Origin of the sequence: Streptomyces sp. NBC_00876, from assembly GCF_045207435.1 — a bacterium.
Lineage (GTDB): Bacteria > Actinomycetota > Actinomycetes > Streptomycetales > Streptomycetaceae > Streptomyces.
This window is the reverse complement of sequence record NZ_CP108801.1, coordinates 57508-113532: the sequence shown is the minus strand read 5'-3', so window position 1 is coordinate 113532 and position 56025 is coordinate 57508. Positions and strand designations below refer to the sequence as shown.

The window sequence follows — 56025 nt, the reverse complement described above, 5'->3', positions numbered from 1 at the left end:
TACCCGCACTCGCTCCTCTGGCACCGGGACAACCCCCACCCGGCACTGGCCACCCTCCGCGCCCACCTCGCCGCCACAGCGGCCGGCCGCGACGCCGCCGGGACCTGGGTACCGGGCTGGGTGATTCCGCGCTGAACGGCCTGGCCGCGCGGCCGTGGTGAGATCTTCAAACGGCAGGCTGGTCCTGTTCGGCAGTGGCGCGGTGGTGTTCCTCGCGGTGGGCGAGTACTTCGGTCATGTGTGTTTCGGCCCAGTCCTTGAGGCCGGCCATGACGCGGTTCAGGGACAGGCCGAGGTCGGTGATCTCGTACGTGACGGTGACGGGCACGGTGGGCGTGACGGCCCGGGTGACCAGGCCGTCGGCTTCCAGGGAGCGCAGGGTCTGGGTGAGCATCTTCTGACTGGCGCCCGCGAGCCGGCGGGACAGTTCGGAATAGCGCATCGGCCGGGGTCCGTCCCCGTGGTCGACCCCGGGACGATGCGGGCCGTCGCTGCCGAGCGCCGCGAGGATCAACGCGACCCACTTGTCGGAGATCCGGTCGAGCAGCCGGCGGCTGGGGCAGCCCGCCATGAACGCGTTGTAGCTCGTCTTCTCCTCGGCCCGCTGCTGAGCCGCCGTACGTGTCGACATTGATCGCAAGTGGATGGGAAGGGGGCTGGTGCGGTGCGCGATGGGATGCGTAGCGTTCACCTTCACTTCATTGCAATGAACGGGTGACTGTTGTTGCGTTAGATTCAGAGCCGTTGCAACGATTCTCAAGCCATGACCTGCGGTGATCTAATTTCATCGCAACGAATGCGTTGTCGAATCTATGAATGCAACGTAGCTTTTCCTTCATCGGAAACAGCGGGCCGACGGAGCGCACGCTGCCGAAGAAGGAGAACATCATGCAGAAGTTCGACACCCCGGCCCCCGTCTCTGCCGTCCTCGACATTCCTGCGGGACACATCCGGTTCATCGCCGCCGACCGGGCCGACACCACGGTCGAGGTCCTGCCCGCGGACGCCTCGAAGGGGCGCGACGTGAAGGCGGCGGAGCAGATCACGGTCGCGTACGGCGACGGCGTCCTGCGGATCGAGGCCTCACCGGCGAAGAACCGGATCCTCGGCAGCTCCGGATCCGTCGAGGTGACCGTCCAACTGCCCGTCGGCTCCCGCGTCGAGGCGAAGGCGGCCGCCGGCGAGTTCCGGGGCGTCGGACGGCTCGGCGACGTCGCCTACGAGGGCGCACAGGGCTCGGTCAAGCTCGACGAGTCCGCGAGCGCCCGTCTCACCCTCCTCGCCGGCGACGTCTCGGTCGGCCGCCTGGGCGGCCCCGCCGAGATCAGCACCCAGAAGGGCGACATCCGGATCGTCGAGGCCGTGCGCGGCACGGTCGTGCTGCGCACCGAGTCCGGCGAGGTGTCGGTCGGCGCGGCCCGCGGGGTCTCCGCTTCCCTGGACGCCGGCACCGCGTACGGCCGGATCCACAACGCGCTCAAGAACACCGACGGCGCCGCCGACCTGAACATCCGCGCGACCACCGCCCACGGCGACATCACCGCCCGCAGCCTCTGAAGGAGAACCCCTCATGACCAACCTGGCCATCTCGGCGAACGGTCTGCGCAAGTCGTACGGTGACAAGCTCGTGCTCGACGGGATCGATCTGCGTGTCCCGGCGGGCAGTGTCTTCGCGTTGCTCGGTCCGAACGGTGCCGGCAAGACGACGGCGGTGAAGATTCTCTCCACGCTCATCTCCGCCGGTTCCGGTTCGGGTGAGATCCGTGTCGGTGGTCATGACCTGGCCACCGATCCGCAGGCGGTGCGTGCGGCGATCGGTGTCACCGGGCAGTTCTCCGCCGTGGACGGCCTGATCACGGGCGAGGAGAACATGCTCCTGATGGCGGACCTGCACCACCTCTCCAGGAGCGAGGGGCGGCGGGTCGCCGCCGAACTGCTGGAACGCTTCGACCTGGTGGAGGCCGCGAAGAAGCCCGCCTCCACCTACTCCGGCGGCATGAAGCGCCGCCTGGACATCGCGATGACCCTGGTCGGGAACCCGCGGATCATCTTCCTCGACGAACCCACCACCGGCCTCGACCCGCGCTCCCGCCACAACATGTGGGGCATCATCCGCGACCTGGTCGCCGACGGAGTCACCGTCCTGCTCACCACCCAGTACCTGGACGAGGCCGACGAACTCGCCGACCGCATCGCCGTACTGAGCGACGGAAAGATCGCCGCGGAAGGCACCGCCGACGAACTCAAGCGCCTCGTCCCCGGCGGACACGTACGACTCCGCTTCTCCGACCCGGACACGTACCGGCGCGCCGCCACCACCCTCCAAGACGTCTCCCGGGACGACGAAGCACTGTCACTTCAGATCCCCAGCGACGGCAGCCAGCGCGACCTGCGCACCATTCTCGACCGGCTGGACTCCGCCGGCATCGAAGCCGACGAACTCACCGTCCACACCCCCGACCTCGACGACGTCTTCTTCGCCCTGACCGGCCCCACCGTGCCGAGTCAGCCGAACCAGGCCAGTCAGTCCAGCCAGCCCAACCCGCCCAGCCAGTCCAGCCAGTCCAGCCAGTCCAAGGAGACAGCCCGATGAGCGCCCTCTCACTCGCCGTCCGCGACTCGTCAACCATGCTGCGCCGCAACCTCCTGCACGCACGGCGCTACCCCTCCCTCACCCTGAACCTGCTCCTCACCCCGATCATGCTGCTCCTGCTCTTCGTCTACATCTTCGGAGACACGATGGGTGCTGGCATCGACGGCGGCACGGGCCGCTCCGCGTACATCGCCTATATCGTCCCCGGCATCCTGCTGATGACCATCGGCAGCACCGTCGTCGGCACCGCGGTGTCCGTCTCGGGCGACATGAACGAGGGCATCATCGCCCGCTTCCGCACCATGGCCATCTACCGGGGGTCCGTGCTCTTCGGGCACGTCGTCGGCAGCGTGCTGCAGTCGATCATCAGCGTCGTCCTCGTCGGTGCCGTCGGCGTCGCCATGGGCTTCCGCTCCACGGATGCCACCGTCCTGGAGTGGCTGGCGGCATTCGGGCTGCTCGTGCTCTTCGCCATGGCGCTCACCTGGATCGCGGTCGGCATGGGCATGGGCAGTCCCAACGCCGAGGCCGCCAGCAACAACGCCATGCCGCTGATCCTCCTGCCCCTCATCTCCAGCGCCTTCACCCCGGTCGGCTCCATGCCGGGCTGGTTCCGGCCGATCGCCGAGTACCAGCCCTTCACCCCGGCCATCGAGACCCTGCGCGGCCTGCTGCTCGGCACCGAGATCGGCAACAACGGATGGCTCGCCATCGCCTGGTGCGTCGGCCTCGCGGTGCTCGGCTACTTCTGGTCGACCTCACAGTTCAACCGCGACCCGAAGTGACCACGTGACCGCGCAGGCCACCGCCTCCCGCAACTCGCCCCGCCCCAGGGCGGCGTACACTGACACGGCGTCGGAGTACGCCGCCCCGTCGGCTTTCCCGGCCGGCCGCCCTGTCGGGGCCCACAGCGTGCGGGATGGGCCCCGAATGAGCTGAAACAGGAAGCTCGGCAGTTGCTCTTGGCCGTCACGGGTGGCGAGCCTGCCGACCTGGGCCGGGCACCGCGTCGCGTGTGGGCGGGCCGTGGCACCGCGGGCCGGAAAAGGCAGTGGAGTGGCTGGTCGCCGTGGGTGGCTCGGGTGGCCACTGCGACCGCAGAACACGTGAACCCTTCGTCGGGGCGCGCTTTCGTCGGCTGAGGTTCCGTACGGGCGAGTAGATGGCTCAGCGGGTGAGATCCGTGCAGAAACGGCGGCTGCCTGGGGCCATGACGCTCGGTCAGGACAGGCGCGGGTGCCAGCCCTGAGGGGCATCGCGTCGCTGCCTGGTGCGGCTCTTCTTTTATAAGAGGCGCCGAGCAAAGCGCCTCTCTGACCTGCACCTTTAGAAAATGATCATGCTCTGGCCGACACATTTTGCGATCGAAATGTTAACCTGGCCAGCACATTTTGCCTCAAAAGTTAGGCTCAGCCTAACTTTCAAAAATGGTCTCGGGGCCCGCAAAGTCGCAGGTCAGGGGTGCTTGGCCGGTCGGTGAATCCGTCGATTTCGCGAAAATGGGCCGGAACGGGCCGTCCGAAATGCACTGAAATGTCGACGCGAAAATTAGGCTCAGGCTAACTTTCGGTCCTCCTGGGCGAAAAAACTTCGGCTCAGCCTAACTTTTTTCGCCAAGCCCGACCTCGCCGTGACCCGGGACGTGTCCAGCCGTTAAAAGTTAGGCTCAGCCGAACTTTTGGACGCTCAAAAGTAAGGCTCAGCCTAACTTTTGGGGCAGCCTCGGACCGCCTGAGCATCAAGGAGGGGCAGTGGCACATGAAATGCCGTCGCGCCCACAGCGTCGGCCCCAAGCGATTCCGCCCGCTGCCTCCTCGCAGGAGAGGGACGCCGCGTACGACGACATCCTCAGTCTGCTGGGGGAGCAACTGGGCTCGACCGTCCAGACGGGAGCTGTGCCACAAGCTGGGAAAGGCAAGCTCAAGGGCGTCACCTTCGAGTACGAGACCGACCCGCGCTCCGTTCACAACTTTGCCGGAGGCGCCGGATACAGCCTCGCCAGCAACTGGTTCACGCAGTTACTCCCTCAGCTCTTCGTCGCCAACGGAATCACCAAGAGCCAACTGTGCGTGTTCCTGTATGTAGCGGGTGGGCAGAGGCCTGGCACCGGGACCGCGGAGTGCACCCAACAGGAGATCACCGACGGCCTGAACGCGCTTGCGGTCAAGAATCCCGGCGCCAAGATGATCACCAGACCCACCGTCAACCGTGCTGTCCGAGCGCTCTGTGAGTACAAGTGGCTCGAGTCCGCTGGAAACGGGCGCATCCGCCTCAACGTGACGCTTTGGTTCCAGGGCAACAGCGCAGCCCAACTTGAGGTGCTGGCCAGGATCGCCGCGGATCACGATGACGATCCAACGGCATTTCCGCACAGCATCGGCCCTGTGATGGTCCACCATCAGGAAGAGCTGGACCTTAACCTGAACGGGGAAGTGCCCGAGAGCGCCTGAAGGAAGCGCGCAGGGCGATGTCCGTCAGCAGAACAAGCACATTCGATACGGAGGATGGCACTCATGGCCGTTGCCGTCATGTCGCCGCTCGTTGCTGAGCGCATCTGGGCGCTGCCGATCGGGGCGGCTCCGGTGAAGTTCCTCCAGTACCTGATCTTCCGGAGCGAGAACGGCGGGGCGCTGCCCAGTCAGCGCGAGATGGCGGTGGAATACAAGGTGAAGCCGCCCACCGTCAGCGCGCTGATGGAGCCGCTCTTCGAGCTGAACCTCGTGCTGCGCTCCGGTGGCGAGGGTCGAGGGGGCAACCGCTACCGGCTCCATCCTCTCGTCGCCAAGTACGGGAGCACGACGGACATGGAAGCCGCCTTCGCGTACGCCCTCGAGGAGATGAAGAGCGGCAAGCTGCCGGCCATCCGCCTTCCGGAGTACCGGGCCGCGCCGCCGGCCGAGGGGCGCCCCGACCTTCGTATCGCCTGATCCGTCTGCGTGCAGGAAGTCCCGCCACCGGTGGCGGGACTTCCTGAGTTCGGGGCCCGAGCGCGACCTTCAGTCGCTTCAGTCGCTGTTGAGGGGCGTGCGGCAGCTCTGACCTGCGTCTTGGTGCGCCACTCGGTCAGCTACTCAAAACGCGTCGCCGTCGGCGCAGTCGTACCCGCAACCTGATTACGATTCAAAAACAGGGCAACCGGTTTGTTTTGTGGCGAGTGAAGACGCTGCTCATGCAATACGAGGTGGGGGAGCGGATCACTCTTCGAACTGCCGGCCCTTACGGGCGCACGTACGGGTGACGACGTCAGGCGACGGGACCGGTGAGCACCGAGACGAAGACGGTCTGCTCATCCTGGTGACCGGTGACCTCGAGCGTCACCGTGTTGCCTGCCTCGGGCGTTACGCGGGTGACCTCCACCCAGCAGGGGCGGTCGAGTTCGGCGTACCGGTGGAAGTCGTTGGAGGCGCTGGCGGGGGTGAACGATTTGGGCGCCATCAGAGCGCAGGCCGCCTGCCGGGCTCCTTCGAGCAGGACCATGCCGGGCACGTGGTCGCCCTTGTGGTCGAAGAGGATCGGGTGGTTGAGATCCGGCGTGAGCAGCCATCGCGAGGGTGCGTCGGTGGGGGAGAGCACCACGTCCGTGGTGAACGTCCGGCCTACCGTGGCCGGGGGCAAGGGCGCGCGTACCGGGTGCGGCTTCGTGGCGGCGACGGGCGGGTGGTCGGCGCGGTGGGCGCGCAGGCGGTTGTAGACCGCCGGCGGGATGACGGAGAACTGCCCTCCGCCGGTGGCCAGCAGCTGTCCGTTCCTGCGGATGGCGAATTCGAGCTGCAGACGGCTGGCCACGCCCCTGCGCCGGACGATGTCCGTGCACCGTGCTTCGAGGTCGAAGTCGGTCGGACCCGACTCGATGCGCAGATTCGACATGTCGGTGGTGTACGTGATGTTCGACATCACGAAGTTGTGCCCGAGCGGCACACCGAACTCCACGTGGGCGAGGTAGATCCCGGCCTGGCGGAACGTCTCCGCAGCCTGCAGCGGGTCATGGCTCGCCCCGTCGAGGCTCCGGAACAGCGTGTGGGCTCGGGGCCATTGGCCGGTGAGCGAGAAGCGCAGACCGTCGCGGGTGTCGCAGCCGGTGAGGAACACCTCGGCCAGGGAGTCGCGGTGTACGTACTCCTTCGCGACCGTGGTGGTCAGCCGAGGTGCGGCCGACAGCGCAGATCTGGCTTCAGCAGTGGTCAGACTCATGGGGGCCCCCGTCTTGAAACCTGTGTTCGGCGACGCCATATAAGATACGGACCTACCGGTTTTCTTCAATCGGCTCAAAAGTAAAGGGTTGGGCAAGTCCCGTCTGTTTACTTGAACCTTTCATTCCGTTTCTTCACTTCTCCCGCGCAATCGGCGACTTAAATAAAGGGATGAATCCAGACATAAAGTGCACGAGATCAACTTGCTGTCGCGCACGGCTGTCTTCGCTTGAGCGAAAAAAACCTGTCGCCTGGTTTTCTTTGGTCACTACAGGGTGAACGTGTCTCAGTGGTGCGTATGGAAACCAACTGTTCCCGTCGCCGACCCTCGCGAGCTGGCCCGTCGTCGTGGCGGGGGAGTCGAGGGCGGGCAGCTCCAGCGCTTCACAGGGAAAGATGATCAGCTGGACGAGACTGAATCGCGCGTCGCACTACTAAACCAACCAGCCGTGCGGTTTGCTAAGGTGTGCACGAGTCAAGCCGGAGATCCTCGGGTAAATCGGGCAGCCGAATCTCGGCGCCTTCCCCAGGTCAGAGGAGGACATGATGGTCAAGCAGGCGCGAGCGGCTGTGACACGTCAAGCCCTCATCTCGGCGGCGGCGGAGGTGTTCGGTGCCGATGGGTACGCGATGGCAACGCTCCCGGCAATCAGCGGCCGCGCCGGCGTGAGCTCGGGGGCCCTGCACTTCCACTTCCCCAACAAGGACGCTCTGGCCGTCGCGGTGGAGAGCGCCGCCGCCGAGTCGGTCCGCGTGCTGACCGAGGAGTGCACGTCGGCCGTGGGGGGCCGGTTGCAGTCACTCGTCGACGCCGTGTGCCGGCTGATGGTCGCCGTCACTTCCGACCCTGTGGTGAGGGCGGGTTTCCGGCTGGGCGGCGATCCCTCCCGCAAGAGCGAGGCGAAGCTGTACGACTGGTGGCACGGATGGGTGCAGGAAGCCATCGCCCAGGCGTACGACGAGGGGGAGTTGGCCGACGGTGTCTCGGCCGACGACGCGGCGGTCGTCATCGTCGCGGCGACGGTCGGGCTGGAGACGCTCGGTGCGGTGGATCCGTACTGGCTGTCGGCCGAGCGGGTGTCTCAGCTGTGGTCGTTCGCGCTGCCGAGGCTCGGCGCCGCCGAGCGGTGACCCTCGACAGCGCCGGGCGGTGAGGGTGTGCGGCGCGGGTAGTGGTGAGGGTGTGCGGTGCTGAGCGGTGAGGCGTGCGGCACGTGTAGCGGGAGCGGGAGCGGGAGCGGTAGCGCCTGTGCTTGCACCTCTGGCCCTGTCTGTGCCTGCGCCTGTGTCTCGTGTCTGTCTGTGCGTGCACCTCTGATCATGCCTGTGCGTGTATCTCTGGCCTTGGTTGTGGGTGCGTCGCGGGCCGGGGAAGTGTCTCCAGGGGTGAGTCGAACAGGTAAAACAGTCCGCTCAGTTTGGTAATCACGACGCAACGAAACGGCTTTCGGTGACGTTCTTCCGCTCCAGTTGGGCTTGTTGGGTGCTTTAGGGTTGATTTGCGAGTCCTGCTCGAGGATCACTGGTGCGGCGGACGAGAGGAAACAGGCGGGTCGGTTTGGTATTGACATACCGCTCGTGCTGTTTTTAAATCAGGGAAGTCAGCAACAGTTCCGGATGGCCCGAGGCCACCCGGAGATGACGGGGAGACGGTGTGGACATCGACGTACTCGGCACGCTTGTCGTGCGGGAAAAGGGCACTTCGATCACACCGACCGCGCCCAAGCCCCGGCAGGTACTCGCCCTGCTGGCTCTGCACGCCGACGAAGTGGTGCCCGTGGGGACGCTGACCGAGGAGCTGTGGGGAGCCGAACCTCCGCGCAGCGCACGCCCCACCCTGCAGACCTACATCCTGCAGCTGCGCGAACTGATCACCGTCGCCCTCGAGCGCGACGGCGACGAGCGCCGCACGGCCAAGGACGTCCTGCTCACCGTCCCGGGCGGCTATCTGCTCAAGGGCGGCGAAGGCACCCATGACGTCCAGGAGTTCGAGCGCCTGGCCGGTATGGGGTACCGGTCCATGGACGCCGAGGACTTCCCCGAGGGTGCCCGGCTGCTGCGCGAGGCGCTCGCGCTGTGGACCGGCCCGGCCCTGGCCGACGTACACACCGGCCCTCATCTGGACACCCAGATCAAGCGGCTGGAGGAGAGCCGGCTGTGTGCGCTGGACCAGCGCATCGAAGCCGACCTCAAGCTCGGCCGGCACCGGGAACTGCTCTCCGAACTGACCGTGCTGCTGAGCAGGTACTCCACCCACGAGAGCCTGTGCGGCCAGTACATGCTGGCTCTGTACCGCTCCGGACGGCGCGGCGAGGCCCTGGACGCCTACCAGCGGCTGCGCTCCACCCTGGTGCGCACCCTGGGGCTCGAACCCTCGCCCGCGCTGGCCAAACTGCAGCGCTCCATCCTCATGGCCCGGCCCGAGGGCGTCACGGGGACGGGCGGCATACGGCTCGCCGAGATCGGCTGACCAGCCGGAACGCTCCGTCGGCACCCCATGGCCCGGGAGTGCCCCTCTCCGACGGCGTTCAAGGGCTTCTCGAGGTGTGCCACCCAGCCTGGGGTGCATCAGGAGGAGGGCAGCCATGTCGGCTGAGCGAGGGCACTCGACCCAGCGCACCATGTCCGTGGCCGCCCCGGCAGGAGTCGTCTACGGGATGCTCGCCGACGCCGTGCGCTGGCCGGTCTTCCTCCCCTCCCACCTCCACGTCGAGCGCATGGACTTCGACGGCGTGGACGAGCAGCTGCGCGTATGGGATCTGACGGACGGAAACGTCCGCTCCTCGCACACCCGGCGCACCCTCGACCCGCAGGCCAGGTCCATCGAGTTCGAGCAGCGGACCGGGGACCGGGCGGACGCGCCCACCACCGGCCGCTGGAGCGTCGAAGCCGACGGTGACGAGCGCTCCACACTCACGCTCCGCCAGGACGGCGCCGCCGCCGAGCAGGACGTACCCGCCCAGTTGCTCCAGGTCCGCGAGATGGCCGAGCGCTGGGAGAGGCTGGACGAGCTGCTCGTCGCCTTCGAGGACAGCGTGCACGTCGAGGGCCCCAGCGAGCTCGTCTACGACTTCCTCTACCGCATGGAGGACTGGGTCGAGCTCATTCCGCACGTCGAGTGGACTCTCGTACGGGAGGACCAGCCCGGCGTCCAGCTGGCGGCCATGGACACCTGTGCCGAGGACAGCGGCGAGACCGTCACCGTGGAGAGCGTACGGCTGTGCTTTCCGCACGCCGGACGGATTGTCTACAAGGAGACACTGACACCGGAGCCGATCGCCTCGCACAGCGGGGAGTGGTCGCTGCTGCCGGACGAGTCGGGCGTGAGGGTCGTCTCCACCCATCAAGTGATGCTCAGGGAAGAGGCCATCGGGCGGTCCCTGGGCGAGCACGCCACCCCGGCGGACGCCCGGCACCACGTGCGTACGTGGCTGGGGCGGGCGAGCACCGAGGCGCTGGGACTGGCCAAGTGGCATGCGGAGAGCGCCGTCCGCCGCCTGCGATGAAGACGATCAGGAGGCTCCGATGACCCTCACCCGGCCGGCTCCGGTCACGGCGCCGAGCACCCCGCCCGCGTCACGGAAGGAGCCTTTGCAGGCCGCCGCCCGTACGTACGCCGAGCTGCCGCCCCCGGTCGACGCGGCGTTGCGGGCCATGCGGCTCGACGCGCTGCTCGGGGACCCCGCAGACGCCGCCAATCCGTACGGCCGTGCCGCGCTGGCCGACCGTGTCCGGGCCGGCCGGCTGCCCGTACCCGGCGCTCTGCACGACGAGTTCGTGCCCCGGACGGACGGCGGGCACTTCACCACCGCCGAGCAGCTGGCCCGCGCACTGCGTCCGCTCTTCCGCCGGGATCTGGCGCTGAGCCAGGCATGGGGTGTGCGCCCGCTGCTCGTCGCCGACGACGGCACCGGCTGCGCGCCCGCCCGTGCCGGGGAGCTGGCCGCACTGCTCGGGCCGGCCGCGCTGATCGCGGTGACGGGCACCGTGCTGCGCGACGCCGTGCGCGTCGTCGACGCCCGGGGCCGCCACGAGCCGGCCGTACGCCAGTGGCACGGCACGCTCGCCGAGGCCTTCGCCGACCTGCTGGCCTGCGAGAGCCTGGTGGCCGTGGCCCTGCGCTCCCTCGAACTGCCCGACGCCGAGGCGGCCCCCGCGCTGATCGCCGCGGTCGGCTACGTCGTGCCGCTGGTGGCCGCTGATGTCCGCAACGCGCTGGACCTCGTGCTGCACGAGACCGGGTCCGGGCCCGGCAGCCCTCGCGCCCGCGCGCTCGACAAGATCACCGAGGACCTCGCGCTCGCCGCGGTCGACTGGGTCGCCTCGACGGTCAGCCAGGTGAAGCTGGTGCGCGAACTGACCGAACTGACCGATGCCGTACCGGACGGGAGGAGCCCGGACCCCGAAGGCGCCGGGGCCCGCACCCTGTTCCGGCTCGGTGAGCCGGTCGCCCCCGGCATTCCGGCCGCCGAGTGCCACCGGGCGCTGGCCGCCGCCCTGCCCGCCGCGGCCGCGCGGCTCGCCGACGCCGGAGATCCGGCCCATGTCGCGCTCGCCCGCGCCGCCCGGCGGCTGACGACCGAACAGCGCACCCTGCGGCAGCCGTTGCGCCGGGCAGCCCACGCCGACCCCGCCGATCCGTCGGTACGGGCCCTGGCCGACCGGCAGGCCCTGCTCCTGCTGGCCGCCGCCGTGCTCGGCGTCCGCGAGGCCGCCGCCGACGCGCCCGGCACCTGCATCGGCACGCCCGACTGGGCCCTGCTCGCCCTCGTCCGGGTCACCGAACGGCTCGATGTGCCGCTGCCCACCGGCCTGGCCGATCCGCGCGACAACGTCTGGGCCGTGCTGGCACACCGGGTCCGCCACCACGTCGACGTCGACGTGTACGCCACGAGACTTCTGTGGTGAGCGGGCCGTGGAACCCGTGCGCGAGGAGCAGGCCGTGAACGCCGCACCGGACCCCGCGGCGCCGCTGCACGTGGCGGGCCCCGACGGTCCCTGGGAACCGGTCCGCGACGTACTCGAGTCCTCGCGTCCCGCCATCGTGCACACCACCTGGGGCGAGTGGCTGACCGCGGCGCTGCTCGATCCGGAGCTGCGCGTCACCCTGGGCCGCGACTGGCAGCGCTACCGGCACACCCCCAGTGCGGCCGGCCGGTTCCGCTTCGCCGTGTCCCGCGTCGTCATGCGGCACACGGCGGCGGCGGTGCTCCAGGTGCCCCCGAGCTCGCTCGACCTCACCTACCGGCCCGGCGGGCGCCCTCAGCTGCGCGGTCTCGGCGAGGAGCTCGAGGTGAGCCTCGCCCACACCGAGGACCTCATCGTCGTCGGCGTGAGCGCCACGGGGCCCGTCGGCGTGGACGTCGAACCCCTCGGCCGTTCCGTTTCCTTCGAGCTGCTGCGCGAGCACGTGTGCACACCCGAGGAGGCGGCGGCGCTCGCCGCCGCGCCCGAGTCCGAACGTTCGCTGCGGCTGCTCAATCTGTGGACGCTGAAGGAGGCGTACACCAAGGCGCTCGGGCAGGGGCTGCGGCGCAGCTTCGGCGCGATCGCCTTCGGCCGGGACTCCGAAGGACGTACGGTCCTCGCCGACGACGAGCCCCGCACCTGGGACTTCGCCACCCATGTCATCCAGGGCCGGTACCTGGCGAGCATCGCGCACCGCCGCCTGCCCGGAGCCACGGTGCCACCGCTGCCCGATCCCGGCGCACCGGCCTGGTCCGTCCCCCCGCCCGCCCCCGCCGCACAGGTCCCGGGGCAGCAGAGGCCGGGCAGCGGATGAGCGAGGACAGCGGGGACCTGGTGTTCGCGGTGGTTCACCAGCCGGTTCCCGAGACGTCCGGCCTGCCCTTCGAGCTGGAGCTGTGCGGTCCGCTAGGCACCGGGCGGGCCGAGGCGGTCGCGGCCCGGGTGGCCCAGCGCCACCGCGCGTACTCGGTCTCCGTGGACGCCGCCGGGGCCGGCCGCCACATCCTGCGCATCGCCCAGGCGCACGGGCCCCCCGCCCGGCCCGGTGCCGCGGTCCTCGCAGATGTCCTGGCATTGGCGGCCGGGGCCCGCGACACGGTCACCACCGCGGGACACCAACGCGACCTGATACGCGCCGCGGTGAGCGGCCCGGCGGACGGCCATGTCGGCCAGCTCACCTGGAACTGGACGGGGCCGATCGACCTGGGCCGGCTCGCCGACGCCTGGCTCTCCGTCGCCGACCGCGAGACCGTCCTGCGGGCGTCCTTCGACTGGACGCACCTGCCCCGGCTGGTGCTGCACGAGTGGGCCGAGATCGAGATCGCCCGCCTCGACCACACCTCCGTCAGCTGGAGCGACCTGGTCGAGCGCGACCGCCTGCGGAGTTTCGCGCCGCACCGGCCCGGCCTGCTCAGGGTGACGCTGCTGGACGGGCCGCCGAACTCCGAGGGGGAGCGCCCGCCCACCCGGGTCCTGCTCACCTATCACCAGGCGCTCCTGGACGAACGCGGCGTCCACCTCCTGCTGAGGGAGTTCTACCGGGCCTACGCACGCGGCGGCGTCCTGCCCGGCGGCGACCGGCGCCCCGATGTGCGCGACCACGCCCTGTGGCTGGCCCGCCAGCACACCGGCGCGGCCCGCGCCTACTGGGCGACGGCCGCGCCACCGCCGGAGGCGATCGTGCGCCCCGGGCTGGGGGGCGGGCGTCCGACCGGGTACACCGGTGTCGGACGCGTCCAGCGGCGGCTGCGGCCCTCGCAGACCGTCAGGCTGCGTACCTGGGCGGCGATGCGCGGGGCCGGGGAGTCCAGCGCCCTGCACGTCGTGTGGGCGTTGCTGCTGTACCGGGCGGTGGGTGCCACGGGCGCCGCCCCGGTCAGTTTCGGCGTGCACCTCTCGGGCCGGGACGTGCCGATGGAGGGCGCGGGAGGCATACCGGGGCTGCTGGGCAATCCGCTGCCGATGACGGTCAACGTCGACCCGGTCGCCCCGCTGGCCGGTCTGCTGCAACAGGCGCGCGACGCCGCACTGGACCTGGCCGTCCACGCGTGGGTGCCCGTCGACCGGGTCCGGGTCTGGAGCGGCCGCGATCCGGACGCCGAACTCTTCGGCACCGGTGTCGTGTTCGACAACCGGCTCGAACTGCCCGAGACACTGCTGACCGAGCTGCGCGGCCAGGGCATCCAGGTGGACACCCCGCGCAGCATCAGCGGTCACCCCGGGCTGCCGCTCACCCTGGCGGCGCACCACGACGCCGACGGCGGACTGGCCCTGACGGCGATGTACGACCGTCAGTATCTGGGGGACGTGGACGCGTCGGCGCTGCTCTCGCACTGCGTACGTCTGCTGCGCTCCCTGCCCGACCACCGCGATACGCAGTCCACCGTCGGCAACGTCCTGGAGCTGTTGCAGGGTTTCGAGGTGCCCCGGGTGATGCCGCGCCTGCCCGAACCGGACGGACCCGATGTGGTGGTGCTGCGCACCGGACTGCCTTCGGCGGACGTCATCGTGCTCGTGCGGGCCCCGGGTGTTCCGGCGGGGGCCTACGAGACTCTGGTACGTGATCACCGCGGCCCGGAACGGATCGTGAGCCTGCGGGCCGGCCCGGCCGGGGCGCCGTCCGCGCCCGCGCTGCACCGGCTGCTGGGCCCGGAGCGGCGGCTGGTGCTGTGCGGGGCCGGTCCCGGGGGCGCGGTCGCCTACGAGCTCGCGTGCACGGCCGAGGGGAACGCGGTCACGGCCGTGGTCATGACCGGGGTCGGCGACGGTCCCGAGTGCGCCCGCGCACTGGCCATGGGCCTGGAGTCCGTGCGCGCCAAGAGCCTTTGAGCTGCTGCTGAGCGGTTCTCCAGCAAAGCCGGAGCGGTTCTTTAGCGGCTTGACCGACGGTGTCGGAAACGCTGGAGGTGGGGCATGGGTGATTCGGACCGCGCAGAGGCCGCCCTGCGCATTGAGCGCGGGCGGGCCACCGACGAGGAACTGGCCGCGCTCACGGTGGTGCTGCTCGCCCTGCGGGCGGACGACCCGGAGCAGGAGGGGTATCCGATCAGCGGCTTTCCGCAGTGGAGCCGGCAGCTTTCCTACCGAGCTCCGCGCAGCTGGCAATGACGCGGACATCCGCGTCCCAGGAAGGGATCTGACGACATGTCGATGACCATCGCCCCCGCAACCGACCAGCTCGAGCCGGCCGACATCCGCGGTCGCGTGGCGGAGCTGCACGAGATCCGTGCGGCGGCGGAGCGGGGACCGAGCACGAAGGCGACCGAGGCCCAGCATGCGAAGGGCAAGCTGACGGCGCGTGAGCGCATCGAGCTGCTCTTCGATCCGGGGTCGTTCAGTGAGGTCGAGCAGTTGCGCCGGCACCGGGCGACCGGGTTCGGCCTGGAGGCGAAGAAGCCGTACACCGATGGTGTGATCACCGGCTGGGGGACGGTCGAGGGCCGTACGGTCTTCGTCTACGCGCACGACTTCCGGATCTTCGGCGGCGCTCTGGGCGAGGCCCACGCCACCAAGATCCACAAGATCATGGACATGGCCATCTCGGCCGGTGCCCCGCTGGTGTCGCTGAACGACGGCGCCGGCGCCCGTATCCAGGAGGGTGTCTCGGCGCTCGCCGGTTACGGCGGAATCTTCCAGCGCAACACCAAGGCGTCGGGGGTGATTCCGCAGATCAGCGTGATGCTGGGCCCGTGCGCGGGTGGCGCGGCCTACTCCCCGGCGCTGACGGACTTCGTCTTCATGGTCCGTGAGACCTCGCAGATGTTCATCACCGGACCGGACGTCGTGAAGGCGGTCACCGGTGAGGAGATCACCCAGAACGGCCTCGGCGGCGCCGATGTGCACGCCCGGACGAGCGGGGTCGCACACTTCGCGTACGACGACGAGGAGACCTGCATAGCGGAGGTCCGCTACCTGCTGTCGATGCTGCCGCAGAACAACCGCGAGAACCCGCCCAAGACCCCGACATCGGATCCGGTGGACCGTCGCTCGGACGTGCTGCTGGATCTGGTGCCGGTGGACGGCAACCGCCCGTACGACATGGCCAAGGTCATCGAGGAGCTCGTCGACGACGGGGACTACCTCGAGATCCACGAGCAGTGGGCGCGCAACATCATCTGCGCCATGGCCCGGCTGGGCGGCGAGGTCGTGGGCATCGTCGCCAACCAGCCGCAGTCGCTGGCCGGTGTCCTGGACATCGAGGCGTCCGAGAAGGCCGCGCGGTTCGTCCAGCTGTGCGACGCCTTCAACATTCCGCTGGTGACCCTGCTGGACGTGCCGGGCTTCCTGCCCGGCGTCGATCAGGAGCACGGTGGAATCATCCGGCACGGCGCGAAGCTGCTGTACGCGTACTGCAACGCGACGGTGCCGAGGATCTCGCTGATCCTGCGCAAGGCCTACGGCGGGGCGTACATCGTCATGGACAGCCAGTCCATCGGTGCCGACCTCACCTACGCCTGGCCCACCAACGAGATCGCGGTGATGGGCGCGGAGGGCGCGGCCAACGTCATCTTCCGCCGGCAGATCGCCGAGGCCGAGGACCCGGAGGCCATGCGCACCCGCATGGTCAAGGAGTACAAGACCGAGCTGATGCACCCCTACTACGCGGCCGAGCGCGGACTGGTCGACGACGTCATCGACCCGGCCGAGACCCGTGCGGTCCTCGTCAGGTCCCTGGCGATGCTGCACGCCAAGCACGCCGATCTGCCGTCCCGCAAGCACGGAAACCCTCCGCAGTAGTCCGCCGGGCCGGGGCCCGCCCGCCGTCTCCCGCGGAAGCGGATCTCTGTTGCGCTGACAGAAAACAGCACGACCGGTACGCTCTTGACAGACCGCTTGTGCTGTTTTGATGTCGGGCCGGGGCACGGACCCGAGGACGTGAGGGAGACGGCGTTGGACATCGACGTACTCGGAGCGCTGGCTGTGCGGGAGAACGGGGTGTCCATCACCCCCACCGCGCCGAAACCACGGCAGGTCCTGTCCCTGCTGGCGCTCAACGCCGACCGCGTCGTGCCGGTCACGGATCTGACCGAGGAGCTGTGGGGCGGCAGGCCGCCCCGCAGCTCCCGCACGACTTTGCAGACCTATGTGCTGCAACTGCGCGAGTGCATCAACCGGGCTCGCCAGGAAGCCGATGCCAAGGACGTCCTGATGACCCTGCCGGGCGGCTACCTGCTCGTCTCCGGCGGCGACAGCGATGTACGCAGGTTCGAGCGGCTCGTCGGCGAGGGGTACCGGGCCATGGACGCGGAGTCCTTCACCGAGGCGTCCGACCGCCTGGGCCGGGCGCTCAAGCTGTGGACCGGCACGGCGCTCGCCGACGTCCAGCACGGTCCGCTCCTGCAGACCGAGGTCAAACGGCTGGAGGAGAGCCGGCTGTGCGCGCTCGACCAGCGCATCGAGGCCGACCTGCACCTGGGGCGCCACCGTGAACTGCTCGCCGAACTGACCGTACTGACCAGCCGTCACCGCACCCACGAGAATCTGCACGCGCAGTTCATGCTGGCCCTCGCCCGCTCCGGCCGGCGCGGCGAGGCCCTTCAGGCCTACGGGCACCTGCGCACCACCCTCCTTCAGGACCAGGGCCTCGAACCGTCTCCGAGGCTCCAGCGGCTGCAGCACTCCATCCAGGCCGCGGTCGCCGACCTGCCGGGAGTACCTCTGCTGGCCGCGGGCTGACCCGCACGGGCGGTGCCCGGGGCCTGACTCCCTCGCGGGAGCGAGGCACCGGGCACCGGTTCACCTCGTACGGCGATGCGGCAGGGCGGGGTTCCTCAGCACAATGCGTAGACGGCCACCCGAGCGACACCACTTGGAGACGCCCACATGACTGCCGCGCCCCACCTGCTCAGGCACCTCCCGCAGACACCCGTCGCCGATGTGCTCGCCGAACTCACCGCGATCCTTGCGGGGTTCGTGCACGTCGAGGCGCACTCCGTCGATGCCGGGCAGACCTTCACGGCGCTGGGCATGGACTCCCTGCTGAACGCCCAGTTCCTCGCCATGGTCAACGCCCGGTACGCCACCTCCGTACCGGCGGACGCGCTGTACCGGTACCCGACGCCGCAGGCACTGGCCGCCCATGTGGCAGGCCGGCTGGGTGCCGACGCCGCGCCCGCGCCCGCCCCCGCCCCCGTGCCCGCCGCGCAGCCGGTCCGGACCGGCGCGCCCGGCGGTGACGTCCCGCGGACTCTGCGCGAGCAGCTGGCAGGGATCCTCGGCTGCGCACCGGGCGACATCAACGCCACGGCCCCGTTCACCGTGCTGGGACTCGACTCCATCCTCGCCGCGCAGTTCGTGGAGGGGATCAACCGCACCTGGGGCCTCGGCGAACGGTCCGCCCTGTTCTACGAGCACCCCGACCTCGCCTCCGTGACCGCCTACGTCGGGGAGCGCGTGGCCCCGGGCGGCAGCGGGCCCTCCCCGGCCGAGGCAGGGACGCCCCTCACCGCGCCGCAGTCCGCGGCCGAGCTCGAGGCGCTGCTCGACGCGGTCCGCGACGACCTGATCGGCATCGACCAGGCGGCCCGGCTGCTGGACACCAGGACGGTCTGAGGCGAAGGACGCGTTGAACAGATGGACAACAGGGAAATCCTGACGCGCTTCAAGAGCGGTGCTCTGGGCCGTCAGCAGGTCCTCGCGCTGCTGTCGGGCACGGCGCCGGCCGGCCCCGCGACGCAGAACGGGGCGGCGCAACTGCCGGCCGCCCGGCCCGTGACCTTGCCGGAAGTCCGGCTCGCCTCTCCCGCCCAACTCGACCGGGGCGTACGTGAGAACCCCCGGGAGGCCGTCCGGCGCGCCGCCGCACCGTACGACGAGGGATTTGCCGTCATCGCCGTCGAATGCCTCTTCCCCGGGGCCGCCGGTCTGGCGGCCTTCTGGGAGACGGGGCTCGGGCCGGCGGAGCGCTCCATGACCGGGGACGGCGCAGCGGGGTTCCTCTTCGACGCGGCGGACGCCTTCGACCCCGGGCCGTTCCGCCTGGGCCCGGCCGAGGCGGCCTCGACGGACCCCCGGGAGCGGCTGCTGCTGCACTGCGCCTGGCAGGCACTGGAGGACGCCGGGTATGCCGGGGCCCGGCTGGACGCGCTGACCGGAGCCGACGGTGAGCGGCGCGGCGTCGGCGTCTTCACGGCCGTCGCCCCCCAGGACCGCGCGCGGCCGGCCGTCGAGGAGTCCGGAGCGGTCGCACCCCGGCTTCCCGCGGCAGCACGCCTCTCGCGCATCCTGGATCTGCACGGCCCCAGCCAGAACGTCGACACCGGCCCCTCCTCGTTCCTCACCGCTGTGCACCAGGCGCTCGGCGCGCTGCGCGCGGGCGAGTGCGCGGCGGCCCTTGTCGCCGCCGCCGAACTGGACGCAGACGGCGGCGGCGTGGCCGTGGTGCTCATCAAACCGCTGGCCGCCGCGCGGTACGCCGGGGACCGGATGCATGCCGTGCTGACCGCGAGTGCGGTGGGCCACCCCGGGCGCGGCGAGTCCGGCGCACTGCGCGAGCGGCTGCGCCGCCGGGTCCTGGACGACGCGGGCGGTGTGCCGGCCGACCGGGTGCGCCTGGAGGAGGACACCGGCAGCGCGGCGGCCCAGGTGGGCCGGGCAGCCGGCGTCGCCATCGGGGCGGCCGCTCTGGTGCGCGCCGTTCTCCAGCTGCGGCACGCCGTTCTGCTCCCGGGGCCGGGCCGCGAGCGCCCCGCGCCCTGGGGGACGGGCCCCGGGGCGGCGCCGCGTACGGCGCTGGCCGGGGTGCACGAGGCGGATGCCCCGCACGCCGTCGTGGTGGTGCAGGAGCCGCCGGTGGTGAGCGACGCGCCCCCGCAGGACCCCGGCCAGGACGAGGGCCCGCAGCTGGTGCTGCTGTCGGCCGCCACCCCCGGGCAGCTGGCCGGCACGGCCGGGCGCTTCGCGGACTGGCTCGCCTCGTTCGAGCACAACGCGGGGCAGAAGCCGCCCGGCCCCGCCGAGGTGGCGCGGGAACTGCGGCTGGGGCGGGCCGTCATGGACTGCCGGCTGGCCGTGGTGGTGCACGACACGGCCCAGCTGATCGATGCGCTGGCCGGGTTCGCGGAGCGCGGCACAGGCTCCGGCGGCGAGGAGACATCGGCCGGGCCGGCCTCGGTGCGCGTCGTGGACCTGCGGGCCGCGACGGCCGGTCCGCTGCTGCTGAGCGAACTCGCCGAGACGCGCGGCTATGTCGGGGCGCTGTGGCGTGGCCGGCGGTTCGAGCAGCTGACGCGGCTGTGGCTGGCGGGTGTCGACGTACTGGCCCAGGACCGCATCGAGCACCCGGCCCCCGTGGTGGAACTGCCCACGAACTCACCGCCGCCCGGACGGTGGCTCGGCGAGGACGCCGGCCCGGGACGCCCGGGACGCCCGGGGAGCACGCGGTGACGGCTGATCTGCGTACCCGGGAGGCCGTCGAGGAGGCGGACCGGGAGACGGACTCCGCCCCCGTGACGCTGTGGCTGTGCTCCAACGACGGCCTCGACCCCGAGACCGCCAGGCTGCTGGCCGACCACTGGCTCGATGCGCAGGAGCAGAAGACCGCGGGGAAGTTCCTCTTCGAACGGGACCGGCTCCAGTACCTGATCGCCCACACCCTCGTACGGCGTGCGCTGTCGCTCGAGGCGGGCCGGGCGGAGGCCGAACTGGTCATCTGGCGTTCGGCGCGCGGCCGGCCCTTCCTTCGCCCGGCCACCGACCGGCTGTCGCAGGACAGCGGCGTGCTGGACTTCAACCTCTCCCATGCCGGCGGCTACAACCTGCTCGGCATCGTGCGCCAGGCCCGTATCGGCGTGGACGTCGAACGGGTCGAGGACCGTGACCAGCAGGCCGTCGCCACGATCCTGAACGCCATCGCACCCCGGGAGCGCGACTGGGCGCAGCAGCCGGGCCCGGGTCGCGAGCGCGACCGGCGGGCCCTGCGCCTCTGGACGCTGAAGGAGGCCTACTCCAAGGCGCGCGGTCTCGGTCTCGGCATCCCCTTCGACAGCTTCGAGTTCACGCTGGACGACGAGCGCGGGGTACGCACCTTCACCCCGCCGGCCGACGACGAGGCCCGCCCCTGGCGGTTCGTCGAACTGGAGCCGGTGCCCGGCGTGCTGGTCGCTGTCGCCGTGCCCGCCGCCGAGGGGGACGCGGACATCCACCTCAACCTCGGCTTCCCCTGGAGCCGGTCCGCGCCCCAGCAGTTCCCTCTGCCCCCACCGGTAGGCAGAAGTCTCTGAAACACCATGAGCTCTCCGAACACCACGAGCGCTCCGGAACACCACGAGCGCTCCGGAACACCACGAGCGCTCCGGAACACCACAGGTTCTCTGAAACTCCACGGGAGAAGCGGGGCCGCCGTTCGCGGTTCTCCGCCGCCCGAAGAAACAGACCGCGCTGCCCTCTTTTGCATTCGCACCCATGCTCTCGAACGGTTCCGATCAAATGCCCGACGCCATGCTTGGGAATTCGCTCGAGGAACGCTTGAGAAATTTACTGAATGTTCGAGAATCCCGCTAGTTTGCCTGCAGCGGAGGCAGAATTCAGGCCACCGGAAGGAAAGCGAGACAAGGAACTCGACGAGTACGGAGGAGACCGTGAGGATTCAGGTTCTGGGTCCGTTGAGTGCCGAGGTCGACGGGGGATCCATCGTTCCGTCCGCGGGCAAGCCGCGGCAGATTCTGGCTCTGCTCGCCCTCTACCCGGGGCGCGTCATGCCCGTGCCCACCTTGATGGAGGAGATCTGGTCGACGGCGCCGCCGCAGAGCGCGCTGACCACGCTTCAGACGTACATCCTCCAGCTGCGCAGACGGCTGGGTACGGCGATGGGGACCGATACGCCCAGCCGGGCCAAGGACATCCTCGCCACCCGGCACGGCGGCTATCTGCTGCAGATCCCCGAGGACTCGGTCGATGTGCACGACTACGAAGGCCTGGTCCGCGAGGGGCAGGCGGCCTTCGAGATCGGTGACAACGTCGTCTCGGCGGCCCGGTTCAGGGCCGCGCTGGACCTGTGGCGGGGTTCGGCACTGGTGGACGTGCGGATCGGCCCGATACTCGACATCGAGGTCCGTAGGCTCCAGGAGAGCCGGCTGATGACGGTGGAGCGGCGCGTCGACGCCGAGCTGAGGCTGGGACGGCATGCCGAACTCATCGCCGAGATGACCGAGCTGACGGCACGCCATCCCCAGCACGAGGGGCTGCACTCCCAGCTCATGGTGGCCCTGTACCGGTCGGGCCGGCAGGCATCGGCCCTGGAGTCCTACCGGCGGCTGCGCATGCGCCTCATCGAGGACCTGGGTGTGGAGCCCTCTCCCCAGTTGCAGCGCCTGCATCAGGCCATGCTGGCGGTCGACCCGCTGCTGGACGTGCTGGCCGGCCCGCGGCACGGCTCCACGTTCGATCTGTTCGCCGCGTGACGTCCACCCCGTCTCGAAGACCTCTCGAGTACCGGCGCGGAGAGTGGGGCACCGTTCCCGCTCCGCCGCCGGCACCAGGAGGTCACCGTGGCCGTGCTCAGACACCTGGACAGTCCCTTGGACGGTCTGCTGCGCCGAGCCGCGGAGCGGTTCGGGGACCGCCCGGCGCTCACCACCCCGGCGGGGACCCTGAGCTTCGCCGAACTGGACCGTGAGGCGGACCGGATCGCCCGCGGCATCCGCCGCACCGTACGGCAGGCGGACGCCGCAGTGGTCGCCGCCTGCACCCTGGACGCCGACTTTCCCGCCGTGTACTTCGGTACGGTGCGCAGCGGGAAGGTGCTGGTCCTGGCCGATCCATCGGCGGGCCCGGCCGCCGTGCACGACGTCTGTACGGCGGCCGGGGCCGAGATCGCCTTCCTGCCCGCCCCGGCGGCCGGGCGGCTCACCGGGAACGGCGCCCTCCCGTCCGGTCCGCACACCGTGATAGCCACGGGCGACGCCACCGGCCACGGTCCGGGCACCGCGATGCGGGCCCTGCTGGACGCCGGCTCCGGCCCGGCCCCGTCCTCGGCGTTCACCGATGCCGACGCGGTGGCGTGCGTACAACGGATCGTGCATCCCACGGCAGGGGTACGGGAGTTGCGTCTGACGCACCGCAATCTGCTGGCCAACGCGGCGCAGACCGCCATCGCCCACGGGCTGGACGCCGACAGCATCGTGGTCAACCACATGCAGGCCTATCACCCCTCCCTGCTGGCGGCGGCCGTGCACGCCGGGGCCGAGCAGGTCCTGGTGGCCGACCCCGACCCGTGCGCGGGCATGACGGCCAGCCGCCGGCTGCGGGCCACCCACTACTACGGCTTCCCGGCCCGGCTGGCCCTGTTGACCGACGACGAACGCTTCGCCACACACGGCGAGTTCCCGCCCACGGCCCATCTGCGCGCCGTGTTCTCGGACGGCACCGCGCTGGAGCCGGGCATCGCCCGGCAGTTGCGCGACACCTTGCGGGTGCCCGTGCTGCAGGGGTACGGGGTCGGCGGGCTGTCCGCGCTCTCCCATGCGCAGGCCCCCGGCTCCCTGCCCGAGCGCGGAGCTGTGGGTGCGCCCCTGCCGGGCACCGAGTGCCGCGTGGTCGACCCCGACACCCGTACGCCCGCGGCGGTGTGGTCCGACGGCGAGGTGGAGATACGCGGGCCGCAGGTGCCGTCCGCACGTCCGGACGGCTGGCTGGCCACGGGGGACATGGGCTACCTCGACCTCGACGGCGAACTTCACCTGGTGACCCGTAAGGTCCCGGCGTTCGCCTGAGGCCTTCCCGCAGGTTCTTTCGACCCCGGACGCCGTCAGCGCCTGGGATGGCGGGGCAGCCCCCGGGCGCCGTCAGCGCCTGGGCCAGCCGATGTCCTCGTCCGACTGGGCCTCCTGGGCCGGCTCGTCGTTCACCTGCCGTTCCCCCTCACCGCTGTGCGCGGTCGGCGGCCGGGCCCGGAAGTGACGCACACGCATGGCCTCATCGGTCGACCCCCTGGCAGCGGACGGGAAACGGGGCAGGTCACGGTCCGGACGCAGACCGGGCCATCGAAAGACTCCCGTGACCCGCTTGAGAACCGCTGGAAGAACGCATGATGTTCGCACGAGAGAGATTCGAGAGGGAGTCGAGAGGGATCCGAGGGGGAATCGAGAGTAGCTCGGTGAGTGTTCGAAGGGGCTTCGGGAACGATTTACGTCAATCGACGGCCGGGGAAAGATCCGGCGATTTTCTCGAGCGGCACTCGATTCGTAAAAAGGTGTCTTGACGGCCACCGGAAGTCCAGCGAATCTCAATAGGGAATTCGCCATGTGCTCTCCCCGCACAGGTGTTGTCCACGACGAAGGAGGCCCTCTCGTGGCCGGTAAGAGCAAGCACATCCAGAAGGCCGAGTCCGACCTCGTGATCGATGAGCCCCTGGACCTGGACTCCGAGGAGTCCATCCTCGGCAACATCGCCCTTCAGTAGGGTCCGTCCGGACCGGCTTGTGCGGGAGGGGGCTCACCGGCATCGGTGAGCCCCCTCCCGCACAAGCCGGTCCGGCAGCCTCAGGAGGCCAGAAGTGCGATGCACATGCCGCCCAGCGCGATCGTCTGGAGGGCGACCCGGGCGTTGATGACGCTGTCCCAGGTGCGCTGCAGCGTGCGGGCGTCGGGGGCGGTGCGGCAGTCGAGGGCCGCGCCGGTCAGCTCCTTGTTCACGGGGGCGCTGATCTTGTTGTAGACCGCCAGCCACACCACGAGGGCGACGGCGGCCACGCCGGCCGCCACGGCGGTCACGGTCTTGCCGTCGACGGCCGCGACGACCGTGGTGCCGACGGTCGCCACGAGTCCGAACACGCCGGGTACCGGCATCCGCTGGTCCCCGAAGCGGTGGATCTGCCCCATCGTGCTGGTGAGGACCACGTCGTCGACGTGGGCCATGGCAGGCCGCTGGACGAGGGCGGAGAAGACGTCGGTTCCGTACACGACGGCGTTGGCCATGGTGGCCACCACGGCCAGCGTTTGCAGGAGCGCTTCCATCAACAACCACCTTCGTCGGTCTACGAGTACAGTCAATGCTCCATTGTCTATCGATGACACTATAGAGTTCGTCGATTGAAATGCTAGCGTTGACAGGAAGATTGTTCAGCGGACCACCGCCCGGACAGCCATGACCGGACCCACCGCCCGGACAGCTATGAGGAGACCTGCAGATGGCCATCGGACGCGCCCGTCGCATACTCATCGCCGGCGGAGGGATCGGCGGCCTCGCCGCTGCCCTCGCGCTGCAGCGCAGGGGATTCGAAACCGTCGTCTTCGAACGGGCGGAATCGCTGCGCGACGGCGGCGCCGGCCTGCACATCTGGACCAACGGCGTGCTCGCCCTGGACTACCTCGGCCTGGCCGAGCAGATCCTGCAGATCGCCCCGGTCCAGCAGGTCGCCCACTTCACCAACACCCGCGGTGACGTGCTGGGCGCCTGGCCCGTCGGCGACTTCGTCGAGCGCTACGGCGCCCCCACCATCGCCGTCGAACGGTCCGTCCTGCACGGCGTTCTGCGCGACGCGCTGGAGGGCTCACCGCTGCGCACCAACGCCCAGGTGGTCTCCTTCGACCAGGACGCCGAGGGGGTCACGGTCCACTTCGCGGACGGCGGCAGCGAACGCGGTGACCTGCTGATCGGTGCCGACGGCATCCACGGCGCCGTGCGCGACGGCCTCTTCGGCCCCGCCCGCAACCGGTTCAGCGGGTACATCGCCTGGCGCGGCCGGGCCCCGATGGAACACCCCGACATCCCCGAGGGCACGTTCAACGCCATCTTCGGCCCGGGAACCCGGTTCACGTACTACGACGTGGCGCCCGGCCTCGTCCACTGGATGAGCGTGGCCAACGGGGCCCCCGGCGGGCGCGACGGCGCCGGTGTGCGCGACATGCTGCTGCGCCGGCACGAGGGCTGGGCCGGTCCGGTGGCCGACATCCTGCGCGCCACCCCCGAGGACTGGATCCTGCGGGGCGACGTCGAGGGCCGCAAGCCCGAACGGCAGTGGGGCAAGGACCGGGTCACCCTCCTCGGGGACGCCGCGCACCCCATCACCTTCAACATCGGGCAGGGTGCCTGCCAGGCGCTGGAGGACGCGCTCGTGCTCGCCGAGTACCTCGACCAGCCCGGTGATTCGGTCTCCGCCCTGCGCCGTTACGAGGACGAGCGCCGCCGGCGCACCGCTCCGCTGCAGCGCATCGCCTGGATGATCGGGAAGATGGGTGCCGTGGAGAACCCCCTGCTGCTGAAGGCGCGGGAGGCGTTCATGCGCAAGAACTGGAACACGAAGGCGTTCAAGGCGGCGGAGAAGGACCAGGTGGCGTACGGAACCCGCTGGGCCAAGAAGGCCCCTGCCCCTGCTCCTGCCCCCGTCCCCGTCACCGACCGCGCCGACTAGGGTCCTTCGCGCCGGAGGCCCTGGGCCCCCAGCGCTTCCCCCCGATCACGCCGGGCCCGCCGAACCCCCGTCGGCGGGCCCGGCGCCATGGGTGCCCACGGGCCCCGGCGGCTCCGGTGCGGACGGGGACTGCCGGTCCGCGAACCCCTCCACCGCACGGATGCCGGCCGCGGGGTCCAGGCCCTCCCAGACCCGGTGCCCGGCCGGGAAGCCCAGCGAGACCAGCGTGTTGACGAGCATGCCGCGCGCCACGAACGACGTGTGGGGCACCGCATCGGTGCCCGTCGCGCGATGCACGGCGTCCCACAGCTTCTGCCAGTGGGCGCGGACCGTCCCGGCGAAGGCGTGGTCACCGTCGGCCTCCGCCGCCGCCGCGGCGGCGTAGACCTGCATCTGCATCAGCAGGTTCTCGGGTTCCTTGACGATGACCCGCGTGTACGCGTTGGCCATCGCGCGCGTCGCCTCCTCGCCGGACAGCCCCTCCGCCGCGTCCACCAGCCGCTCGGTGATCTGCGTCAGGCAGCGCGCGGCTGCGGCCAGGAACAGTGCCTGCTTTCCCGGGAACAGCCGGAACACATACGGCTGGGACACCCCCGAGCGCCGGGCGATCGTCTCCGTGGAGGTGCCGTGGTAGCCGCCCCGGGCGAACTCGATCACCGCCGCACGGACGACGACCTCACGTCTCTCCTGCGCGCTCATCCTGGCCATGGCGTCAAAGCTCACCGCTGCGTGACGCCGCGTCAAGCGGCAGCGGCAGTGAGCGGGAATCGAGACACATTCGAGGAATGCGCCAGAGCGCGGTGCGACATTCGCAGGGTCGAGAACCACTCGCCGACGGCTCGATGACCCAGCACCCACCATCCAGTGAGGCAGGACGGGAATGAGCGACAACCTCTTCACGATGTTTCCCGGACAAGGATCGCAGCGCGCCGGTATGGCCGGTCATCTGCTTCGCGAGCACCCCCGCTCGGCCGGACGCGTTCTGGCACATGCGCAGGAGGCCACCGGTCTCCCGCTGATCCAGCTGTGCTCCACCGCACCCGGCACCGACCTGGAGCCGACCGAGATCGCCCAGCCCGCCATCGTCGCCACGAGCCTGGCCGTGTACCAGGTACTGCACGAGGAGACCGGGTTCGTACCCGGCGCGGTGGCCGGACACAGCCTGGGGGAGTACACCGCCCTCGTCGTCGGCGGCGTGCTCGCCGCCGACGACGCCCTGCGCCTGGTGCGCCGCCGCGGCGAACTGATGGCCGGCGTCTCGCAGCGGGTCTCGGGAGCCATGGCCGCACTCATGGGCCTTGCTCCCGAGCAGATCGAGGAGATCTGCGCCCGTGCGGCCGGGCTCGGCGTGGTGGAGGTGGCCAACTACAACGAGGCCGGGCAGACCGTCGTCTCGGGACAGGACGCCGCCGTCGCCGAGGCGATGCGGCTGGCCGTCGAGGCCGGTGCCGAACGCGCCGTCGCGCTGAAGGTCTCCGCCCCCTTCCACTGCTCCCTCATGCGTGTCATCGAGGACGAGTTCGCCGCCGAACTGGGCCGCGTGACCTTCCGCGCCCCCCGGCTCCCGGTGTACAGCTCGGTGACCGGCACCCTCGTGCGCGACGGCGCCCACGCCCGTGATCTGCTGCGCCGCCAGCTGGCCGGCCCGGTGCGCTGGGTCGACGTACTCGCCGCCGCCACCGCGACCGGCCCCGACGGCTATCTGGAGGTCGGTCCCGGCCGGGTCCTCAGCGGCTTCGCCAAGCGGACCGACCCCGGCGCCGAGGTGCGCAGCACCAACGACGCGCGCCGCATCACCACACTCCTGCGCGACCTGCGACAGGAGTCTCCCGCTGCGGCCGCCGCCTAGGCGCAGACCGCTCCCGGCGTACCGGCGCCCGCGCCGGTCCGTACGCAACAACCCACCGAAAGGCAGCCAGCGGTGTCCGAAACCCTGATTCCCACGTTGACCGACTACCTCTCCGCGGTGCAGGCCGCCGTCGCCGACGCCCTCGGCATCGACGAGGACGAGGCCGTTCCCGAGGCGACCCTGCTGGGCGAGCTCGGTGCGGAGTCGATCGACCTGCTCGACATCCTGTTCCGTCTCGAGCGCACCACCAAGGTGAAGATCACCGTGGCCGACATCGCCGACCTGCTCCAGGGCGGCATCCCCGACGAGGAGTTCGGCGACGAGAACGAGGTCGTCAACGAGACCGGTCTCGCGCACCTGGAGAAGGTGCTGCCGCAGTTCGACCGCAACCAGCTGTCGGAGCCGCTGACGGCCGAGGGCGTGCTCGGACTGTTCACCGTCCAGAACCTCACCGACCTGCTGACCGAGCGGGCCCGCGCGGCCGAGGCCGCCTGACCCGCCCCCGCTCTCCGTGGCCGGCGTCCGGGCCAATGGCGTCCCGGACCCGGCCGCGGGGCCCCGGCACCCGGGGCAGTCGTGCCGCCCATCTCCCGGCAGAAACAGGAAGAGACAGATGAAGCTGAAGGACCGCACCGCCTTGGTCACCGGAGCCTCCCGCGGCATCGGCCGGGCCATCGCCCTGGGACTGGCCGAGCAGGGAGCGGCTGTCGCAGTGAACTACCGCGCCCGCCAGGACGACGCCCTCGCGGTGGTCAAGGAGATCGAGGCGGCGGGCGGCCGGGCCGTGGCGATCGGCGCGGACGTCGCCGACCCGCAGGACGCGGCCCGCCTGGTCGCCGAGGCCAACCGCCAACTGGGCCCCCTGAACCTGCTGGTCAACAACGCCGGCGTCAGCGACGACGGCCTGATCTACGACTCCCCGCCGGACGCCTGGCTGAACGTCATGAAGGTCAACTTCGGCGGCGCCTACCACTGCACCCACGCCGTGATGGAGCAGTTCATGGCGCAGGGCGAGGCCACGGTCGTCAACATCTCCTCCGCCATGGGGGAGCGCGGCTGGATCGGGCAGTCCAACTACTCGGCCTCCAAGGGCGCGCTCAACTCGTTCACCCGGTGCGCCGCCGTCGAACTCGCGCGCTTCGGCGTACGGGTCAACGCGGTCCTGGCCGGCTTCACCCCGACCGAACTGGTCGAGGAGGTCATGCAGCGGGACGGCGGCAAGAGCATCAAGCGGCAGATTCCGATGCGCAGGTTCGCGACCGTCGAGCAGGTGGCCGCGGCAGCGGTGTTCCTGTCGGGGCCCGACTCCGGCTACACCACCGGCGAACTGCTCTGTGTGGACGGCGGATTCTCCGCCCAGCTCGGCATCGGCCGTCCGTGACGGGCCGCAGGAACCGGGAGAAGAGACGACGATGCGATTTCATCTGATCGACAGGATCGAGACGTGCGCGCCCAACGAGCGCATCACGGCCCGCAAGGTCACCTCCGTCGACGAGACCTACTGGCAGCACACCGGGGACGGCCCCGTCCTGCCCTTCGGCCTCGCGCTGGAAGCCCTCTGCCAGGCCGCCACCTGGCTGATCATGATCAGTACCGACCACCGGCTGCGCGCCGCGCTGCTCGCCGTGGGCGAGGCGACCTCGCACCGGCAGGTACAGCCCGGTGAGGTCCTGCACATGGAGGCGAGGATCGAGTCGATGAACGAGGACGCCGCCGTTCTGGACGGCACCGTCACCGTGGACGGCGAGAGCGTGCTCGAGGTCAGCGGCATCCTGTGCGCCCTGATCGACGCCGAACGGCTCGACGACCCGGCGAACACCCGGCGCATGGCGCACCAGCTTCAGGGCGGAGGACCGGTCGGATGACACGCGTGGCCATTACCGCGGTGGGTGCCGTCACCCCACTGGGCAACGACGCCGACACCACCTGGGAGGGGCTGGCCGCCGGACGCAGCGGCGTCGGCCGGCTGACCACCTTCGACGCAGAAGGATTCCCGGTGCGGATCGCCGCACAGGTCAAGGACTTCGACGCGGCCAAGTCGATCCCGTCCCGCGTCGGACGCAAACACCTCTCGCGCGTCGGCCAGTTCGGCGTCGCCGCCGCCTGGGAGGCGGTGCGCCGCGCCGGCCTCGACCAGCTGTCGGAGGATGTCTACGCGGCCGACGAGCGCGGGGTCTCGATGGGCGCCAGCGTCGGCCGCCCCGAACTGCAGACGCTGCTGGACATCGGCCATCTGCGCACCACCACCGGCCGGCCGGACGCCTTCATCTGCCAGCCGCCCGGCGTCGCGCTGACGGACGACCAGAACGTGCCGCTGAGCGCCATGGCCCGGATGATCGGCGGCACCGGCCCGATGATGGGCATCAGCACCGCCTGTGCGGGTTCCGGGCACGCCATCGGGGAGGCGTTCCGCGCCATCCAGGAAGGCGATGCCAAGGTCATGGTCGCCGGGGGCTACGACTCCCTGACCACCTGGCTCGACCTGCTCGGCTTCAGCCTGCTGGGCGCGCTCACCGACCGGTACAACGACGACCCCGAGCACGCCTCACGCCCCTTCGACGCGGACCGTTCCGGCTTCGTGGTCGGCGAGGGCGCCGTCGCCGTCGTCCTGGAGGACATGGAGACGGCCCGCGCCCGCGGCGCGACGGTGCTCGGCGAGGTGCTGGGCTACGGCTCCACGCTCAACGCCTGGCGCATCACCGACTCACCGCCCGACGGGTCCGGCGCGATCCAGGCCATGGAGGGCGCCCTGGCGGACTCCGGCCTGAAGACCGGCGACATCGACTACGTCGTCGCCCACGGCACCAGCACGCACGGCAACGACCAGTCCGAGACCGTCGCCATCAAGAAGGTCTTCGGCGCCGACACCGAACGCCTGGTGGTCAGCGCACCCAAGTCCATGGCCGGTCACCTGACATCGGCCAGCCTGGGCCTGGGCGTCCTGGCCGCACTCGGTGCCATGGAGCACTCACTGGTCCCGCCCACCATCAACCTCGACACCACCGACCGCGGCCTCGACCTCGACTACGTACCGCACACCGCCCGCGCGATGCCGGTCAAGGCGGTCCTGATCAACGCGTTCGCCTTCGGCGGCAGCAACACCAGCATCGTCATCGGCGCCGCACGGGAGGACGCATGACAGCCACGACCGGGCCGGAGGCCACCTCCATAGCGCCCGTCTTCGACCGGATCGAGGAACTCGTACCCGGCGAGCGGGCCGTGGCCGTACGCAACATCCCCCAGACCCTCACGGTCTTCGACACCCACTTCCCGCGCCACCCCATCCTTCCCGGCGTGCTGCTCCTGGAGAGCATGGCCGCCCTGGCGAAGGCGGCGGCGGGGGGCGAGCGGGCCTGGCGGCTGGAGTCCGTACGAGCGGTGCGCTTCAAGCACTTCGTCGGCCCCGGCGACCAGGTACGGATCACCGCCGAGGTCATCAGGAGCACCGAGCAGACGACCGAGGTACGGGCCACCGCCCGGGTCGGGGACCGGGTGGTCGCCACCGCCCGCACCCTGACGCTGGTGGGCACGGGCCGGGCCGGGGAGGACACAGCATGAGCGACGACGGACGCCGTGTGGTGGTGACCGGCATCGGGCTGATGACCGCGATCGGCCAGGGCGCGGCACAGACCTGGGAGAACCTGCTCGAGGGCCGGACCGGCATCGGCCCGCTGAAGGCCTACGATCCCGCGCCGCTGCGGACCGGCATCGGCGCGGAGATCCACGACTTCGACCCCACCGATTGGGCGAAGCGGCGCACCCTGCGCATGCTGTGCCGCGGTGACCAGCTGGCCCTGGCCGGGGCGACGCTGGCCCTGCGCGACGCGGGCCTGGACGACGTGGGCGACCTCGGACAGCGCAGCGGGCTCTTCCTCGGCAGCAACAAGGAAATGCCGCGCATGGACGAGCTGATCTCGCAGCTCCAGGCCATCCGCGCCCCGGACGGCACCCCCGACCTGCACAAGCTCGGCCGGACCGCCTCCTCGGTGGTCGCGCCGCTCTTCTTCGTCGAGGGGCTTCAGCCCGCGGCCGGCTTCCACATCTCGGAGAAGTACGGCATCCGGGGCGCCAACTCCTACTTCGCCGGCACCGCCGACTCCGGCGCCATGGCGATCGGCCGCGCCATGCGGACCATCCGCCGCGGTGAGGCCGATGTGGTGGTGGCGGGCGGCTACGACGACGCCACCGGCTGGTGGGCGATGTCGAAGATGGACGGCCTCGGTGTGCTGACGACGCGTACGGAGCTCGGCGAGGAGGCGTTCCGCCCCTTCGACCGCGACCGCAGCGGCTCGGTGTTCGGCGAGGGCGCGGCCCTGCTCGTCCTGGAGGACCGCGAACACGCCCTGGCCCGCGGCGCCCACTGCTACGCGGAGGTCACCGGGTTCGGCTCGGGCAACGACTGCGTACGGCCGCCGAGCCCGCAGCCCCGGGCCCGCGGACTGGCGCGGGCGATCAGCCGCGCGCTGGCCGACTCCGGCGGCGCGTTCCCCGACGGCAGCTACATCGCCGCCCACGGCTGCGCCACTCGCCAGGGCGACGCCAGCGAGACCCTCGCCCTGCACGACGCGCTCGGTACGAGTGCCAAGTCGGCGCTCATCAGCAGCGTCAAACCGCAGACCGGCCACCTGGTCGGCGGCGCCGGGGCGCTGAACGTGGCCGTGGCCGCGCTCACCCTGGACTCCGGCGTCGTGCCCGCCACCAAGAACCTCCACAACCCCGCCGACGACTGTGACCTGGACTACGTCCCGCTCACACCACGTGAGACCCGCCCCGGCAATGCGCTGGCCCTCGCCCGTGGCCTGGAAGGCCAGGCGGTGGCCATCGCTCTGGGGCGGACCTGATGACGCACAACCCGAAAGGAGTCGCGACATGAGCTACGGCGAGCACGGCACCGGCACTTCGCCGGACGGCAGGGCTCGGTCCCGGCGGACCGTCGTGGTCTGCGGTGTGGGTGCGGTGACGGCCCACGGCGACGACGTCACAGCCCTGTGGGAGGGCATCAAGGCCGGCCGCTCGGCCATCGGACCGGTGCGCGGCATGCCGATGGAGGGGTACGGAACCGAGATCGGCGGCGAGGTCGGTGAGCTGCGCACCCCCGACTACGACTACCTGGCGTCCTTCGGCGGACAGGAGCGCGAACCCGCCGTGGACTTCGCCCTGGTGGCGGCGCAGGAGGCGATGCGGCAGGCAGGTCTGACCGATGTCCCCGGCGCCCGCTGGGGCGTGGCCTTCGGTTCCTGCAACGGCGGCCTGCGCAGCGCGGAGAAGCTGGCCCGCCGCGCGGACGAGGGCGGTGCCACCCCCGACGACGGGCGGCACTACCTGCTGGTACCGCCGCAGGCGATAGCCGAGGCGCTCAGCAGCGCCTTCGGTCTCCTGGGCCCGTCGGTGTCGGTGAACACCGCCTGCGCCTCCGGGGCCCACGCCATCGCGCACGCCACCGAGGCGATCGGCGCGGGACGGGCGGACGTCATGCTGGTGGGCGGCAGCGACGCCTTCACGGAGACGGCGTTCGCCGGCTTCACCAGCCTGCAGTCGCTGTCGACGAAGCCGGCCGCCCCGTACTCCAAGGACCGCGACGGTCTCTCGCTCGGTGAGGGCGCGGGCATGCTGGTCCTGGCGGAGGAGTCGGTGGCCCGCGCGGCCGGCGCCCCCATCCTGGCCGAGGTGCTGGGATACGGACTGTCCGCCGACGGCTACCACGCCACGGCCCCGCACCCGCAGGGCGAGGGTGCGGCACGCGCCATCCGCTCCGCGCTCGAGGCCGCGGGCATCGTCCCCGAGGACGTCGGCTACATCAACGGCCACGGCACCGGGACGCCCAAGAACGACTCGGCCGAGAGCAACGCCGTACGCGCCGCGCTCGGTGACGCGGCGGAGAAGACCGCTCTCAGCAGCTCGAAGTCCATGGTCGGGCACCTGCTCGGGGCGGCGGGCGCGGTCGAGGCCATCGTCACCATCCAGGCGCTGGTCGACCAGATCGCGCCGCCCACCGCCAACTTCACCGAGGTGGACCCCAAGTGCGGTCTGGACGCGGTGCCCGATCCCGGCCGCGCCTGGCCCATGGACGTGGCGCTGTCGAACAACTTCGCCTTCGCCGGTGCCAACGCGTGTGTCGCCTTCGGCCGGCCCGGGGGCCGGCACTCCACCCCGGAGGCCGTGCCGCCACCGGACAAGGTCGTGATCACCGGCTTCGCCGCGATCACCTCGGCCGGTGAGGGCGCCGACGCGCTGTGGCAGGCATGGCGCGAGGGGCGCGCCCTGGGCACGGACGAGGACGGACTGAGCGTCGCCCGCGCCGACTTCGATCCGCAGACCTGCATCAGCCCGCGTGAACGGCGCCGGATGGACCGGCTCGGCCAGCTCGCCGTGGCGTCCAGCCGCGGCGCCCTGGAGCACGCCGGACTGACGGCGGACGAACGCGTCGGAGTGGTGCTGGGCACGGGGCTCGGGCCGATGCGCAGCATCGAGGAGTTCCTCCTGCCGGTGCTCGCGGGCTGCCCCGCGCACGGCAGCCCGGCCGTGTTCCCCAACACGGTCTTCAACGCCGCCGCCGGACAGGTCGCCATGAACGTCGGGGCGAAGGGCCCCACGTCGACGGTGACCACCGGACACGCGGCCGGGGCCTCCGCCCTGACGGTCGCCCATGACCTGCTGCTCCAGCACCGGGCGGACGCGGTGGTGTGCCCGGCCGTGGAGGACCTCTCCCCGGGCATTCTGGACGCCTACCGGCGGCTGCCGCTGTTCGAATCCTCCGACTACACCCTCGCCGAGGCGGGCATCGCCCTGGTCCTGGAGCGGGAGTCCACGGCACGGGCCCGCGGGGCCCGGATCCTGGCCGAGTTCGCCGGCCACGGCACCGCATCCGACGCGCGCGGCATCGGCCGCTGGGACCCCCAGGGCGGCGGGGTGGAGCGGGCCATGCGCCAGGCGCTGGAGACCGCCGGGGTCCAGGCGCAGGAGCTGACCGGCATCTACGCCAACGCGGCGGGGCTCAAGCGGGCCGACGCCCCCGAGGCCCTGGCGACCGAACGGCTGGCCGCACCCGGGCAGATCCCGGTGCACACGCCCAAGCAGGTCCTGGGCGAACCGGCGGGAGCCGGTGCGCAGTTGTCCGCCCTGCTCGCGGTCACCGGCTGGGAGCGCGGCATGGACAGCGGGCCCGTCCTCATCAACAGCTCCTCGCTCGGCGGCACCCACATCAGTCTCGTCCTGCGTCCCGCTACGGAGAAGTGACCATGCCATCTGGCTCCGACCGCCATGTGTCCGTCCTCGCCACGGGCAGCTATCTGCCCGGCGAGCCGCTGGACAACGAAGCGCTGGCCCGTGTGTGCGGGCCGCTGCCCGAGGACGTCCTGGAGGGCATCCAGGTCAAGCGCCGTCACTGGATGATCGACCCGGCGACGGGCAAGCACCTCACCAGCACGTCGGCCATGGCCACCGCCGCCGCCCGCCAGGCGCTCGGCCGGGCCGGTGTCGAGCCGGCCGAGGTCGACCTGATCGTGGTCTCCACGGCCAGCCCCGACTATCTGCTTCCCGTCGCCGCGACCTACGTACAGGAGCAGCTCGGTCTGGAGAGCTGCGCGGTCATCGAGGTGCGGGCGGGCTGTGTGGGCGCCGTCCAGGCCCTGGACATCGCCCGCCGCCAGCTCGCCGACGGCACCTACCGCACCGCCCTGGTGATCGGCACGGAGTCCGTCTCGCCGCTGCTCGCCCCGGTCTTCCTGGGCCGGGACCCGGAGCGCGTACGGATGCGCGACCGCCTCACCGTCTACACCTTCGGCGACGGGGCCGGGGCCCTGGTGCTGCGGGCCGGCGAGGAGGGTTCCGCGCACGAGGGCAGCCGCCAGGTGTTCGCCACGCAGTCGATGGGCGGTGCCCGCAAGCCGGGCATGCTGATCGTCGGCGGCGGCACCGACGTACCGCTGGCCGAACAGCAGCAGCGCAAGCGGCTGATGGACATCAAGCTGGACATCCCCGGCACCGCGCAGTTCGGGCCGCGCGTCTTCGTGCGCGGCATCCACGACATGCTGGAGCGTTCGGGCCTCGCCCTGTCCGATCTCGACGCCTGTGTGCTGCCCGAGGGCAACGCCGAGTACTTCGCCAGTGAGTACGGCACGGCCGGGCTGTCCGCCGAGGACCAGGCGATCCTGAGCAAGAACATCGTGGAGAACCTGACCGACGTCGGCGCCACCGGCTCCGCGGCGGTTCCGCTGGCCCTGGACGCGGGCTGGGTGGCGGGCCGGATCCGGCCGGGCCACAAGGTGCTGCTCCTCGCGATCGAGGCCAGCCGCTACCTGTACGCGGGCCTCACCCTCACCTGGGAGGCCCCCTTCCCCGGGGAGTGATCTCCGCTTCCCGAGGCGGCAACCGCCCACCACCGCAGCCCCTCGCGGGCGCCGATACCGTAAGGATGGAACGTGTCGACACAGCAGCTGGTGCACACCGACGAGAGTGTGGAGGAGCGCAATAAGCGGACCATCCGCGCGGTCTTCGACACCTTCGTCAACAAGGGCGACTTCTCCATCGTCGACGAGATCTACAGCCCCGACATGGTCGACCACCAGGCCCTTCCGGGAGCTCCCGAGGGCCTTGAGGGTGTGCGCTACACCATCGCCGGCCTGCGGGAGGGCTTCCCCGACCTGCACGTGACGATCGAGGACATGAGCGCGCACGCCGACCATGTCGTCATCCACAACACGTGGCGGGGCACCCATCTCGGGGAGTTCCTGGGGATGGCGCCCACGGGCCGGCCCATCGAGTTCAAGGGCGTGGTCGTCTGGCGCCTGCTGGACAACGGGCTGATCGCCGAGCGCTGGGGCATCGGCGTGGACTCCAACATGCTCTCCGAGCTCGGCATGCGCCGCCTGGCGCCGGCCTCGCGCGGCGCCGCCCGTGCCGGGGCACGCCGCGAGGCGAAGCCCGCCTCGGTGGTGGTGCCCGTCGGCGAGGGCGGCGCCGCCCGCTGGAAGGCCGTCGAGGCGGAGCTGACCGGGACCCGGCTGCGTGCGTACGAGGCGTCCCGGCGGCGGGCGGGCATCGTGCACGAGTCCGTTGCCGTGCAGCACTCGCAGAGCGGTGACGTGGTGGTGCTGCGGGTGGAGGCCCGCGACCCGGCGGTGGCCGCGCGGCGGCTGAACGACTCCAAGGACCCCTTCGACGTGTGGCTGCGTGCGGCGGCGCTCGAGGCGTTCGGCGCCGACCCGTGGGCCGTGCTGGCCACCGAACAGCGGGCCGAGCAGGGGCTCGTGTGGTCCTCCGTGAACAGCGAGCTGGTCCGGGACTGAAGGCCCGGCGTTTCTCCCGCTGCGCCCTCGCACTTGACATCGCCGGTCACTGGTCCCCGGAAATTGTCAGTGCTAGGATTTCTATCGACGATAAATTCGGAAGGAACCGATGATGCGGCAACGAAAGCTCGGCAGTCAGGGGCTGGTGGTCTCCGAGCAGGGGCTCGGGTGCATGGGCATGACCTTCGCCTATGGCCCGGTCGACGGCCAGGAGGCGCTGCGCACGGCCGACCGGGCTCTCGAGCTCGGCGTGAACCTGCTGGACACCGCGGACTTCTACGGACCGCACAGCAACGAGGAGTTCGTCGGCCGCGTCATCGCCGGCCGCCGCGACGACATCGTCGTCTCCTCCAAGGTCGGCAACGAGGTCGCACCCGACGGGAGCATCACCGGCAAGCTCAACGGCCGCCCCGAATACATCCGTTCCTGTGTCGAGGGCACCCTGGCCCGGCTGGGCACCGACCGGCTCGACCTCTACTACCTGCACCGCGTCGATCCCGACGTGCCCGTCGAGGAGAGCTTCGGCGCCCTGGCCGACCTGGTCACCGAAGGAAAGGTGCGCCACCTCGGCATCTCCGAGGCGTCCGCGGCCACCATCCGCCGCGCCCACGCCGTACACCCGCTCAGCGCCGTACAGACGGAGTACTCGCTGTCCACGCGCGATGTGGAGAACAACGGCGTCCTGGCCACGGTCCGCGAACTGGGCATCGGCTTCGTCGGATACAGCCCGCTGGGCCGGGGACTGCTGACCGGCGCCATCCGCAGCCTCGACAACCTGGCCGAACACGACTTCCGCCGGGTGGTGCCGCGCTTCCAGGAGGAGAACCTCGCGGCCAACCTGACCATCGTGGAACGCCTCGAGGCACTGGCGCAGGCCAAGGGCATCACGACCGGACAGCTCGCACTGGCCTGGGTCCTCTCCCAGGACGTCGTCGCCATCCCCGGCACCAAGCGCGTCAGCTACCTCGAGCAGAACATCGCCGCCTCCGACGTACGGCTGAGCGCCGACGACCTCGCGGCGCTGGACGCGATCGCCCCGCACGGAAGCACCGTGGGGGACCGTTACCCCGCCGGCGCCATGGCCACGCTCGACGGCTGAAACGCCCGCGAATCCCGAAGGTGAGTGAGTACCGACCATGGCCAACATCACGATCATCGGCGGCGGGCTGGCCGGCCTGACCGCGGCGATCGCCGCCGCAGAGCAAGGCGCCCGCGTCACTCTCCACGAGGCGCACTCCTCGCTGGGCGGCCGCGCCCGCTCGGCGGACGGGCCCTACGTCACCAACGACGGCCCGCACACCATCATGAACAACGGCCCGGCCTGGCAGTGGCTGATCCAGCGCGGTGTGGCCGGCCGCTATGTGCGGCTGTCCTTCCACGAGTGGACGCGCATGCGCTTTCGCCACCAGGGCAAGCTGCGGATGACGCTGCCGCCCGGCTACATGCGCATGACCCTGCTGAAGCGGGACCGGCCGGTACCCATCGACCGGTCCTTCCGGGACTGGGCCGAGGAGAACTTCCCCAAGCAGACGGTCGACGAGGCGCTCGGCTTCCTCGGTCCGATCCTCTTCGACGGCGACCCGGGCCGGCTGTCGGCGGCCTTCGTCTGGGAGCGGCTGCTGCGCGTCGGCACGCCCAAGTTCCCGCTGCCCAGCCGGTACTTCATCGGCGGCTGGGGACAGCTCGTCGAGCGCATGGCCCGGGTGGCCCGCCGGCAGGGCGTCGTCATCGAGACCGGCTCCCGGCTGACCGAACTGCCCACGGACGGACCGGTCATCGTCGCGACCTCGCTCGCCGCCGCCCGCGGCCTGCTGAAGGACCCCACGCTGGAGTGGCCGAGCGGCACCTCCGCACTCGTGGACATGGCCGTCACCCGCTCGAAGAAGGACGGCAACGTCTCCTTCGACATGGACGAGGGCGGATTCACCTCGCAGTACTCCGACCACGACCGCTCCCTCGCACCCGAGGGCCACGCCCTGTTCCAGGGCGCGATGCCGATCCGTCCCGGCGAGAACAAGGCCCAGGCGATCGCCCGCCTGGAGAAGCTGTTCGACCTGACGACACCCGGCTGGCAGGACCGCACCCTGTGGCGGCGCGAAGGAGTCTCCCGGGGCCGCACCGGCGCCCTCGACCTGCCCGGCCTGAGCTGGCGGGACCGGCCCGCGGTCGACCGCGGCGACGGCATCTACCTGATCGGCGACAGCGTCGCCGCACCCGGCATCCTCGCCGAGACCTCCATCAACAGCGGCCTGCGCGCCGCGGAGCTCGCCGTGCGGGCCAGGCCGACGGCCGCCGTACCGCACCGCGTGACGACGTCGGTCCAGCCGTCCCACTCGATCCTGTAACCCGACCCTTCAAGGGGGGTGCAACGCATGAGAATCACACTGTCCCAACGCGGTACACCGGACTGGCAGATCGCGGCGGACCTCGCTCACGAGGTGTTCGCCAAGCAGTACCAGGCCAGCGTCCAGCCCGACCCGGACGCCTTCCTGGCGTTCTTCGAGGACGCGGGGGACGGGACGGAACAGGCCCTCGCCTGCGCCGGACTGTCCTTCCCCGAGGGGGACACCCCCCTCCTGCTGGAGCGCTATCTCGACGCGCCGGTGGAGGACGTCCTCGCCATCGCGACGGGTGTCGCGGTCAAGCGCTCGCAGGTCATGCAGATCGGCAACGTCGCCTCCGTCCGGGCGAGCGCCGGCGGCGAGATCATCAAGGCGATCCCCCTGATCATGGCCTGCCTCGGCCGCCCGTACGCCGTGATGACGATGACGGGCCGGCTCGCCGCGCTGATGAAGCGGCTCGGCTGCGTCTTCCACCCGCTCGTCGACGCCGCCAAGGACCGGCTGAGCGCCGAGGAGGCGGACCAGTGGGGCTCGTACTACGACACCCGGCCGGTCGTCGGCTGGGCCGAGGCCGCCGAGCAGAGCACGCTGCTGCTCGCCGCGATCGGCCGCTACTGCTTCGAATCGGTCGACATGCGGTTCGTCGGGAACCGCCCCGAACAGAGGGTGCTGACCCGTGCTGCCTGACACCGAGCGCATCAGCCTGACCGGCGGGCTGCTCCGGCAGGCGGACAGCGACGCCGTGATGCTCCGCGTCCTGTCCGCCGGCGACGCCCCCGCCGCCGAGTGGACCTACCGCCAGATCATCGGTGCGGCCCTCCGACTCGCCCGCCGCCTCGGGCAGTGGGCCACCGAGCACGGCCGGCCCGCCCGGATGGGGCTGCTCGCCGAGAACTCGCCCGAGTGGGTCGTCGCCGACCTCGCCGCCCTGTTCTCCGGCGCGGTGGAGATCCCCGTCCCCACCGCCTTCGCCGCCGAACAGGCCGCGTCCCTCCTGGAAGCGGCCGACCTCTGCCTCGTGGACGACGCCGGTACCCGGGCCCTCACCCGCTGGACCGAGACCTCCACCGCCAAGGTGCTGCCCGGCAGCTGCGAGGTCCGCCCCGTCGACCTGCCCGCGCTGCTCGCCGAGCCGTTCCGGCCCGCCGACGTGCGTACCGCGCCCGCCGAGGACGCGATCGTCAAGGTCATCCACACCTCCGGCACCACATCGGCCCCCAAGGGGGTCCAGATCCGCCGGCACGGCATGGACGCCCTGCTGACCTCCCTGCGCGCACGCACCGAGCCCGCGCTGTTCGAGCGCTACCTCTCCATCGTCCCGCTGAGCCTGCTCATCGAGCAGGTCGCCGGCCTCTACATGCCCTTCCTCGCGGGCGGTTCGGTCTCCTTCCTGCCGCCCGGCACCGCACTGGTGGGCACCGCGGCCGACGCCGGACCCCGGATGCTCGCCCTGTTGCGCCAGGCCCGTCCCACCGCACTGGTCGTACCGCCCACCGTGGCCGGCCTCTTCCTCGCCCTGTGCGACGAGCGGCCCGAGGAGAGCGTGGCCGAACGGCATCTGCGCATCTTCGGCCACCCGGGACCGGTGTTCATCGCCTGCGGCGGAGCGCCCGTGCCCGCCGAGATCCTGGAGCGCCTCGACGGCTACGGCCTGACCGTCCACGAGGGGTACGGACTCAGCGAGAACTCCTCCGTGGTCTCCTGGAACTTCCCCGGCGAGGTCAGGTTCGGCACCGTGGGCCGCCCCCTGGACCACGTCCAGGCCGAACTGGCCGAGGACGGCGAACTGCTCATCCGCAGCACGTCGCTGTTCGCCGGATACACCCGCGAGGACCCCTCCAGCGTCGTCGTGGACGACCAGGGCAGGCTGCACACCGGCGACCTGGCCGAGATCGACGAGGACGGCTACCTCCGGATCACCGGACGCAAGAAGAGCCTGATCATCACCGCCGGCGGCCGCAACGTGTCGCCGGAGTGGGTCGAGGCCCGCTACCGCGAACTCGGCTTCGTCCGCGAGAGCGCGATCGTCGCCGACGCACTCGAGGAAGTGCACGGCCTGTTCGTCATCGAGGCCGGCCTCGACCACGACAGCGCCCGCAGCCGGATCGACGCCTTCGGCCGGGAGCGGCTGTCGGGCATCGAGCGCGCGGCCGTCATCCACCTCATGAACGAGGACGACCCCGAGTACGCGCGCTGCTTCACCGTCACCGGCCGCCCGCGCCGGGACCTCATCCGAACCCATGTGCTGACCGGCCGCCCCACCGGCGCGTCAGCCGCACCGACGCCCATCGAGGAGAAGGCATGAGCACCACCGTGAAGACGACCCCCTACGGCACCGGCAGCGGCCTGCTGGTGGAACCCGCCGAGGGCGGCTCCCTGGCCGGAGTCGACCGCAAGGAGCTGCTCGACCTGCTGGCCGAGGCCGGCTTCCTGCTGCTGCGCGGATTCGACTCGGACATGGCGTCGTTCACCGCACTCGTACAGAACACCTCGACCTCCACCACCCTGGACCCCGCACGCGACTTCTACTCCGAGGTCGCGCAGAAGGTCGACGCGGGCTTCGACGAGGTCGGCCTGCACACGGAGAACGGCAACAGCCCCTTCCGCTCCCACCTCGCGTGGTTCTTCTGCGAGAAGGCCGCCTCCTCCGGCTCCCAGACCACCGTCTGCGACGGCTACCGTGTCTGGGACGCCCTGTCACCGGCGGCCCGCGAGGCCTTCTCCGCGCAGGACATCGTCTACAGCCGCTACGTCGGCGAGCCGCAGTGGCGTGCCATGGCCCACCACCTGCTCGGCGGCAGCAAGCCCGCCGAGGACATCGAGGTGTCCGAACTGCTCGCCCTCACCAGCAGCCTGGCCGGCACCGAGATCACCCCCGAGGAGGACGGCGGCATCCGCTACTCCTTCCGTACGCCCGCCGCCGACTCCACCGTCTTCGGTACGCGCCCCTCCTTCGCCAACAGCATCCTCGGCCCCTCCTTCAACTACGAGAAGCCGAAGATCACGTTCGCCGACGGCAGCGAGCTGTCCGCCGAACTGCTCGCCGAGATCGAGACGGTCACCGCACTGGTGACGGAGAACCTCGACTGGCAGCACGGCGACGCCGCCGTCATCGACAACACCCGCGTCATGCACGGCCGCCGGGCCATCACCGACCCGGACCGCACCATCTACAACGCCCTGAGCTACATCGAGGCACAGGCCGCCTGACGGGACCGCCCGAGAGGACGCCATGAACACCGAACCCTCCGTATCCGGCACCGGAAAGTCCGAGGTCACGACCGAGGACGCACCACCGGACCCCCGGCGCTGGCGCCTGCTCGCCTTCGTCGGGCTGGCACAGTTCATGGTGCTCCTGGACACCACGGTGGTGAACCTCGCCCTGCCGGCCATCCAGACGGACCTGCGGGCGAGCGCCACCGGCACCGAATGGATCCTGACCGGCTACATCCTGTGCTTCGGCGGACTGATGCTGCTCGGCGGCCGTACCGCCGACCGGTGGGGCAGACGGCGCACCTTCCTGCTCGGCGCCGCCGTGTTCACCGCGGCCTCGCTGTGGTGCGGTGTGGCCGGCGGTACGGGCGTGCTCATCGCGGCCCGTGCCCTGCAGGGCTGCGGCGCCGCCTTCCTGTCGCCCGCGGCGATGTCCCTGGTCACGACCATCTTCCCGAAGGGCAAGGAACGCACCACGGCGCTCGCCGTCTGGGCCGCACTCGCCGGACTCGGAGGCACCCTGGGCGTCGTCGTCGGCGGTCTGATCACCGACAGCCTCAGCTGGCGCTGGATCTTCTACATCAACATCCCGTTCGGCGTCGTCGCGGTCGCCGGCGTCGTACTCCTGTCCCGCGGGCGCGCCGAGAGCAGGTCCACCGGCGGATCGCGCCCCGACCTGCTGGGCGCGGTCACCGTCACCGGCGGCCTGGCCGCCCTCGTGTACGCCATCGTCAACATCCAGGAACACGGCTGGAACTCGGCCGCCTACGTCGTGGCACCCGCCGCGGCCGCGGTGGTCCTGCTCATCGCGTTCGTCGTCGTCGAACTGCGCGCCGCGGACCCCCTGATGCCGATGCGGCTGTTCGCCACCCGCTCGCTCGTCACCGCCTCCATCGGCCGCGTCCTGACGAGCGCGGTGCAGGCGTCCGTACTCTTCCTGGCCAGCTACTACCTGCAGCGCACCCTCGGCTACTCCACCCTGAAGGCCGGGTTCGCCTTCCTGCCCCTGGGCATCGTCGCCATCGCCGTCACCGCCCCTGCCACCCGCGTCATGCACCGGTCGGGACCGCGCCCCGTCTATCTCGCGGGCGGGATCGGCTCGATACTCGGCCTGGTCCTGCTCACCCAGGCACCCGCGCACGGCAGTTATCTGCTCTACCTGCTGCCGGCGCTGCTGCTCCTGGGCGCGGCCATGCAGTGCTGCACCATTCCCGTGAACGTCCACGGCGTGTCCGACGTACCGCAGGAGGAGCAGGGCATCGCCTCCGGCGTGCTCACCGCGGCCTTCCAGGTCGGTGCCTCACTCGGGGTGGCCACCATCGCCACCAGCGCCCTGACCCGCACCACCGGCGAACTCGCCGACGGCACCCCACCTGCCGCCGCCTGGCTCGACGGGCTGCACCTGGGCTTCTGGATCGCGTCCGGGATCGCCGTACTCAACCTCCTCAACGCCTTCGTCGGCCTGCCCGGCCGGCGCCGCGCCCCGGCCGGGGCGCAGACCGCCTGACCCCACAACCACAGGAGATCTCATGGCACGCCCGGGAGACACACTGCGCCTCGGCGAGGACCGGCTCACCTTCCTGACCACGGCGGCCCAGTCGGGCGGCGCGTATGTGGAGGTGGCGGTCGACTACGCCCCGGCCGTCATCAAGCCGCCCGCCCACTACCACCCCATGCAGACCGAGCTGATGAAGGTGGAGAGCGGCCGGGTCAGCGTCCTGCTCGACGGCACGCTGCACGAGTACGGTCCCGGCGAGGAGTTCTACATCCCGCCGGGCGTCGTGCACTCGCTGTGGAACCCGGGCCCCGAACGCACCCGGATCGTCTGGCGCACCACTCCGGCGTACCGCACCGAGTCGGTCTTCGAGACCCTGTGGGGCCTTACCAACGAGGGCCGGCTGCGCCCCGACGGCACCCCCCGGCTCCAGATGCCGCTGCTGGCATTGGAGTTCCGCGACGAGTACCGCGTCGTCACCGGCCGGCCGTTCCTGGTGGACATGGCGCTGTGCGCGGCGCTCGCTCCCGTATCCCTGGCCTGCGGCTACCGCTCCACGTACTGCCCCCCGCAGCACAAGGAGGAGCCGCAGCCGGCCTGATCCACGGGAGCAGCCGCAGCCGGCCTGATCAAGGGGCGGCCACAGCCGATCCGAGGAAGCGGACCCGCCCGGCCCGGCCGAAGGAGGAGCCGCGGCCGGTCCGGTTCAAGCCCGGTGGCCTGATTCTCCAGTCGCGCGCGAGGGCGCAGCGAGGTGTGCGCCCTAGCGTCTGCGGCAACGAACACGGCTACGCGTGGAGGAACCGGACATGGCCACCGAAGAGCACGGATTCACTCTCCCCGGCGCGGATCTTCCGGCGCCCGACGCCGACCTGCGTGCCCGGCGCGAGGCGGTCGTCGCCGCCCACACGATCGCGGAGACCGTCTGGGACATACCCGGCGTGATGGACACCTTCCCGCGTGGCGCCGTCTACCGGATCCAGGCGTTCGAGGAGAGCCCGTTCGTCGGCGAGGACGCCATCCGCAAGGGCTACTTCGACGGCATGCAGGAGGCGTTCCCCAACCTGGAGCACGAGCTGCACCACGTGCACCACACGCCCACGGCGGTGATCCTGGAGGCGCAGGCACGGGGCAAGCAGGAAGCCGACTGGCGGGGCATCCCCAACAAGGGCAAGTCGATCGACGCGCCGGTGGCGGTCTTCTTCCACTTCGACGGTGACGTGCTGATCGACGAGACCCTCTACTTCGACGTCGCCACCTTCCAGCGTCAGCTCGGCTGACGCCTGCTCACGGCACGGCGCCGCAGGACCCCGTCGGGACGGCGGGGCCCTGCGGCGCCGGCCCTGTGTGCGTGCTCCACCGGGATTCGAGCGGAGGTCGAGCAGGGGTCGAGCGACCGTTCGTAGCCTCGTCCGGGTCGGCCCGTGACCGCACTCAGAAAGGATGCTCGAATGAGCACCGCGAACCCCCCAACTCCGGCCGCAGGGAAGAAGGGGGTGGTCTTCTGGGCCATCCTCACGACCAGCGTCGCCTCCTTCATGGCCGGACTGGACAACCTGGTCATCATCACCGCGCTGCCCACCATCAAGGAGAAACTGGGCGGCAGCCTCACTGACCTCGAGTGGACGGTCAACGCCTACACGCTGTCCTTCGCCGTCCTCATGATGTTCGGCGCCGCACTGGGTGACCGGTTCGGCCGGCGCAAGGTCTTCGCCCTCGGACTCCTGCTGTTCACCGCGGCCTCCGCGGCCGCCGCACTGGCCCCCGGCGTGGACGCGCTCATCGCCGCCCGTGCCGTGCAGGGCGCCGGCGCGGCCATCATCATGCCGCTGTCCGTGACCCTGCTGACCGCCGCCGTACCGGCCGAGAAGCGCGGAGCCGCGCTCGGCATCTGGGGCGCGGTCAACGGTCTGTCGATCGCCGCGGGCCCGCTCGTCGGCGGTGCGATCGTCCAGCACCTGTCCTGGCAGTGGATCTTCTGGCTCAACGTGCCCATCGGCCTGGCCCTCGCCCCGCTGTCCTGGCGCAAGCTCTCCGAGAGCAGGATCGCGAACTCCCGGCTCGACGCGATCGGCACCGTTCTCGCCAGCGCCGGTCTCTTCGGCATCGTGCTCGGCCTGATCAAGGGCCACGAGAAGGGCTGGACCTCGTCGTTCACGCTCACCGCGCTGATCGGCGGTGCCGTCGTCATGGTGGCGTTCGTCGTGTGGGAGAACCACACCGAGCACCCCATGGTCCCGATGCGGCTCTTCCGCATCCGGGCGTTCACCGCGATCAACCTGGCCGGCACGCTGATGTCGGTCGGCATGTTCGGCGCGATCTTCCTGATGACGCAGTTCCTGCAGAACATCCAGGGCTACACGGCGATGGAGGCCGGAGTCAGGCTGCTCGCCTGGACCGCCATGCCGATGGTGGTGGCGCCGATCGCCGGCATGGTCTCCGACCGCATCGGCGGCAAGCCGGTGGTCACCCTCGGCCTCGCCATGATGACGGCGGGCATGGTCTATTGGGCGTTCGTGCTCGACCCCGACGTCTCCTACGTCGCCCAGCTGCCGTCGCTGATGATCTGCGGCGCGGGTATGGCCATGTTCTACGCGCCGCTGATGAACCTCACCATGGGATCGGTGGCCGAGCACGAGCAGGGCATCGCCTCCGGTGTCACCGCCGCCACCCGTGAGGTCGGCGCCGCACTCGGGGTCGCCCTCCTGGCCTCCATCTTCAGCGCCAACGGTGGCTACGCCTCGCCGCAGAACTTCGTCGACGGTCTGGTGCCGGCCATGTGGGTGGGCGCCATCGCCGTCGCCCTGGCCACCTTCTCCATGCTGATCGCCCCCGGCCGCCGCGCTGCCGACATCGCCGTCACGGCGAAGGCCGCACCGGTCGCCGAGCCCGCACCCGAGTCCGCACCGGAGCCGGCCACCCCGGTGCACTGACCGATCCCTGACCGATCCCCTGACCGATCCACTGACCGATCCCCTGACCGATCCCTGACCCCGAGCACGTCGAGAGGCAACCGAGGAAGCATGGCTATCGAGGAGATGAAGGTCCGCGACGCCTTCCGCATCACCCCGTCGCAGCTGTCGGACAACCGGGGCCACTTCTTCGAGGCGTGGCGGCTGAGCGAGCTGACCGCGATCACGGGGCAGACGTTCTCGGTCGGTCAGGTCAACTACTCGGTGTCCAAGCGCAACACGCTGCGCGGCATCCACGGGACGACGCTGCCGCCGGGCCAGGCCAAGCTCGTCACGTGTGTGCGCGGCGCGGCCCTGGACGTGGTGGTCGACCTGCGGGTCGGCTCGCCGACCTTCGGCATGTACGACACCACGCTGCAGGAGGCGGGCTCGGGCATCGGCGTCTACCTGGCGGACGGCCTGGGCCATGCCTTCCTCGCGCTCACCGACGACACGTGCATGAACTACCTCTGCACGGAGGAGTACGTGCCCGGCACGATGGTCGACATCCAGGCGCTCGACCCCGCGCTGGGCATCCCGTGGAACACCACGGAGCCGTTCATCAGGTCGGAGAAGGACGCGGACGCCCCGACCCTGTCCGAGGCCGTGGCCAAGGGCCTGCTGCCCACCTACGAGCAGGCCCGCGCCTCGTACGTACCCGCTTCGCACGTACCGGCGGGAAAGGTCGTGGCATGAGCTCGGTCGCCGTACTGGGGACCGGCACGGTCGGCATCACGCTCGCCGTGGCGTTCGTCCGGGCCGGCCACACCGTGCTGGTCGGCTCGGGCGACCCGTCGCGCCCCCAGGAGGACCTGGCGCGCGCCGGCGTCCGGGTCACGGGCCACGCCGAGGCGGTGGAGGCGGCCGACTTCGTCTTCAACGCCACCCCCGGCGAGATCTCGGCCGAACTCCTGGGCGGCCTCGAACCCGCGCTGCGCGGCCGCATCCTGGTCGACGTCTCCAACGCCGCGGTGCGCGGCCCCGACGGCTTCCCGACGGGCCCCCTCGACCCCAACACCAGCGTGGCCGAGGAGATCCAGAAGGCACTGCCGGACACCCGCGTGATCAAGACCCTCAACACGATGGACCAGCGCGTGATGGTCGACCCCGCAATCCTCCCGGTGCCGCCCACCGCCTTCCTCGCGGGGAACTCCCCGCAGGCCAAGGCGGCCGTCGGCGCGCTCCTGCACGACCTGGGCTGGAAGGACGAATGGCTCCTGGACCTGGGCGGCCTGACCGCCGCCCGAGCCCTGGAGTGCAGCTACGTGATGCTCGGCCCGATCATCAACCGCTACGGCTTCGCACCCTTCAGCCTCGCGATCGCGCACTGAGGCGGGGGCGTCACGCCGGACCGGCCTCGTGCGCGTCCTGTGGTTTCTGTTACTGCCTCAGGTGGGTTCTCGGCCACGACGGTGATCAACCACTTCCATCAGGGGGCAATGATCAACGGAAGGCCCCCAGGGCCTGTAGTGGTGCGCGGAGCGCAGATCGTTGACCTGGGGATGGTCCAGCGCATCCAAGGCGCTGGCGCGGGGTGGCCGGGGGCGGCGTCAGCCCCCGGCAGTTGATGAGTGTGAAACTCGATCCTCTATGTGCTTCAAGCTCTCTTTGGATCACGTCTCTCTTAACTCACTTCTCTCTGTTTCACCTCTATATATATCGTGCGCAGAATCCTGCGCAGGGGGTACGCAAGATTCTGCGCAGGGGGTGCGCAGAATCTTGCGCAGGGGGTGCGCAGAATCCTGCGCAGGGGGTGCGCAGAAACCTGCGCACCATGCCGACCTGGGCAGGAAGGTTCCTGCGCACCTCATTTTTGCAACGCAGAGGGCCCCGGTGCGCCGCACCGGGGCCCTCATGGCGTCGTGATGTTCAGTTCTGAGTCTGCATCCGTTCCTCCGGGGGCGTGAAGTACGTGCGGTACTCGTTGGACGTCTGGCTGCCGTTCTTCTTGTACCGGTTGACGGCGGCTACCGCTCCGGCGGCCTTGAGCCTGGCGAGGGTGGTCTCGACGGTTCTGCGGGAGACACCGACCTCGTCGGCGACCTTCTGGATTCCGGGGAAGATGGCGTCCATCCCTCCGTACCGGGCGCGCAGGAAGTCGTAGAGCCAGACCTCTTTGCGACACCGGAGGATGACCCATAGCGGGGTCATGGAGAAGTTTCCGGGTCCTTCGTGGCGGATGGGCGCTGCGTCCGAGGCGGAGGTGCCTTTGCCCTCCTCCGCCTCAGCCATGATCTACCAGTGCGTGAGCCCGTCCGCGAACCAGGGCGCGGTGAGTTCTGGGCATGCGGGCACTCCGTTCTTCCCCTCGTGCGACCTGTCGGGTCGCCACCAGGCGCCGGAACGGGTTACTCTCGGGGGCATTGCACTATTGAAGAATGGCCCCCTGCCGCCAAGCATCGGGGGCCATTCTGCTGTCTGGGCAAAGATCCTAGCTTCGGGACCCGTTCCAACCTGGCCATATGCCCAACGACGTTGCCCGTGACGGGCGATGGTGCCTCATCGGCACAGCCCGTTCCGTTAACCGACGAGGCCGCAGCCTGCTGGATATCTCAGCTCTCAGCAGGCATCCCGGCCGGTGCTTCGACTGCGGTGTGTCACGGGGGACTCGGGCTTCGTTTTCCCCCATACGGGTGAGTCGAACTGTCTTGTATTCGGGAAGGCTGCCCGCTCGCTCATTGCGTCTACAGAGCGTGACGTCACGATGGTGGTGCCGGTGGTCGCCCTCGTTCATGACGGCCGCCCACCGAACTCCCAGTTGTGCAGCTCGATGTCGGCGTACCGGTCCTGGGTGAGGACGGCGCGTGCGGTGTCCGGGTCCGGCGCCCGGACCAACGCCGCCGTGCCCAGCCAGAGGGCTTCATCGTCGGAGAGCAGCGGTCCGTAGGCGATCAGCTCGTTCCGCTCGGGTGGCAGTGCGAGGTCGCAGGCCTGCCCTGTGCCGAGGCCGAGCACCAGGTACCGGTTGCCTCCGGTCCGGCCGCCGGGGTAGTCCCACATGGTGCGCCCCAACGTGTTGCGCCACCTTCGCAACAGCACGTCCCGGTAGGCACCGGCCTGGTAGTTCGGCTCGTCGAAGGCGAACGCGCGGGCAGCAACAGGATCGGGCAGGTCGAGGATGTGCACGCTGCCGGTGAGGGTGTCACCATCGTCCGCGAAGGTCGGACCTCGGGCGATCATCCCCTTCGCGAATCCGTCCATGTAGGACAAGTGTGCTTCGTTCAGTTCGTATCGCAGCGGCAGGGAGCCGGTGCGGTCGCGATGAAAGCAGAGGAACTCCATGGCCGCAGTCTCTCCTTGAAGAGGCGCCGACGGCGACGACGAAGACTGGCAGGGCCGAAACCACTGAGTGTGACAGCCGAGTGGGGAAGCGAGCCGGCCGTACGCGGGGATCTTCGACTGGCCGCCGACAGCCGTACCACAGAGGCTGAGCCAGAACCTTTTCGCGGACAGAGCCACGGGCCGGACAAACTCACGCCCGCACGCGTCCGCAGAGGGTTCGATAGGGGACGAGAGCCGAGAGGGCCAGGCTCAGGGCCGCGAAGGTCCTCATCTCACTGGCCGTCCTCGGCGCCTCACCGGTGCTGCTGATAGCAGGAGCACTGATCCGCCGCCGTTACCTCCGCTACATCTACCGTGATGAAGCCCCGTACATCCTCGACAAGGAGCGGGGTCAGGTCAGCGCCCACTACTTCGTCGTCACCCACCCTCTTCTCGAAGCGCTCTGCTGGCCCACCGAGGCATTCGCCCGCCTCATCGAACGCCGAGGTTGAACGACAAGCTCATTCCGGGCGGCCTGTCTGACCGGCATACGGATGCGCGCACGCACCCGGCCACCGTCGCCGCGACAAGCTCAGGCACCACTGTCCGAGCCTTCGGCACCCCCGTGGCCGAGGGCGGCGACATCGCGCACGGCGTCGGCGACGGCCGGGGCGTCCTTCTTCAGGATCGCGTCGTGGTTGCTGGCGACCTTCGCGCTGATCTCGAAGTTCGCGTTGCGGGCGACCACCGCGTCGAGGCTGGCGCGGATCACCTCCTGCTCGTCGCCCTTGCTCCCGATGGACGTTCCGGAAGCGACCACGTACCGGGCCGGGACGGTGATGTTGTCCAGCACGGGGCCCAGCGCGCTCTCGCGGGCGAGCCGGCCGAGCTCGATGTTGCTCTCCGCCATCTGTTCGGCGTTCATCCGTGGGGTCAGGCCCGTCGGGCGCAGCAGCGGCAGGAACCAGCTCATCCGCCGGAAGGTCTTCCGGATCCGCTGCTCCATGGCGTCGTCCAGCCAGTCGTGCGGCTGCGCGCCTTCGACCATGACGACGCCCAGGGTGCGGTCGGGATTGCGGCTGGCCCAGTGCGAGGCGACGAACGCCCCGTAGGACCAGCCCACCACCAGCGCCCGTTCCACACCTCTGGCTGCGAGAACGGCATCGACGTCGCGGACGGCGGCCTCGAAGGAGTAGTCCGCGGAGCGCTTCGATTTTCGACCGCGGGCCCGCTCGTCGAAGGTGATGTGCCGCCATCCCGTGCCCAGTTCGGCGATCACCCGCCCCCAGTACCCCTGGGTGGCGAACTGTCCGTTGAGGTAGATGACCGGGGTGCCGGGGCCGCCGGTGTCGGTGACGGCCAGGGCCGTGTCGTCGACCGGCACCATGCCGGTCCACTGCGAGCCGGTCGAGGACTTGCTGTTCTTCGTCATGTGGTTCTCCTGGTCGTGTGGGCGTGCGGTGTGCGACTTCTCCCGGGCCTGCGTGTGCATCGCGGGCCCGGGGGACGGACGGCCGGGGCGTGGGCAGGGCCCCGGTTCTGCTTCTTCAGAGGCTGCGGGCGGTGATGTCGCCGTGGGCGGTGGTGGCGCGGATGTCGAGTCCGGTGCTGCCGTCGTTCTTGAGGGCGTTGCTGACGCGGCCGTGGTCGGTGCCGGCGTCCAGGGATGCCGAGACACCCGCGGCGGCGGCGACCGAGATGTTGCCGGACTGGGTGCGGAGTACGACCGTGCCTGCTACGGCCTCGGCGATCTTGATGTCGCCCCGTGCGGTGCTGATCTCCGCGGGGCCGTGGAGCCGGCCGACCTCGACGTCGCCGTCGATCGCGGTGAGGCGGACGCTCGCGGCCTCGTCGATCTTGATCTGGTGGTACGCGCCTTCGACGGCGATGTCGCCGAGGCGTCCGATGCCGCGGAGCTCGGCGCCGGCGGCCTTGGCCTCGACGCCGGAGCCTGTGGGCAGCTGGACGGTGACCTCCACGGACCCGGAGGAGCCGAGGAGCTGGTTGCTGGAGGCCGAGGCCGTGATCCGCAGGACGCCGTCGGCGTAGGTGACCGTGGTCTGCTCGGCGGCCTTGGTGTCGCGGCTCTTGGAGGGATCGGCGGGCAGGACCTCGACGGTGGTTTCGGCGCGGTCCGAGGCGGTGAACTGGAGGCGCCCGGCGGGGATGTCCAGGATGGCGGTGATCGGGGCGGTGGTGTCGAACTGCTGCATCATGTTCTCCGTAGTCGTTCGCTGTTTCTGATAGTGGAAACGCTACGTTGCTTTCCAAATCCCGACAACCATTCTGTTGCTCAGAATCGTTATCAGTGCAGGTGGTTGACGGGAAACCGTTGCAACGGCTTTGATGGCAACGCAACGACGGTCGCCTTGATCATTGCAATGGATGAGAAGTGAACGCTATAGTGAGGCGATCAGGGACCGCCATGAAGGATCACTGAGGGATCACTAGGAGATTGCGATGCCGGGAGGCAGACTCACCCAGCAGGAACGCCAGCAGATCGGGCTGGGGCTGGCCGACAGCCTCTCGTACGCCGAGATCGCCCGACGTCTGGACCGTCCGACCTCGACGATCACGCGTGAGGTGATGCGCAACGGCGGCCCCACCGCCTACCGCGCCGATCTGGCCCACCGCGCCACAGAACACCGTGCCCACCGGCGCAAGCCCGCCGCCGCCCGAGGGGCGCAGACCGCTCCGCAGGCCCATGGACGCGACGCCGAAGCCGTGGCCGAGTACGAGGAGATGTTCACCACCGTCCTCATGGGCTCGGGCCTGACCAAGATGACGGCCCGGGTGCTGACCTGTCTGTTCACCACCGACGCGGGCAGCCTCACCGCGTCCGAACTCGTCCAGCGCCTCCAGGTCAGCCCGGCTTCCATCTCCAAGGCGATCGCGTTCCTGGAGAGCCAGAGCCTCGTCCGCCGGGAACGCGACGAACGCCGCCGCGACCGCTACGTCGTCGACGGCGAACTCTTCTACCAGGCGACGATCGCCAGCGCCCGCGCCAACGACCAGCTCGTCGAAACCGCACGCCAAGGCGTCGCCGTCCTGGGGCCCGACACCCCGGCCGCCGCCCGCCTGGAGAACATCGCCCGCTTCCTCGACTTCATAAGCGAAAGCATCACCCGCGCCGCCGAACAGGCCCGCGAAGTCCTCCACACCAAGCCCGAATCGACCTCGTGAGAGCGGTACGGATGCCGCGCAGGCCGTTGAAGTGACGGGCCGGACCCGTGTCCACGAGCCAGGCCTGCGAGGCCGGCCACTCGGTCATGGTCTGACGTCAGGACGTGATCACGGTGGGGTTTCCCTCGCTCCAGATGTTGGTGATCCTGCGGTGTGTGAAGCGCCAGCCGTCCGGGGTGCGGCGCAGCCGGTCGTCGTAGCGGCCCGCGCCGAGGAACTTCTCGCCATCGGGCAGGCCATGGCGGACATGCTGGGCCTGGTAGTAGCACGTGTGCTCGGCCTCGTCACCGTGCACTGCGGCGACATGGTTGCCGTTCAGGTGATGGGTGGCGTCCATTCGCTCCAAGCCGGTGCTGATCCTGGCAACGATCGCGTCAGGCCCGCAGATCCGTTCCCCCGAACCGCTGTACTCCCAGCAGGCGTCGTCAGTGAACAGTGCGCCCAGCGTCTCCCAGTCCCTGGTGTCCAGGGCCGTCGCGTACGCAACGACGGCATCCACGATCGCCGCGCGGTCTGTGAGTTCCTGGAGCATCGAGCCGCCTTCCGGGTTGGTGCACGATTTGATACGGAGTACATGATTGGTAACGGTCGGGCCCGGCGGAAGAAGGCACTTTCATGTCCCGGAGTCACATCGATGTGTCAGCCCTGGCCAGCGAGGCGTGCCCGGTCTCGGAGGTCCTCGATCATGTCTCCGGGAAGTGGAGCATCGGCATCCTGGTAGCCGCAGCGCAGGGTCCGGTCCGGTTCACGGAGCTGGAACGTTCGATCAGAGGGATCAGCAGGCGCATGCTCACGCTCAACTTGCGCAAGCTGGAGCGGGACGGCCTGCTCGTACGCACCGTCCATCCGGTCGTTCCGCCCAAGGTCGAGTACACGCTGACGGAAATGGCCCAAGAGCTCCACAAGTCGCTGCTCGGGCTCACCGACTGGGCCAAGCGACACGGCAGCACGGTCGCCGCCGCCCAGGCCGCCTACGACCGCGAACACATCGCCTGACGGTCGCGGCCCAGAACTCGCGGGCCACACATCATCCGCGGCAGGGGCCACGCCCGCCGGACCGGGATACGGTTGCCCGCATGTACCCGGTCAGCCGTTGCAGTCGGCGCCTCGGACTTCGCGAGCTCACCGTTGACGACGTGGACGACCTGCTCGGGATCTACGGAGACCCGTGGACCACTGAGCACCTGTCATTCGAGCCTCGTACAAGGGATCAGGTCGGCCAGATCGTCGAACGGTCCATGGCCTCGGCGAGCGCGTCGCCCCGCAGTGAGTACGCACTCGCCGTCGTCGAGCGCGGGAGCAGCCGCCTGATCGGGTTCGGCCGCATCGCCACCGATCCTCACCAGCCCCGCGGAGCCACCTTCGGCTTCGCCCTCCACTCCGGCACCCGGGGTGAAGGGTACGGAGTCGAGTCCGTACGTCTGTTGCTCGGACTCGGATTCGAGGAACTGCACCTGCACCGCATGTGGGGCGCGCGGTCGCCCCTCAACGAGGCGTCGGCGCGGACCATGGCCAGGGCGGGGATGGTCGAGGAGGGTGTCATCCGGCAGCACATCGAGAAGGCCGGTGCCTGGCGCGACTCGGTGGTGCACTCGATGCTCGAGAGTGAATGGGTGTCCGGCTGACTTCGCCCAGAGGGCGCATGCGTAACCCTTGGATGCAACCCTTGGGTTGGCGGCGGCCGACCGCTGAGGGGGCATCAGTTCCGGAAGCGGGCCACGGCGTGGGACGGGACGGGGCGGCCATCCGGCCACCCCGTCCGGAAGATCCGGGACGTCAGGACATCCGGCCCGTCAGGAACGGAATCCGATGACACCGAACCCCGGCCGCTCCGCCGCGAGCCGCATCCAGCCGACGCACTGCATGACCGCATCGATGACTTCCGGCTCCAGCGGCGGTGCCTGGCCCGATGCGTCGACCGCGGCCTTCGTGGCCTCGAACTGCTCCAGCGCCTGCGCGATCTGATCGGGCGTCCACTCGCCGGAGCCCGGTGTGTACGCGTACGGCAGGGGCGCCGGCAGGTCGCCGTAGCTGAAGGTCTCCACGGACACTGCGGTGATGCCCAGAGCCTTGAGGCCCTGGTCGACCATCGAGAGCCAGTCGCCACGGTGCGGAGTGAAGCAGTCGTTCCTCAGGAACGAACCGGTGAGCGAGCACAGCCGGTCGTAGGCGTAGCCGTACTGGAAGGCATGGTCCTTGTTCTCGCTGAAGGGCCCGCCGTCGATGACAGCGCGCAGCGCCTCGAGCGCCGTGGGAGCGCCCTGCCCGATCTCGTCGCTGAAATAGTCGTCGTCGCGGGCCAGGTCGTCCCCGAAGCTGTTGCGGACCACCTCCAGCAACTGG

57 protein-coding genes (2 of these 57 cut by a window edge) are annotated in these 56025 nt (G+C 70.3%); 46 read left to right on the top strand and 11 right to left on the bottom strand.

The window, feature by feature from the left end; all coding sequences use genetic code 11:
- Positions 1-135, top strand: the end of a protein-coding gene (locus tag OG782_RS37635; RefSeq protein WP_331742373.1) for a LysR family transcriptional regulator. The gene continues 801 nt to the left of window position 1, outside the view; 135 of the gene's 936 nt are visible here — the last part of the coding sequence; its start codon lies beyond the left edge, outside the window; it ends in the stop codon at positions 133-135.
- Positions 136-166: 31 nt separating this feature from the next.
- On the opposite strand, the gene OG782_RS37630 is transcribed toward OG782_RS37635, so the two are convergent.
- The gene (locus OG782_RS37630) at positions 167-631 is read right to left on the bottom strand and encodes a helix-turn-helix domain-containing protein (RefSeq protein ID WP_331742370.1); all 465 of its coding nucleotides are present in this window, start codon (positions 629-631) and stop codon (positions 167-169) included.
- A 257-nt stretch (positions 632-888) separates the two neighbouring features.
- On the opposite strand from OG782_RS37630, the gene OG782_RS37625 reads away from it, so the two are divergent.
- The 5 genes from OG782_RS37625 to OG782_RS37605 all read left to right on the top strand — a co-directional run bounded on the left by OG782_RS37625 (position 889) and on the right by OG782_RS37605 (position 5520).
- Positions 889-1557 (top strand): DUF4097 family beta strand repeat-containing protein, encoded by a 669-nt coding sequence (locus OG782_RS37625; RefSeq protein ID WP_331742459.1) that lies wholly within the window; start codon positions 889-891, stop codon positions 1555-1557.
- A gap of 13 nt (positions 1558-1570) precedes the next feature.
- Complete coding sequence (locus OG782_RS37620; RefSeq protein WP_331742368.1) at positions 1571-2593, top strand: ATP-binding cassette domain-containing protein; 1023 nt, start codon at positions 1571-1573, stop codon at positions 2591-2593.
- A complete protein-coding gene (locus OG782_RS37615) occupies positions 2590-3378 on the top strand; it encodes an ABC transporter permease (RefSeq protein WP_331742365.1) in 789 nt (262 codons plus the stop codon). Before OG782_RS37620 ends, OG782_RS37615 begins: the two co-directional genes overlap by 4 nt.
- A gap of 966 nt (positions 3379-4344) precedes the next feature.
- Positions 4345-5043: a hypothetical protein gene (locus tag OG782_RS37610; protein WP_406459576.1), complete on the top strand. Its 699-nt coding sequence runs from the start codon at positions 4345-4347 to the stop codon at positions 5041-5043.
- A 63-nt stretch (positions 5044-5106) separates the two neighbouring features.
- Positions 5107-5520, top strand: coding sequence for a hypothetical protein (locus OG782_RS37605; protein WP_331742359.1), 414 nt, complete (start codon positions 5107-5109; stop codon positions 5518-5520).
- Between the two features lie 316 nt (positions 5521-5836).
- Here the strand turns inward: OG782_RS37605 and OG782_RS37600 are convergent, their stop codons facing one another.
- The gene (locus OG782_RS37600; RefSeq protein ID WP_331742356.1) at positions 5837-6784 is read right to left on the bottom strand and encodes a ScbA/BarX family gamma-butyrolactone biosynthesis protein; all 948 of its coding nucleotides are present in this window, start codon (positions 6782-6784) and stop codon (positions 5837-5839) included.
- A 542-nt stretch (positions 6785-7326) separates the two neighbouring features.
- On the opposite strand from OG782_RS37600, the gene OG782_RS37595 reads away from it, so the two are divergent.
- The 14 genes from OG782_RS37595 (at position 7327) to OG782_RS37530 (ending at position 23462) form a co-directional block, all read left to right on the top strand.
- Positions 7327-7914 carry a ScbR family autoregulator-binding transcription factor gene (locus tag OG782_RS37595; RefSeq protein ID WP_331742353.1) on the top strand — a complete coding sequence of 196 codons (588 nt, stop codon included), beginning with the start codon at positions 7327-7329 and terminating at the stop codon, positions 7912-7914.
- Between the two features lie 523 nt (positions 7915-8437).
- Positions 8438-9253 carry an AfsR/SARP family transcriptional regulator gene (locus OG782_RS37590; RefSeq protein WP_331742350.1) on the top strand — a complete coding sequence of 272 codons (816 nt, stop codon included), beginning with the start codon at positions 8438-8440 and terminating at the stop codon, positions 9251-9253.
- Between the two features lie 115 nt (positions 9254-9368).
- The gene (locus OG782_RS37585; protein WP_331742347.1) at positions 9369-10289 is read left to right on the top strand and encodes an SRPBCC family protein; all 921 of its coding nucleotides are present in this window, start codon (positions 9369-9371) and stop codon (positions 10287-10289) included.
- 19 nt (positions 10290-10308) lie between these two features.
- Complete coding sequence (locus tag OG782_RS37580) at positions 10309-11691, top strand: hypothetical protein (protein WP_331742344.1); 1383 nt, start codon at positions 10309-10311, stop codon at positions 11689-11691.
- Positions 11692-11725: 34 nt separating this feature from the next.
- The gene (locus tag OG782_RS37575) at positions 11726-12565 is read left to right on the top strand and encodes a 4'-phosphopantetheinyl transferase family protein (protein WP_406459572.1); all 840 of its coding nucleotides are present in this window, start codon (positions 11726-11728) and stop codon (positions 12563-12565) included.
- On the top strand, positions 12562-14580 hold the full coding sequence (locus OG782_RS37570) for a condensation domain-containing protein (RefSeq protein WP_331742338.1): 2019 nt from the start codon (positions 12562-12564) through the stop codon (positions 14578-14580). The genes OG782_RS37575 and OG782_RS37570 overlap by 4 nt, the downstream gene beginning before the upstream one ends.
- 84 nt (positions 14581-14664) lie before the next feature.
- Positions 14665-14859: an acyl-CoA carboxylase subunit epsilon gene (locus OG782_RS37565; RefSeq protein WP_331742336.1), complete on the top strand. Its 195-nt coding sequence runs from the start codon at positions 14665-14667 to the stop codon at positions 14857-14859.
- Positions 14860-14895: 36 nt separating this feature from the next.
- Entirely contained in the window at positions 14896-16488 is a 1593-nt protein-coding gene (locus tag OG782_RS37560) for an acyl-CoA carboxylase subunit beta (RefSeq protein WP_406459569.1), read from the top strand.
- Positions 16489-16641: 153 nt separating this feature from the next.
- Positions 16642-17427 (top strand): AfsR/SARP family transcriptional regulator, encoded by a 786-nt coding sequence (locus OG782_RS37555; RefSeq protein WP_331742333.1) that lies wholly within the window; start codon positions 16642-16644, stop codon positions 17425-17427.
- 147 nt (positions 17428-17574) lie between these two features.
- Positions 17575-18303, top strand: coding sequence for a phosphopantetheine-binding protein (locus OG782_RS37550; RefSeq protein ID WP_331742329.1), 729 nt, complete (start codon positions 17575-17577; stop codon positions 18301-18303).
- A gap of 21 nt (positions 18304-18324) precedes the next feature.
- Positions 18325-20136, top strand: coding sequence for a beta-ketoacyl synthase N-terminal-like domain-containing protein (locus tag OG782_RS37545; protein WP_331742326.1), 1812 nt, complete (start codon positions 18325-18327; stop codon positions 20134-20136).
- Positions 20133-20972 (top strand): 4'-phosphopantetheinyl transferase superfamily protein, encoded by an 840-nt coding sequence (locus OG782_RS37540; RefSeq protein WP_331742323.1) that lies wholly within the window; start codon positions 20133-20135, stop codon positions 20970-20972. Before OG782_RS37545 ends, OG782_RS37540 begins: the two co-directional genes overlap by 4 nt.
- A 357-nt stretch (positions 20973-21329) precedes the next feature.
- Positions 21330-22151: an AfsR/SARP family transcriptional regulator gene (locus tag OG782_RS37535; protein WP_331742320.1), complete on the top strand. Its 822-nt coding sequence runs from the start codon at positions 21330-21332 to the stop codon at positions 22149-22151.
- 87 nt (positions 22152-22238) lie between these two features.
- The gene (locus tag OG782_RS37530) at positions 22239-23462 is read left to right on the top strand and encodes a class I adenylate-forming enzyme family protein (protein WP_406459566.1); all 1224 of its coding nucleotides are present in this window, start codon (positions 22239-22241) and stop codon (positions 23460-23462) included.
- 72 nt (positions 23463-23534) lie between these two features.
- Here OG782_RS37530 and OG782_RS37525 read toward each other — a convergent pair whose 3' ends face one another.
- Together OG782_RS37525 and OG782_RS37520 are read right to left on the bottom strand one after the other, a co-directional pair.
- Positions 23535-23660: a hypothetical protein gene (locus OG782_RS37525; RefSeq protein ID WP_406459564.1), complete on the bottom strand. Its 126-nt coding sequence runs from the start codon at positions 23658-23660 to the stop codon at positions 23535-23537.
- Between the two features lie 570 nt (positions 23661-24230).
- The gene (locus tag OG782_RS37520; RefSeq protein ID WP_331742311.1) at positions 24231-24704 is read right to left on the bottom strand and encodes a DUF1772 domain-containing protein; all 474 of its coding nucleotides are present in this window, start codon (positions 24702-24704) and stop codon (positions 24231-24233) included.
- Positions 24705-24877: 173 nt separating this feature from the next.
- Between OG782_RS37520 and OG782_RS37515 the strand changes: the two genes are divergently transcribed.
- Positions 24878-26101 (top strand): FAD-dependent monooxygenase, encoded by a 1224-nt coding sequence (locus tag OG782_RS37515; protein WP_331742308.1) that lies wholly within the window; start codon positions 24878-24880, stop codon positions 26099-26101.
- A 45-nt stretch (positions 26102-26146) separates the two neighbouring features.
- Here the strand turns inward: OG782_RS37515 and OG782_RS37510 are convergent, their stop codons facing one another.
- Positions 26147-26809, bottom strand: coding sequence for a TetR/AcrR family transcriptional regulator (locus OG782_RS37510; RefSeq protein WP_331742305.1), 663 nt, complete (start codon positions 26807-26809; stop codon positions 26147-26149).
- 172 nt (positions 26810-26981) lie between these two features.
- Between OG782_RS37510 and fabD the strand changes: the two genes are divergently transcribed.
- From fabD to OG782_RS37405, 21 genes are all read left to right on the top strand, one after another.
- Complete coding sequence (gene fabD, locus OG782_RS37505; protein ID WP_331742302.1) at positions 26982-27950, top strand: ACP S-malonyltransferase; 969 nt, start codon at positions 26982-26984, stop codon at positions 27948-27950.
- 84 nt (positions 27951-28034) lie between these two features.
- The gene (locus tag OG782_RS37500; protein ID WP_331742453.1) at positions 28035-28445 is read left to right on the top strand and encodes an acyl carrier protein; all 411 of its coding nucleotides are present in this window, start codon (positions 28035-28037) and stop codon (positions 28443-28445) included.
- Between the two features lie 118 nt (positions 28446-28563).
- Entirely contained in the window at positions 28564-29331 is a 768-nt protein-coding gene (locus OG782_RS37495; RefSeq protein ID WP_331742299.1) for an SDR family oxidoreductase, read from the top strand.
- Between the two features lie 31 nt (positions 29332-29362).
- The gene (locus OG782_RS37490; protein WP_331742296.1) at positions 29363-29815 is read left to right on the top strand and encodes a 3-hydroxylacyl-ACP dehydratase; all 453 of its coding nucleotides are present in this window, start codon (positions 29363-29365) and stop codon (positions 29813-29815) included.
- Entirely contained in the window at positions 29812-31089 is a 1278-nt protein-coding gene (locus tag OG782_RS37485) for a beta-ketoacyl-[acyl-carrier-protein] synthase family protein (protein WP_331742293.1), read from the top strand. Before OG782_RS37490 ends, OG782_RS37485 begins: the two co-directional genes overlap by 4 nt.
- Positions 31086-31508 carry a hydroxymyristoyl-ACP dehydratase gene (locus OG782_RS37480; RefSeq protein ID WP_331742290.1) on the top strand — a complete coding sequence of 141 codons (423 nt, stop codon included), beginning with the start codon at positions 31086-31088 and terminating at the stop codon, positions 31506-31508. Before OG782_RS37485 ends, OG782_RS37480 begins: the two co-directional genes overlap by 4 nt.
- The gene (locus tag OG782_RS37475; protein ID WP_331742287.1) at positions 31505-32791 is read left to right on the top strand and encodes a beta-ketoacyl-[acyl-carrier-protein] synthase family protein; all 1287 of its coding nucleotides are present in this window, start codon (positions 31505-31507) and stop codon (positions 32789-32791) included. The genes OG782_RS37480 and OG782_RS37475 overlap by 4 nt, the downstream gene beginning before the upstream one ends.
- A gap of 28 nt (positions 32792-32819) precedes the next feature.
- On the top strand, positions 32820-35186 hold the full coding sequence (locus OG782_RS37470) for a beta-ketoacyl-[acyl-carrier-protein] synthase family protein (protein WP_331742284.1): 2367 nt from the start codon (positions 32820-32822) through the stop codon (positions 35184-35186).
- Between the two features lie 2 nt (positions 35187-35188).
- Positions 35189-36298 carry a 3-oxoacyl-ACP synthase III family protein gene (locus OG782_RS37465; RefSeq protein ID WP_331742281.1) on the top strand — a complete coding sequence of 370 codons (1110 nt, stop codon included), beginning with the start codon at positions 35189-35191 and terminating at the stop codon, positions 36296-36298.
- 72 nt (positions 36299-36370) lie between these two features.
- Complete coding sequence (locus OG782_RS37460; RefSeq protein WP_331742278.1) at positions 36371-37237, top strand: ester cyclase; 867 nt, start codon at positions 36371-36373, stop codon at positions 37235-37237.
- Positions 37238-37349: 112 nt separating this feature from the next.
- Positions 37350-38336, top strand: coding sequence for an aldo/keto reductase (locus OG782_RS37455; protein WP_331742450.1), 987 nt, complete (start codon positions 37350-37352; stop codon positions 38334-38336).
- A gap of 37 nt (positions 38337-38373) precedes the next feature.
- Complete coding sequence (locus OG782_RS37450; protein ID WP_331742275.1) at positions 38374-39582, top strand: FAD-dependent oxidoreductase; 1209 nt, start codon at positions 38374-38376, stop codon at positions 39580-39582.
- Positions 39583-39609: 27 nt separating this feature from the next.
- Positions 39610-40266 carry a thermostable hemolysin gene (locus OG782_RS37445; RefSeq protein ID WP_331742272.1) on the top strand — a complete coding sequence of 219 codons (657 nt, stop codon included), beginning with the start codon at positions 39610-39612 and terminating at the stop codon, positions 40264-40266.
- Positions 40256-41884 carry an AMP-binding protein gene (locus tag OG782_RS37440; RefSeq protein WP_331742270.1) on the top strand — a complete coding sequence of 543 codons (1629 nt, stop codon included), beginning with the start codon at positions 40256-40258 and terminating at the stop codon, positions 41882-41884. Before OG782_RS37445 ends, OG782_RS37440 begins: the two co-directional genes overlap by 11 nt.
- Positions 41881-42789: a TauD/TfdA family dioxygenase gene (locus OG782_RS37435; RefSeq protein WP_331742268.1), complete on the top strand. Its 909-nt coding sequence runs from the start codon at positions 41881-41883 to the stop codon at positions 42787-42789. The genes OG782_RS37440 and OG782_RS37435 overlap by 4 nt, the downstream gene beginning before the upstream one ends.
- A 22-nt stretch (positions 42790-42811) precedes the next feature.
- Positions 42812-44299, top strand: a complete 1488-nt coding sequence (locus OG782_RS37430) for an MFS transporter (protein ID WP_331742265.1) — start codon at positions 42812-42814, stop codon at positions 44297-44299.
- Between the two features lie 22 nt (positions 44300-44321).
- Positions 44322-44888: a cupin domain-containing protein gene (locus tag OG782_RS37425; RefSeq protein WP_331742263.1), complete on the top strand. Its 567-nt coding sequence runs from the start codon at positions 44322-44324 to the stop codon at positions 44886-44888.
- A gap of 208 nt (positions 44889-45096) precedes the next feature.
- Positions 45097-45567, top strand: a complete 471-nt coding sequence (locus OG782_RS37420) for a nuclear transport factor 2 family protein (RefSeq protein ID WP_331742260.1) — start codon at positions 45097-45099, stop codon at positions 45565-45567.
- Between the two features lie 171 nt (positions 45568-45738).
- Complete coding sequence (locus OG782_RS37415) at positions 45739-47220, top strand: DHA2 family efflux MFS transporter permease subunit (RefSeq protein ID WP_331742256.1); 1482 nt, start codon at positions 45739-45741, stop codon at positions 47218-47220.
- A 90-nt stretch (positions 47221-47310) separates the two neighbouring features.
- Positions 47311-47934 (top strand): dTDP-4-dehydrorhamnose 3,5-epimerase, encoded by a 624-nt coding sequence (locus tag OG782_RS37410; protein WP_331742253.1) that lies wholly within the window; start codon positions 47311-47313, stop codon positions 47932-47934.
- Positions 47931-48569: an NAD(P)-binding domain-containing protein gene (locus OG782_RS37405; RefSeq protein ID WP_331742250.1), complete on the top strand. Its 639-nt coding sequence runs from the start codon at positions 47931-47933 to the stop codon at positions 48567-48569. The genes OG782_RS37410 and OG782_RS37405 overlap by 4 nt, the downstream gene beginning before the upstream one ends.
- A 538-nt stretch (positions 48570-49107) precedes the next feature.
- Here the strand turns inward: OG782_RS37405 and OG782_RS37400 are convergent.
- Positions 49108-49470: a hypothetical protein gene (locus OG782_RS37400; RefSeq protein WP_331742247.1), complete on the bottom strand. Its 363-nt coding sequence runs from the start codon at positions 49468-49470 to the stop codon at positions 49108-49110.
- 498 nt (positions 49471-49968) lie between these two features.
- Positions 49969-50520 (bottom strand): YciI family protein, encoded by a 552-nt coding sequence (locus OG782_RS37395; protein ID WP_331742244.1) that lies wholly within the window; start codon positions 50518-50520, stop codon positions 49969-49971.
- Positions 50521-50819: 299 nt separating this feature from the next.
- On the opposite strand from OG782_RS37395, the gene OG782_RS37390 reads away from it, so the two are divergent.
- The gene (locus tag OG782_RS37390) at positions 50820-51011 is read left to right on the top strand and encodes a hypothetical protein (RefSeq protein ID WP_331742241.1); all 192 of its coding nucleotides are present in this window, start codon (positions 50820-50822) and stop codon (positions 51009-51011) included.
- An 80-nt stretch (positions 51012-51091) separates the two neighbouring features.
- Here OG782_RS37390 and OG782_RS37385 read toward each other — a convergent pair whose 3' ends face one another.
- Both OG782_RS37385 and OG782_RS37380 read right to left on the bottom strand, forming a co-directional pair.
- Positions 51092-51931 (bottom strand): alpha/beta hydrolase, encoded by an 840-nt coding sequence (locus OG782_RS37385; protein ID WP_331742447.1) that lies wholly within the window; start codon positions 51929-51931, stop codon positions 51092-51094.
- A 115-nt stretch (positions 51932-52046) separates the two neighbouring features.
- On the bottom strand, positions 52047-52712 hold the full coding sequence (locus OG782_RS37380; RefSeq protein ID WP_331742444.1) for a DUF4097 family beta strand repeat-containing protein: 666 nt from the start codon (positions 52710-52712) through the stop codon (positions 52047-52049).
- Positions 52713-52959: 247 nt separating this feature from the next.
- Between OG782_RS37380 and OG782_RS37375 the strand changes: the two genes are divergently transcribed.
- Positions 52960-53682, top strand: coding sequence for a helix-turn-helix domain-containing protein (locus tag OG782_RS37375; RefSeq protein ID WP_406459553.1), 723 nt, complete (start codon positions 52960-52962; stop codon positions 53680-53682).
- 97 nt (positions 53683-53779) lie between these two features.
- On the opposite strand, the gene OG782_RS37370 is transcribed toward OG782_RS37375, so the two are convergent.
- Positions 53780-54214, bottom strand: a complete 435-nt coding sequence (locus OG782_RS37370) for a nuclear transport factor 2 family protein (protein ID WP_331742238.1) — start codon at positions 54212-54214, stop codon at positions 53780-53782.
- A gap of 83 nt (positions 54215-54297) precedes the next feature.
- On the opposite strand from OG782_RS37370, the gene OG782_RS37365 reads away from it, so the two are divergent.
- Together OG782_RS37365 and OG782_RS37360 are read left to right on the top strand one after the other, a co-directional pair.
- Positions 54298-54678, top strand: a complete 381-nt coding sequence (locus OG782_RS37365; RefSeq protein ID WP_331742235.1) for a helix-turn-helix domain-containing protein — start codon at positions 54298-54300, stop codon at positions 54676-54678.
- A gap of 80 nt (positions 54679-54758) precedes the next feature.
- Positions 54759-55307 (top strand): GNAT family protein, encoded by a 549-nt coding sequence (locus tag OG782_RS37360; RefSeq protein WP_331742232.1) that lies wholly within the window; start codon positions 54759-54761, stop codon positions 55305-55307.
- A gap of 168 nt (positions 55308-55475) precedes the next feature.
- Here OG782_RS37360 and OG782_RS37355 read toward each other — a convergent pair whose 3' ends face one another.
- Positions 55476-56025 carry the 3' portion of a hypothetical protein gene (locus tag OG782_RS37355; protein ID WP_331742229.1) on the bottom strand. The gene runs 71 nt beyond the window's last position, so 550 of the gene's 621 nt are visible here — the last part of the coding sequence; the start codon falls outside the window, past its right edge; it ends in the stop codon at positions 55476-55478.

What these genes read in the sequence shown, in the direction of transcription:
- fabD (WP_331742302.1), top strand. Translation starts at nt 26,982, where the DNA reads ATGAGCGACAACCTCTTCACGATGTTTCCCGGACAAGGATCGCAGCGC.
- OG782_RS37400 (WP_331742247.1), bottom strand. Translation starts at nt 49,470, where the DNA reads ATGGCTGAGGCGGAGGAGGGCAAAGGCACCTCCGCCTCGGACGCAGCG.
- OG782_RS37580 (WP_331742344.1), top strand. Translation starts at nt 10,309, where the DNA reads ATGACCCTCACCCGGCCGGCTCCGGTCACGGCGCCGAGCACCCCGCCC.
- OG782_RS37480 (WP_331742290.1), top strand. Translation starts at nt 31,086, where the DNA reads ATGACAGCCACGACCGGGCCGGAGGCCACCTCCATAGCGCCCGTCTTC.
- OG782_RS37365 (WP_331742235.1), top strand. Translation starts at nt 54,298, where the DNA reads ATGTCCCGGAGTCACATCGATGTGTCAGCCCTGGCCAGCGAGGCGTGC.
- OG782_RS37495 (WP_331742299.1), top strand. Translation starts at nt 28,564, where the DNA reads ATGAAGCTGAAGGACCGCACCGCCTTGGTCACCGGAGCCTCCCGCGGC.
- OG782_RS37375 (WP_406459553.1), top strand. Translation starts at nt 52,960, where the DNA reads ATGCCGGGAGGCAGACTCACCCAGCAGGAACGCCAGCAGATCGGGCTG.
- OG782_RS37360 (WP_331742232.1), top strand. Translation starts at nt 54,759, where the DNA reads ATGTACCCGGTCAGCCGTTGCAGTCGGCGCCTCGGACTTCGCGAGCTC.
- OG782_RS37585 (WP_331742347.1), top strand. Translation starts at nt 9,369, where the DNA reads ATGTCGGCTGAGCGAGGGCACTCGACCCAGCGCACCATGTCCGTGGCC.
- OG782_RS37600 (WP_331742356.1), bottom strand. Translation starts at nt 6,784, where the DNA reads ATGAGTCTGACCACTGCTGAAGCCAGATCTGCGCTGTCGGCCGCACCT.
- OG782_RS37380 (WP_331742444.1), bottom strand. Translation starts at nt 52,712, where the DNA reads ATGCAGCAGTTCGACACCACCGCCCCGATCACCGCCATCCTGGACATC.
- OG782_RS37485 (WP_331742293.1), top strand. Translation starts at nt 29,812, where the DNA reads ATGACACGCGTGGCCATTACCGCGGTGGGTGCCGTCACCCCACTGGGC.
- OG782_RS37490 (WP_331742296.1), top strand. Translation starts at nt 29,363, where the DNA reads ATGCGATTTCATCTGATCGACAGGATCGAGACGTGCGCGCCCAACGAG.
- OG782_RS37560 (WP_406459569.1), top strand. Translation starts at nt 14,896, where the DNA reads ATGTCGATGACCATCGCCCCCGCAACCGACCAGCTCGAGCCGGCCGAC.
- OG782_RS37630 (WP_331742370.1), bottom strand. Translation starts at nt 631, where the DNA reads ATGTCGACACGTACGGCGGCTCAGCAGCGGGCCGAGGAGAAGACGAGC.
- OG782_RS37625 (WP_331742459.1), top strand. Translation starts at nt 889, where the DNA reads ATGCAGAAGTTCGACACCCCGGCCCCCGTCTCTGCCGTCCTCGACATT.
- OG782_RS37545 (WP_331742326.1), top strand. Translation starts at nt 18,325, where the DNA reads ATGGACAACAGGGAAATCCTGACGCGCTTCAAGAGCGGTGCTCTGGGC.
- OG782_RS37515 (WP_331742308.1), top strand. Translation starts at nt 24,878, where the DNA reads ATGGCCATCGGACGCGCCCGTCGCATACTCATCGCCGGCGGAGGGATC.
- OG782_RS37455 (WP_331742450.1), top strand. Translation starts at nt 37,350, where the DNA reads ATGCGGCAACGAAAGCTCGGCAGTCAGGGGCTGGTGGTCTCCGAGCAG.
- OG782_RS37450 (WP_331742275.1), top strand. Translation starts at nt 38,374, where the DNA reads ATGGCCAACATCACGATCATCGGCGGCGGGCTGGCCGGCCTGACCGCG.
- OG782_RS37595 (WP_331742353.1), top strand. Translation starts at nt 7,327, where the DNA reads ATGATGGTCAAGCAGGCGCGAGCGGCTGTGACACGTCAAGCCCTCATC.
- OG782_RS37525 (WP_406459564.1), bottom strand. Translation starts at nt 23,660, where the DNA reads ATGCGTGTGCGTCACTTCCGGGCCCGGCCGCCGACCGCGCACAGCGGT.
- OG782_RS37425 (WP_331742263.1), top strand. Translation starts at nt 44,322, where the DNA reads ATGGCACGCCCGGGAGACACACTGCGCCTCGGCGAGGACCGGCTCACC.
- OG782_RS37550 (WP_331742329.1), top strand. Translation starts at nt 17,575, where the DNA reads ATGACTGCCGCGCCCCACCTGCTCAGGCACCTCCCGCAGACACCCGTC.
- OG782_RS37405 (WP_331742250.1), top strand. Translation starts at nt 47,931, where the DNA reads ATGAGCTCGGTCGCCGTACTGGGGACCGGCACGGTCGGCATCACGCTC.
- OG782_RS37385 (WP_331742447.1), bottom strand. Translation starts at nt 51,931, where the DNA reads ATGACGAAGAACAGCAAGTCCTCGACCGGCTCGCAGTGGACCGGCATG.
- OG782_RS37410 (WP_331742253.1), top strand. Translation starts at nt 47,311, where the DNA reads ATGGCTATCGAGGAGATGAAGGTCCGCGACGCCTTCCGCATCACCCCG.
- OG782_RS37465 (WP_331742281.1), top strand. Translation starts at nt 35,189, where the DNA reads ATGCCATCTGGCTCCGACCGCCATGTGTCCGTCCTCGCCACGGGCAGC.
- OG782_RS37435 (WP_331742268.1), top strand. Translation starts at nt 41,881, where the DNA reads ATGAGCACCACCGTGAAGACGACCCCCTACGGCACCGGCAGCGGCCTG.
- OG782_RS37615 (WP_331742365.1), top strand. Translation starts at nt 2,590, where the DNA reads ATGAGCGCCCTCTCACTCGCCGTCCGCGACTCGTCAACCATGCTGCGC.
- OG782_RS37520 (WP_331742311.1), bottom strand. Translation starts at nt 24,704, where the DNA reads ATGGAAGCGCTCCTGCAAACGCTGGCCGTGGTGGCCACCATGGCCAAC.
- OG782_RS37605 (WP_331742359.1), top strand. Translation starts at nt 5,107, where the DNA reads ATGGCCGTTGCCGTCATGTCGCCGCTCGTTGCTGAGCGCATCTGGGCG.
- OG782_RS37470 (WP_331742284.1), top strand. Translation starts at nt 32,820, where the DNA reads ATGAGCTACGGCGAGCACGGCACCGGCACTTCGCCGGACGGCAGGGCT.
- OG782_RS37565 (WP_331742336.1), top strand. Translation starts at nt 14,665, where the DNA reads ATGGGTGATTCGGACCGCGCAGAGGCCGCCCTGCGCATTGAGCGCGGG.
- OG782_RS37475 (WP_331742287.1), top strand. Translation starts at nt 31,505, where the DNA reads ATGAGCGACGACGGACGCCGTGTGGTGGTGACCGGCATCGGGCTGATG.
- OG782_RS37370 (WP_331742238.1), bottom strand. Translation starts at nt 54,214, where the DNA reads ATGCTCCAGGAACTCACAGACCGCGCGGCGATCGTGGATGCCGTCGTT.
- OG782_RS37445 (WP_331742272.1), top strand. Translation starts at nt 39,610, where the DNA reads ATGAGAATCACACTGTCCCAACGCGGTACACCGGACTGGCAGATCGCG.
- OG782_RS37570 (WP_331742338.1), top strand. Translation starts at nt 12,562, where the DNA reads ATGAGCGAGGACAGCGGGGACCTGGTGTTCGCGGTGGTTCACCAGCCG.
- OG782_RS37415 (WP_331742256.1), top strand. Translation starts at nt 45,739, where the DNA reads ATGAGCACCGCGAACCCCCCAACTCCGGCCGCAGGGAAGAAGGGGGTG.
- OG782_RS37430 (WP_331742265.1), top strand. Translation starts at nt 42,812, where the DNA reads ATGAACACCGAACCCTCCGTATCCGGCACCGGAAAGTCCGAGGTCACG.
- OG782_RS37420 (WP_331742260.1), top strand. Translation starts at nt 45,097, where the DNA reads ATGGCCACCGAAGAGCACGGATTCACTCTCCCCGGCGCGGATCTTCCG.
- OG782_RS37510 (WP_331742305.1), bottom strand. Translation starts at nt 26,809, where the DNA reads ATGGCCAGGATGAGCGCGCAGGAGAGACGTGAGGTCGTCGTCCGTGCG.
- OG782_RS37620 (WP_331742368.1), top strand. Translation starts at nt 1,571, where the DNA reads ATGACCAACCTGGCCATCTCGGCGAACGGTCTGCGCAAGTCGTACGGT.
- OG782_RS37395 (WP_331742244.1), bottom strand. Translation starts at nt 50,520, where the DNA reads ATGGAGTTCCTCTGCTTTCATCGCGACCGCACCGGCTCCCTGCCGCTG.